This is a genomic window from Pseudomonas sp., assembly GCF_050739935.1.
Taxonomy (GTDB): domain Bacteria; phylum Pseudomonadota; class Gammaproteobacteria; order Pseudomonadales; family Pseudomonadaceae; genus Aquipseudomonas.
Genome location: NZ_JBOICF010000102.1, coordinates 1 through 57304 on the forward strand (window position 1 = coordinate 1; position 57304 = coordinate 57304).

57 protein-coding genes, 2 tRNA genes and 2 pseudogenes are annotated in these 57304 nt (G+C 57.2%); 16 read left to right on the forward strand and 45 right to left on the reverse strand.

Annotated elements, in window-relative coordinates; all coding sequences use genetic code 11:
- Positions 1–112: 112 nt before the first annotated feature.
- Positions 113–601 carry an RNA methyltransferase gene (locus tag ACRER8_RS20125; RefSeq protein ID WP_431747960.1) on the forward strand — a complete coding sequence of 163 codons (489 nt, stop codon included), beginning with the start codon at positions 113–115 and terminating at the stop codon, positions 599–601.
- 83 nt (positions 602–684) lie between these two features.
- On the forward strand, positions 685–1056 hold the full coding sequence (locus ACRER8_RS20130) for a YgaP family membrane protein (RefSeq protein WP_431747961.1): 372 nt from the start codon (positions 685–687) through the stop codon (positions 1054–1056).
- Positions 1057–1149: 93 nt separating this feature from the next.
- On the opposite strand, the gene ACRER8_RS20135 is transcribed toward ACRER8_RS20130, so the two are convergent.
- Positions 1150–1599, reverse strand: coding sequence for a YcgN family cysteine cluster protein (locus ACRER8_RS20135; RefSeq protein ID WP_431747962.1), 450 nt, complete (start codon positions 1597–1599; stop codon positions 1150–1152).
- A 275-nt stretch (positions 1600–1874) separates the two neighbouring features.
- Here ACRER8_RS20135 and ACRER8_RS20140 point away from each other — a divergent pair, with 275 nt between their 5' ends.
- A complete protein-coding gene (locus ACRER8_RS20140) occupies positions 1875–2468 on the forward strand; it encodes a nitroreductase family protein (RefSeq protein ID WP_431747963.1) in 594 nt (197 codons plus the stop codon).
- A gap of 616 nt (positions 2469–3084) precedes the next feature.
- Here ACRER8_RS20140 and ACRER8_RS20145 read toward each other — a convergent pair.
- From ACRER8_RS20145 to ACRER8_RS20175, 7 genes are all read right to left on the reverse strand, one after another.
- On the reverse strand, positions 3085–4017 hold the full coding sequence (locus tag ACRER8_RS20145) for a D-2-hydroxyacid dehydrogenase (RefSeq protein WP_431747964.1): 933 nt from the start codon (positions 4015–4017) through the stop codon (positions 3085–3087).
- A 134-nt stretch (positions 4018–4151) separates the two neighbouring features.
- A complete protein-coding gene (locus ACRER8_RS20150) occupies positions 4152–4445 on the reverse strand; it encodes a YcgL domain-containing protein (protein WP_431747965.1) in 294 nt (97 codons plus the stop codon).
- Positions 4442–5575 (reverse strand): ribonuclease D, encoded by a 1134-nt coding sequence (gene rnd / locus ACRER8_RS20155; protein WP_431747966.1) that lies wholly within the window; start codon positions 5573–5575, stop codon positions 4442–4444. Before rnd ends, ACRER8_RS20150 begins: the two co-directional genes overlap by 4 nt.
- 132 nt (positions 5576–5707) lie before the next feature.
- Positions 5708–6373: a class I SAM-dependent methyltransferase gene (locus ACRER8_RS20160; protein ID WP_431747967.1), complete on the reverse strand. Its 666-nt coding sequence runs from the start codon at positions 6371–6373 to the stop codon at positions 5708–5710.
- Entirely contained in the window at positions 6366–8015 is a 1650-nt protein-coding gene (locus tag ACRER8_RS20165; protein WP_431747968.1) for a phosphoethanolamine transferase, read from the reverse strand. The genes ACRER8_RS20160 and ACRER8_RS20165 overlap by 8 nt, the downstream gene beginning before the upstream one ends.
- A 266-nt stretch (positions 8016–8281) precedes the next feature.
- Complete coding sequence (locus ACRER8_RS20170) at positions 8282–9949, reverse strand: GMC family oxidoreductase (RefSeq protein WP_431747969.1); 1668 nt, start codon at positions 9947–9949, stop codon at positions 8282–8284.
- 262 nt (positions 9950–10211) lie between these two features.
- The gene (locus ACRER8_RS20175; RefSeq protein ID WP_431747970.1) at positions 10212–11900 is read right to left on the reverse strand and encodes an NAD-dependent malic enzyme; all 1689 of its coding nucleotides are present in this window, start codon (positions 11898–11900) and stop codon (positions 10212–10214) included.
- Positions 11901–12299: 399 nt separating this feature from the next.
- Here ACRER8_RS20175 and nspC point away from each other — a divergent pair, with 399 nt between their 5' ends.
- A complete protein-coding gene (gene nspC / locus ACRER8_RS20180; RefSeq protein WP_431747971.1) occupies positions 12300–13397 on the forward strand; it encodes a carboxynorspermidine decarboxylase in 1098 nt (365 codons plus the stop codon).
- Positions 13398–13423: 26 nt separating this feature from the next.
- Complete coding sequence (locus ACRER8_RS20185; protein ID WP_431747972.1) at positions 13424–14662, forward strand: saccharopine dehydrogenase family protein; 1239 nt, start codon at positions 13424–13426, stop codon at positions 14660–14662.
- A 60-nt stretch (positions 14663–14722) separates the two neighbouring features.
- Here the strand turns inward: ACRER8_RS20185 and ACRER8_RS20190 are convergent.
- The 7 genes and pseudogenes from ACRER8_RS20190 to dapA all read right to left on the reverse strand — a co-directional run.
- Positions 14723–14893, reverse strand: a pseudogene (locus tag ACRER8_RS20190) (DUF86 domain-containing protein); the annotation flags it as partial.
- 104 nt (positions 14894–14997) lie between these two features.
- Positions 14998–17034 carry an acyltransferase family protein gene (locus ACRER8_RS20195; RefSeq protein WP_431747973.1) on the reverse strand — a complete coding sequence of 679 codons (2037 nt, stop codon included), beginning with the start codon at positions 17032–17034 and terminating at the stop codon, positions 14998–15000.
- A gap of 823 nt (positions 17035–17857) precedes the next feature.
- Positions 17858–17947 (reverse strand) — tRNA-Ser (locus ACRER8_RS20200).
- A 105-nt stretch (positions 17948–18052) separates the two neighbouring features.
- Positions 18053–18766, reverse strand: coding sequence for a phosphoribosylaminoimidazolesuccinocarboxamide synthase (gene purC / locus ACRER8_RS20205; protein WP_074752651.1), 714 nt, complete (start codon positions 18764–18766; stop codon positions 18053–18055).
- Positions 18767–18826: 60 nt separating this feature from the next.
- Entirely contained in the window at positions 18827–19585 is a 759-nt protein-coding gene (locus ACRER8_RS20210; RefSeq protein WP_431747974.1) for an MBL fold metallo-hydrolase, read from the reverse strand.
- The gene (gene bamC / locus ACRER8_RS20215) at positions 19586–20701 is read right to left on the reverse strand and encodes an outer membrane protein assembly factor BamC (RefSeq protein WP_431747975.1); all 1116 of its coding nucleotides are present in this window, start codon (positions 20699–20701) and stop codon (positions 19586–19588) included.
- Positions 20702–20718: 17 nt separating this feature from the next.
- Positions 20719–21597 (reverse strand): 4-hydroxy-tetrahydrodipicolinate synthase, encoded by an 879-nt coding sequence (gene dapA / locus ACRER8_RS20220; RefSeq protein WP_431747976.1) that lies wholly within the window; start codon positions 21595–21597, stop codon positions 20719–20721.
- Between the two features lie 313 nt (positions 21598–21910).
- Between dapA and ACRER8_RS20225 the strand changes: the two genes are divergently transcribed.
- Both ACRER8_RS20225 and ACRER8_RS20230 read left to right on the forward strand, forming a co-directional pair.
- Entirely contained in the window at positions 21911–22474 is a 564-nt protein-coding gene (locus ACRER8_RS20225; RefSeq protein WP_296254196.1) for a glycine cleavage system protein R, read from the forward strand.
- 9 nt (positions 22475–22483) lie between these two features.
- Positions 22484–22957 (forward strand): peroxiredoxin, encoded by a 474-nt coding sequence (locus ACRER8_RS20230; protein WP_431747977.1) that lies wholly within the window; start codon positions 22484–22486, stop codon positions 22955–22957.
- Positions 22958–23100: 143 nt separating this feature from the next.
- On the opposite strand, the gene ACRER8_RS20235 is transcribed toward ACRER8_RS20230, so the two are convergent.
- Together ACRER8_RS20235 and ACRER8_RS20240 are read right to left on the reverse strand one after the other, a co-directional pair.
- A complete protein-coding gene (locus ACRER8_RS20235; RefSeq protein WP_431747978.1) occupies positions 23101–24171 on the reverse strand; it encodes an AI-2E family transporter in 1071 nt (356 codons plus the stop codon).
- 48 nt (positions 24172–24219) lie between these two features.
- Positions 24220–24471 carry a sulfurtransferase TusA family protein gene (locus ACRER8_RS20240; protein ID WP_431747979.1) on the reverse strand — a complete coding sequence of 84 codons (252 nt, stop codon included), beginning with the start codon at positions 24469–24471 and terminating at the stop codon, positions 24220–24222.
- A 146-nt stretch (positions 24472–24617) separates the two neighbouring features.
- Here ACRER8_RS20240 and ACRER8_RS20245 point away from each other — a divergent pair, with 146 nt between their 5' ends.
- On the forward strand, positions 24618–26051 hold the full coding sequence (locus ACRER8_RS20245) for a M48 family metalloprotease (protein ID WP_431747980.1): 1434 nt from the start codon (positions 24618–24620) through the stop codon (positions 26049–26051).
- 135 nt (positions 26052–26186) lie between these two features.
- Here ACRER8_RS20245 and nadA read toward each other — a convergent pair whose 3' ends face one another.
- Entirely contained in the window at positions 26187–27245 is a 1059-nt protein-coding gene (gene nadA, locus ACRER8_RS20250) for a quinolinate synthase NadA (protein ID WP_431747981.1), read from the reverse strand.
- A gap of 263 nt (positions 27246–27508) precedes the next feature.
- Complete coding sequence (locus tag ACRER8_RS20255) at positions 27509–28174, reverse strand: O-methyltransferase (protein WP_431747982.1); 666 nt, start codon at positions 28172–28174, stop codon at positions 27509–27511.
- Between the two features lie 93 nt (positions 28175–28267).
- On the opposite strand from ACRER8_RS20255, the gene ACRER8_RS20260 reads away from it, so the two are divergent.
- Positions 28268–28900, forward strand: a complete 633-nt coding sequence (locus tag ACRER8_RS20260; RefSeq protein WP_431747983.1) for a TetR family transcriptional regulator — start codon at positions 28268–28270, stop codon at positions 28898–28900.
- A 142-nt stretch (positions 28901–29042) separates the two neighbouring features.
- On the opposite strand, the gene ACRER8_RS20265 is transcribed toward ACRER8_RS20260, so the two are convergent.
- Positions 29043–29717, reverse strand: a complete 675-nt coding sequence (locus tag ACRER8_RS20265; RefSeq protein ID WP_431747984.1) for an HAD family hydrolase — start codon at positions 29715–29717, stop codon at positions 29043–29045.
- Between the two features lie 242 nt (positions 29718–29959).
- Here ACRER8_RS20265 and ACRER8_RS20270 point away from each other — a divergent pair, with 242 nt between their 5' ends.
- The 3 genes from ACRER8_RS20270 to ACRER8_RS20280 all read left to right on the forward strand — a co-directional run bounded on the left by ACRER8_RS20270 (position 29960) and on the right by ACRER8_RS20280 (position 32184).
- Entirely contained in the window at positions 29960–31183 is a 1224-nt protein-coding gene (locus ACRER8_RS20270) for a zinc-dependent alcohol dehydrogenase (protein ID WP_431747985.1), read from the forward strand.
- 148 nt (positions 31184–31331) lie between these two features.
- Positions 31332–31724, forward strand: a complete 393-nt coding sequence (locus ACRER8_RS20275; protein ID WP_431748029.1) for a thiol-disulfide oxidoreductase DCC family protein — start codon at positions 31332–31334, stop codon at positions 31722–31724.
- A 238-nt stretch (positions 31725–31962) separates the two neighbouring features.
- Entirely contained in the window at positions 31963–32184 is a 222-nt protein-coding gene (locus ACRER8_RS20280; RefSeq protein ID WP_431747986.1) for a PLD nuclease N-terminal domain-containing protein, read from the forward strand.
- Positions 32185–32243: 59 nt separating this feature from the next.
- Here the strand turns inward: ACRER8_RS20280 and ACRER8_RS20285 are convergent, their stop codons facing one another.
- The 6 genes from ACRER8_RS20285 to ACRER8_RS20310 all read right to left on the reverse strand — a co-directional run bounded on the left by ACRER8_RS20285 (position 32244) and on the right by ACRER8_RS20310 (position 38461).
- Positions 32244–33053: an alpha/beta hydrolase gene (locus ACRER8_RS20285; protein WP_431747987.1), complete on the reverse strand. Its 810-nt coding sequence runs from the start codon at positions 33051–33053 to the stop codon at positions 32244–32246.
- Positions 33054–33058: 5 nt separating this feature from the next.
- On the reverse strand, positions 33059–34462 hold the full coding sequence (locus tag ACRER8_RS20290) for a hypothetical protein (protein ID WP_431747988.1): 1404 nt from the start codon (positions 34460–34462) through the stop codon (positions 33059–33061).
- Positions 34459–35370, reverse strand: a complete 912-nt coding sequence (locus ACRER8_RS20295; RefSeq protein WP_431747989.1) for an alpha/beta fold hydrolase — start codon at positions 35368–35370, stop codon at positions 34459–34461. The genes ACRER8_RS20290 and ACRER8_RS20295 overlap by 4 nt, the downstream gene beginning before the upstream one ends.
- A gap of 88 nt (positions 35371–35458) precedes the next feature.
- Positions 35459–35890, reverse strand: a complete 432-nt coding sequence (locus tag ACRER8_RS20300; RefSeq protein ID WP_431747990.1) for a DNA methylase — start codon at positions 35888–35890, stop codon at positions 35459–35461.
- Between the two features lie 119 nt (positions 35891–36009).
- Positions 36010–37800 (reverse strand): thiamine pyrophosphate-requiring protein, encoded by a 1791-nt coding sequence (locus ACRER8_RS20305; RefSeq protein ID WP_431747991.1) that lies wholly within the window; start codon positions 37798–37800, stop codon positions 36010–36012.
- Positions 37801–38083: 283 nt separating this feature from the next.
- A complete protein-coding gene (locus ACRER8_RS20310; RefSeq protein ID WP_431747992.1) occupies positions 38084–38461 on the reverse strand; it encodes a termination factor Rho in 378 nt (125 codons plus the stop codon).
- Positions 38462–39103: 642 nt separating this feature from the next.
- On the opposite strand from ACRER8_RS20310, the gene ACRER8_RS20315 reads away from it, so the two are divergent.
- Together ACRER8_RS20315 and ACRER8_RS20320 are read left to right on the forward strand one after the other, a co-directional pair.
- Positions 39104–40456 (forward strand): APC family permease, encoded by a 1353-nt coding sequence (locus ACRER8_RS20315; RefSeq protein WP_431747993.1) that lies wholly within the window; start codon positions 39104–39106, stop codon positions 40454–40456.
- Positions 40457–40583: 127 nt separating this feature from the next.
- Positions 40584–40835, forward strand: a complete 252-nt coding sequence (locus tag ACRER8_RS20320) for a hypothetical protein (RefSeq protein ID WP_431747994.1) — start codon at positions 40584–40586, stop codon at positions 40833–40835.
- Between the two features lie 330 nt (positions 40836–41165).
- On the opposite strand, the gene ACRER8_RS20325 is transcribed toward ACRER8_RS20320, so the two are convergent.
- The 17 genes from ACRER8_RS20325 to ACRER8_RS20405 form a co-directional block, all read right to left on the reverse strand.
- Positions 41166–41241 (reverse strand) — tRNA-Lys (locus tag ACRER8_RS20325).
- Between the two features lie 63 nt (positions 41242–41304).
- Positions 41305–41979, reverse strand: coding sequence for a 7-cyano-7-deazaguanine synthase QueC (gene queC, locus ACRER8_RS20330; protein ID WP_431748030.1), 675 nt, complete (start codon positions 41977–41979; stop codon positions 41305–41307).
- A 16-nt stretch (positions 41980–41995) separates the two neighbouring features.
- A complete protein-coding gene (gene queE, locus ACRER8_RS20335) occupies positions 41996–42643 on the reverse strand; it encodes a 7-carboxy-7-deazaguanine synthase QueE (RefSeq protein ID WP_431747995.1) in 648 nt (215 codons plus the stop codon).
- Between the two features lie 179 nt (positions 42644–42822).
- On the reverse strand, positions 42823–43650 hold the full coding sequence (ybgF, locus tag ACRER8_RS20340) for a tol-pal system protein YbgF (RefSeq protein ID WP_431747996.1): 828 nt from the start codon (positions 43648–43650) through the stop codon (positions 42823–42825).
- Positions 43651–43656: 6 nt separating this feature from the next.
- Positions 43657–44157, reverse strand: coding sequence for a peptidoglycan-associated lipoprotein Pal (gene pal, locus ACRER8_RS20345; protein ID WP_108235675.1), 501 nt, complete (start codon positions 44155–44157; stop codon positions 43657–43659).
- A 52-nt stretch (positions 44158–44209) separates the two neighbouring features.
- A complete protein-coding gene (gene tolB, locus ACRER8_RS20350) occupies positions 44210–45511 on the reverse strand; it encodes a Tol-Pal system beta propeller repeat protein TolB (RefSeq protein WP_431747997.1) in 1302 nt (433 codons plus the stop codon).
- Positions 45508–46599: a cell envelope integrity protein TolA gene (gene tolA / locus ACRER8_RS20355; RefSeq protein WP_431747998.1), complete on the reverse strand. Its 1092-nt coding sequence runs from the start codon at positions 46597–46599 to the stop codon at positions 45508–45510. Before tolA ends, tolB begins: the two co-directional genes overlap by 4 nt.
- On the reverse strand, positions 46599–47063 hold the full coding sequence (gene tolR, locus ACRER8_RS20360) for a protein TolR (RefSeq protein ID WP_037014073.1): 465 nt from the start codon (positions 47061–47063) through the stop codon (positions 46599–46601). The genes tolA and tolR overlap by 1 nt, the downstream gene beginning before the upstream one ends.
- Before the next feature lie 14 nt (positions 47064–47077).
- The gene (gene tolQ / locus ACRER8_RS20365; protein ID WP_110947339.1) at positions 47078–47773 is read right to left on the reverse strand and encodes a protein TolQ; all 696 of its coding nucleotides are present in this window, start codon (positions 47771–47773) and stop codon (positions 47078–47080) included.
- Positions 47763–48233: a tol-pal system-associated acyl-CoA thioesterase gene (gene ybgC, locus ACRER8_RS20370; protein WP_431747999.1), complete on the reverse strand. Its 471-nt coding sequence runs from the start codon at positions 48231–48233 to the stop codon at positions 47763–47765. The genes tolQ and ybgC overlap by 11 nt, the downstream gene beginning before the upstream one ends.
- A 138-nt stretch (positions 48234–48371) precedes the next feature.
- A complete protein-coding gene (gene ruvB, locus ACRER8_RS20375) occupies positions 48372–49427 on the reverse strand; it encodes a Holliday junction branch migration DNA helicase RuvB (RefSeq protein ID WP_431748000.1) in 1056 nt (351 codons plus the stop codon).
- Positions 49428–50036: a Holliday junction branch migration protein RuvA gene (ruvA, locus tag ACRER8_RS20380; protein ID WP_431748001.1), complete on the reverse strand. Its 609-nt coding sequence runs from the start codon at positions 50034–50036 to the stop codon at positions 49428–49430.
- Between the two features lie 115 nt (positions 50037–50151).
- A complete protein-coding gene (gene ruvC, locus ACRER8_RS20385; protein ID WP_431748002.1) occupies positions 50152–50676 on the reverse strand; it encodes a crossover junction endodeoxyribonuclease RuvC in 525 nt (174 codons plus the stop codon).
- 126 nt (positions 50677–50802) lie between these two features.
- On the reverse strand, positions 50803–51549 hold the full coding sequence (locus ACRER8_RS20390) for a YebC/PmpR family DNA-binding transcriptional regulator (protein WP_431748003.1): 747 nt from the start codon (positions 51547–51549) through the stop codon (positions 50803–50805).
- 143 nt (positions 51550–51692) lie between these two features.
- Positions 51693–53468, reverse strand: coding sequence for an aspartate--tRNA ligase (gene aspS / locus ACRER8_RS20395; protein ID WP_431748004.1), 1776 nt, complete (start codon positions 53466–53468; stop codon positions 51693–51695).
- A gap of 279 nt (positions 53469–53747) precedes the next feature.
- Positions 53748–54089 carry a ribbon-helix-helix domain-containing protein gene (locus tag ACRER8_RS20400; protein WP_431748005.1) on the reverse strand — a complete coding sequence of 114 codons (342 nt, stop codon included), beginning with the start codon at positions 54087–54089 and terminating at the stop codon, positions 53748–53750.
- A gap of 419 nt (positions 54090–54508) precedes the next feature.
- Entirely contained in the window at positions 54509–54982 is a 474-nt protein-coding gene (locus tag ACRER8_RS20405) for a Dps family protein (RefSeq protein WP_431748006.1), read from the reverse strand.
- Positions 54983–55468: 486 nt separating this feature from the next.
- Between ACRER8_RS20405 and ACRER8_RS20410 the strand changes: the two are divergent.
- A pseudogene (locus ACRER8_RS20410) lies at positions 55469–55720 on the forward strand (cold shock domain-containing protein membrane protein); the annotation flags it as partial.
- Between the two features lie 108 nt (positions 55721–55828).
- The gene (locus ACRER8_RS20415; protein WP_218568412.1) at positions 55829–56050 is read left to right on the forward strand and encodes a cold shock domain-containing protein; all 222 of its coding nucleotides are present in this window, start codon (positions 55829–55831) and stop codon (positions 56048–56050) included.
- Between the two features lie 49 nt (positions 56051–56099).
- On the opposite strand, the gene ACRER8_RS20420 is transcribed toward ACRER8_RS20415, so the two are convergent.
- Positions 56100–56306 (reverse strand): SlyX family protein, encoded by a 207-nt coding sequence (locus ACRER8_RS20420; RefSeq protein ID WP_431748007.1) that lies wholly within the window; start codon positions 56304–56306, stop codon positions 56100–56102.
- On the reverse strand, positions 56303–56734 hold the full coding sequence (locus ACRER8_RS20425) for an HIT family protein (protein ID WP_431748008.1): 432 nt from the start codon (positions 56732–56734) through the stop codon (positions 56303–56305). Before ACRER8_RS20425 ends, ACRER8_RS20420 begins: the two co-directional genes overlap by 4 nt.
- Positions 56735–57304 lie beyond the last annotated feature (570 nt).

Below are 57304 nucleotides of genomic sequence, written 5' to 3' on the forward strand. Positions count from 1 at the left end.
GAATGACACTGCGCGTTCGCCAGCAATCCGGCTCCTACAATGAAATCGAACATCTGCTACGCCGCGCGCCGTCCCGTATAATGCTGGCCTTTTCCAGCGAGCACCCTCCCCCGTGGCCAACAAACGCTATGCCTGCATCGGCTTATACAACCCCAAATCCCCGGAAAACGTCGGTTCGGTGATGCGCGCGGCGGGCTGTTACGGCGTGGCATCGGTGTTCTATACCGGCAAGCGCTACGAGCGGGCCCGGGACTTCGTGACCGACACCAAGAAGATTCATCAGGACATTCCGCTGATCGGCATCGATGACCTGAAAAAGATCATTCCCCTGGGCTGCATCCCCGTCGCCGTCGAGCTGGTGGAAGGCGCACGCTCACTGCCCGAATACACTCATCCGGATCGCGCGATCTACATCTTCGGGCCGGAAGACGGCTCGCTCGACAAAGAGATTCGTGACTGGTGCGAAGACGTGGTGTACATCCCCACCACCGGCTGCATGAATCTGGCCGCGACCGTCAACGTCGTGCTTTACGACCGCATGGCCAAGGGCAACAGCACCCGTTCCGGGCCACAGTTCGGCCGCGATACCGATCGCACCTGATCGCTCCCCGCGACAAACGCATTGAACAGTTTGCGCTTGTGACAGTCAGCTTTAGGGACCTTACTTTTCATGGAGCACGCATCATGAGCGATACCCCGATCCTTAAACGCGTCGACCGCCCACTGCACGATTACCCAGAGCAGAACGTACAGGGTTGGGAGCGCATTGGCTCGCTGGCCGGTGGCGTGCTGATGATGGGCAAGGGCCTGCGCCGCGGCGGCATCTTCGGTCTGGTGCAACTGGCCATCGGCGGCGCCGTACTGGCCCGTGGCATCACCGGCCACTGCTCGGCCAAGTCGCTACTGGAGAAAAGCCGCAGCGACATGGATCAGGCGCGCACGCGCATCGAACAAGCCGGCGCCGAGCTGAGCAAGCTCAAGACCAAGGCGGAGGTGGCGGCGGAAGAAGCCGTCGTGAAGGGCGTCGATGCAGTGACAGGGCCGAAGGGCGTTTGATTCAGCCCCGATAGAAGGATGTAACGGCACGGCTTGCCGGCGGTAGCGATCTCAGGACGCCACCGCCGGCAAGCCGTGCTGCTATGCGATGAATCAGCCAGCGCGAAAGATCAGGTAATCCTCCCAGTCATCCTCTGCGACGCTCTTTTCGCTGAGCATGCGGCCGGATTGGGAAATACGTTGTTTATGGACCTGATCCCGGTCGCCGCACACCAGATGATGCCAGAGCGGCAGATCCTTGCCCTCGCTGACCAAGCGGTAGCCGCAGGTGGGCGGCAGCCACTTGAACTCATCGGCCTGACCCGGCGTGAGCTGAATGCAATCGGGCACCAAGGCCCGGCGATTCGGGTAATCGGTGCACTGGCAGGTGTTCAGATCCAGCAATTTACAGGCGATGCGCGTGTAATAGACGCTGCCATCGTCCTCATCCTCGAGCTTCTGCAGGCAACACAGGCCGCATCCGTCGCACAGGGATTCCCACTCGACCTGATCGAGTTGAGTGAGGGTTTTGCGCATCCAGAACGGTTCGACTTTGGCGGCCATGATTTCGCAGAGATCGGTATCGGGTGATGAAAAGGCCGCCAGTCTAGTGGTACATCGCATCAGGGCCAAGCGCTGGCGACTGTCGGTAAGCGCAGACTTGTCAGCAGACAGTCGGCGCAGTAGTTTTACGCCTTCGCGAACGCAACCCACAGCGGCCTCGCGACACATCACACAGCATGTTTCGACGATGCCTGCCGTCCACGGCCCATCTGACTGATTCCGTTCGTCGCCCTCGCTGGCGGGCGGCCATCTCAATTTTTCAGGATCAGAATTCCATGAGCGACAACTCTCGCGTTGCCGGATACGCCATTCATCCACAGTTCACCGATCGCTGGTCGCCGCGCGCCTTCAACCGAGAAAGCATTCCGCAGGAAACCCTGCTGAGCTTCTTCGAGGCCGCCCGCTGGGCGCCATCTGCCTACAACTCGCAGCCTTGGCGCTTTCTCTATGCTCGCCGCGACACACCGAACTGGGAGCGCTTTCTCGGTCTGCTGAACGAGTTCAATCGCGGTTGGGCGCAGCATGCGTCGGCACTGGTCATCATCATTTCCAAAACCACTTTCATCGCGCCGGGCGCCACCGAAGAAACGCCTGCGCTCTGGCACACCTTCGACACCGGTTCAGCCTGGGGACACCTGGCGCTGCAAGCGAGCCTCAGCGGCTGGCACACCCACGGTATGGCCGGTTTCGATCAGGAACTGACCCGCAAGGAACTGAAGATCCCGGAAGGTTATGCACTGCATGCGGCGGTGGCGATTGGCAAACTAGGTGACAAGGCGACCCTGGCCGACTACCTGCAAGCCCGCGAAACCCCAAGCCCACGCCGGCCGCTGGCGGAATTGGCGGCTGAGGGGGATTTCACTCTGTAAACCGGGGCAACGATCCGCAGGCATGTATCGGTTTGCCTGTGCATGCTGAACCTGGGGGAGCGAATTCATTCGCGATTGGCCTGCGCACGCTGAACCTGTGGGAGCGAACTCATTCGCGATTGGCCTGTGCACGCTGAACCTGTGGGAGCGAATTCATTCGCGATTGGGTGGTACATCCGATGCATCTCTGTCGTCTGTACCTACGTCTCGCGAATGAATTCGCTCCCACAGGGGGAGGTTTGCTCACCGAGAAAAAGATTTCCGACACTGAATCCGGGCATCAATACCCCCTTTCGCGAAATCCACTTCCCCGCGAAACCCCAAGCCCCATGTGGCCGCTAGTGGAACTGGCGGTTGAGGGGGATTTCACTCTGTAAGCCGGGCAACGATCCGCAAACATACGCCGGTTTGCCTGTGCATGCGGAACCTGTGGGAGCGAATTTATTCGCGATTGGCCTGCGCACGCTGAACCTGTGGGAGCGAATTCATTCGCGATTGGGTGGTGCATCCGATGCATCTTTGTCGTCTGTACCTACGTCTCGCGAATGAATTCCCTCCCACAGAGAGATTTGAGTTTGCTCGCCAGGAAAAAGGTTTCAAACACTGAATCCGCGCATCAATACCCTTTCGCGAAATCCACTTCCCCGCGCAACGCCTCACCTGCCGTAAACGCGTTCAGGTTCTCGACAAACAATTGCGTCATGGCCAACGGCGAAGTGGGTGCCGAGCTGTGGCCGGTCAACAGCAGGCCCCAGGCGGTCCAGAACGGATGACGTTGTGGTAATGGTTCCTGACGACAAACGTCTATCACCGCGCCCGCCAGATGACCTTCCTTCAGCGCATTGACCAGATCGGCGTCGACCACCGCCACGCCGCGTCCGACGTTGATGAACAACGCCGATGGCTTGAATTGGGCGAACAGCTTCGCATCATAGATATCGTGGGTCTGCTCCGTGTTGGGCAGCAGGTTGATGACGAAATCGACCTCGCTCGCCAATCGTGGCAGATCCTCCAGCGCGCCCACTTCAACGAACGGCGCCAGCGTGCGGGCTGTCGTAGCGACGCCGTACAGCTCGACGCCGAACGGGACGAGGAACTGCGCAACGCTGACACCGATATCGCCGGTGCCGACGATCAAGGCCTTGCGCCCGGCCAGACTCTGGCCCATCCGGGCATCCCATTTGCGCTCGACCTGACTCACCAGCCGGGCCAGCACTTCGCGCTCGTGAACCAGCATGTAGGTCAGCACGAACTCGGCCATGACCTGACCAAAGATGCCCACCGCACGGGTCAACCGGTAGTCACGGTTGAGACCGTCGGCAAGCAGCGGCGTGATCCCGGCCCAGGTCGATTGCAGCCATTGGGGTTTGTGCCCCTGACGAAGCAGATTCGCCAGCAGGTCAGGCTGCCCCAGCCAGACCGGTGCATCGGCAGCCATTTTCGACAATTCGGCGGAATCGCCGCTGCTCAGCACTTCGACACCGGGGGCAGCCTTGCGAAGTAGTTCGGTATAAACAACGTAATCGTGTTCGGCGATCAGAACGCGCATGGATTCAAAACTCAAAAAAACAGGACATGCGACCGCGGGACATCCGGCGCCCGCGGTTTATGAAAACCCAGGCAGGCCAGAAACCACAGCGGTCCGGTGAACCCCTGCGCTGAATTGCAGGGTCAAAAAATCGGTCAGACCGGGTCGTTGCGGCGCAACAACTCTTCGGGCAAATGCTCGATGTACTCGTCCTCGGCCGGTGGCATCTGCAGGTGATAGCCCTGCTTTTCCAGATTGGCCAGAACCGCATGAATGTCCTCGCGGGCCAGGGTACGCTCAGGCGTCAGGACTAAATCGAAGGCGTGCTGCGGCTTGCCGAACGCGACGAGCAATTCGTCTGGCACGCGCTCGAGTACATCGCTTTTGAGCACATACAGGTACATCCCGTTCTTGCGCGGGCTGCGATAAATGGAGCAGATACGTTTCAAGGCTGTTCTCCGGCGCTGGCCAGGCTGTCGAGCAGCATCTGGCCCATCAATTCGCGGCGCCAGCCACGCAGCGAATCGGGCAGTTTATAGGGACCGTCAGGGAAACCGGTCTTGAGCAGGGCTTCGAGAGTCTTCTTGCGCAGCATCAGCTCCGGCGCCATGTCCAGGCGTTCGGCTTGCTGCTGGCCAATTGCACGCAGGCTCTTCAATACATTCGACGCTTCGATCGGCAATGGCTCGGGCAACGCCGGGGGCCATAGATCAGGTGACACGCTGCCGGCCTTTTTGATCAGATCCAGCAGAAACTCGCCGTCCTGGCGTACGGTCTTGGGGTGCATATCTTCGATTTTCGCCAGCGCCCCGAGATTGTCCGGCTGATTCTTGGCCAGCGGCCATAACGAATGCTCGCGCAGGACGCGGTTGCGCGGCTGATTGCGCAGACGAGCCTGCTGTTCGCGCCAAGCGCACAGCTCACGCAGCACGTTCAATTGAGCGCGAGACAGCTTCCAGGCCAGCTTAGCTTCGCGGTAGACCTCGTATGGGTCGGTTTCGCGACGCAGGTTGGCAACCAGTTCGGCGCCGTCTTCCAGCACCCAGGCGTATTTGTCGTCGGACAGACGCGGGCGCAGCAGGCTGTAGACTTCGGCCAGGTGCACGGCATCTTCGGCGGCGTAACTGATCTGGGTGTCCGACAGCGGCCGCTGCAGCCAGTCCGAGCGGGTTTCGCCCTTGGGTAACTCGATGTTCAGCACTTCCTGCACCAGACGTGAATAGCCCATCGAGAACCCGAGATTCAGATAAGCGGCGGCCAGCTGAGTATCGAACAAAGGCGCAGGCAGGCTGCCGGTCAGACGCAGCAAGACTTCAAGGTCCTCGCTGCAGGCGTGAACCACCTTGATGACGTCGGAATTTTCCAGCAGCTCGGCCAGAGGTTTCCACTCGTTAATCAGCAACGGATCAATCAGGTAGGCGCGCGAGCCGTCACCGATCTGCAACAGCGCGGCGATGGGATAGAAGGTGTCGACACGCATGAATTCGGTGTCGAGCGCGACAAACGGCAGTGTCTGCCACTGCGCGCAGTGTTGGGCGAGGCTGTCGTCGTCGCGAATCCAGTGAATATCGATGGCCACACGGCTCTCCCTTGAAGAATGGCGCGCAGTATATATCGCTACAGGCGTCTACCGCGCATCCTCCTGCAAGTCTCGAACAACTTCATCTTCGCTGTTTATCGATAAGACATCGAAGTACTACCGTCCATCGGATCAATCAACCGTCTTGCGCAGCACGTAGACACGCCACATGGCGTAGCCCGGCAAAAAATCCCGATGGCCGACCATCCGAAACCCGGCTTCGATGAACTCGGACTCAATCTCCGTCCGACACACGACAAAGCGATTTCGTACCGCTGGCGCGCCGCCGACAGACCGCCGATACGCTTCTTGACGCTTGCGTCGCCAGGCCTTGATGTTGCCATCGACCCACAATGCAACGATGGCGGTGTCGCGGGTCACACGATAAAACTCCTGCAGAATTGCCTTGCGTTCTTCGCTGTCAGCAACGTGATGGAAAAGTCGCATGCAGAAAATGCAATCGACCGAATTGGCGGAGAGGTTGATGGACAGTGCCGAACTCTGAAATGTACGAATACGCTTGCGCACCTTGGCCGGAGATTGCGCCTCGGCGATGTCCAGCATGTCGGAGCACCGGTCTGCAGCCAGAATCACCCGGTTAGCGCGTTCTGCCAGCACCGGCCAGAAACGGCCGGAGCCCGAAGGCAGATCCAGCACCAGACCAGGGTCGCCAGCATCGCGCAGAGCCTGACGCGCCAGTTGTGCATCGCGCCACAGGCTCAAGCGCCGGGCCAGGCCCTGTTCGTGATGCCGCGCGTATTGCTGTTGCTGGTTGTCGTCGCTCGCATGTTCACTCATTGGCCAGTACCCCGTCCGTATATATCCCCCGGCAGCCGGCGAACATATCCAGCTCCGGGTTATAGACACTGGTGCGAACCTCCAACAACCCCAACATCGAGTGGAAGAGGTTGTCCTGGCTCAAGGGCGCATCGCGCTCTTTTTGCAGGCAATGCGTATCCACCGCGAACGCCTGCTGATAGTTATCGGAGAACCAGGCAATCATCGGTACATGTTTCTGTTGATCCGGCGCCAACATATAAGGCGTGCCGTGCAGGAACAGGTTGTACTCGCCCAGGGATTCGCCATGATCGGACAGGTACAACATCGCAGTGTCGACCTTGTTCTGATTGCTGCGCAGGATATCGATCAACGAAGCCAATACATGATCGGTATATAGCAAGGTATTGTCGTAACCGTTGACGATACTTTCCCGCGTACAGTTATTCAGTGCATTGCTTTCACATACCGGCGTGAACTTCTCGAATTCTTTCGGATAACGCTTGAAGTATTCAGGACCATGACTGCCCATCTGGTGAAGTACCAGCACGGTATCTTTATCCAGGTGATCGATGAAGTTCTGCAGGCCTTGCAGCAGGATCTCATCGCGACATTCGTTATTGGCGCACAGTACGGGATCCTTGAGGTTGCTGACGTCCTGCAGGCTCACGCGATCGCACGTCCCCTTGCAGCCGGACTGGTTGTCCCGCCAGATGACGTCCAGGCCGGCACGCTTGAGCACGTCGAGCATGCCTTCCTTGTTTCTGGCGGCGCTGGCGTCATAGTCCTTGCGGCCCATGTTGGAGAACATGCATGGCACCGATACCGCGGTCTCGGTGCCGCAGGAATGCACGTCAGTAAAAGTCAGCACGCCACGCTCTTGCTTCAGTTGCGGCGTGGTGTCGCGGTTGTAGCCGAGGATGCCGAAGTTCTCGGCACGCGCGCTTTCGCCGACTACCAATACCGTCAGCGACTTACGCTTGTGCTGCTGCCAGTCGCTGGCGAGTTTCGCGTCCTGACCGATACTCACGAACGGTTGCTGCGCCGATTTCACCTGCTCGCTCAAATACCCCACCGATGCACCGATGTAATTGCTCGGCACCACCATCAGCCGCAACTCATGATGATTGCGGAACAGCGATGACAATCCCTGATAATTCACCAGTGCCACGCTACCTATCACACCGGCACACACGGCGCTGACCACGACTTTGCTCAGTATTTCCCGCGGCCAACGGCGGTAACTGATCGGAACTCTCCAGCAGATCAACGAAGGCAATACACCTAGCAGCAGCAAATAAACGATCAGTTTCAACGACAACAAACCTTGAACTTCACTAGGGTTGGTTTCAGCAAAGTTGCGGAACATCCCCGAGTCGATCATGACGCCATATTGATTCATGAAATAAGCCACGCCCGCACTGATCATGAACAAAACAGTCAATACGGGTTTCAATACTTTGCTGAAGGCAAATAGCGTCAGAAAAATATTGAAGACACAGAAAATCATCACCACAAAAGCGCCGCGCAACAAAAGCCCTTTACCGCTGAAGTCGGTAATGGCGAATAAATGCTGCCAGAGCGTCAGGTTGAATCCGGCCAATAAGAAAATACTGGCGAACACGGTCGCAAGCTCAGGACGAACTGCTTTTACGTTCAGCATGGTGGGGTCTGTATGCCTGAAAAGAGAATGCCAATCAGGAGAATGAAAACTCCTTCGACGTCGCAAACTTTAGGCAGTTGGCTATCAATTTTTTGTGAAAAGGATGAGAACAAATGGTGGGGGTCGGATTCTTTTGTTGTAGGACGAACTCCTGCTTGAGAAACCTGTGACGCGCCGCGAATTTGTAGGGCCGGCTTGCTGGCGAAAGCACAGTGTCCGTTGAGGCAAGTGCGACTGGAAGTTCGCAATCGTCAGCAAGCCGGCTCTTACAGCGTATCGGTGGCAAGTTCGACAGCAGCGACGCCAGCCCCCACATTTTTTTCAGCAGCGAGCGCATCCTCAATGATCATCTGCGCCGCCTTCTCGGCAATCATCACCGTGGGCGAGCAGGTGTTGCCGGAGGTGATGGTCGGCATGATCGAGGCATCGACCACGCGCAACCCTGCCACACCGTGAACCCGCAGGCGTTCGTCGACCACGGCATCAGGCCCCTGCCCCATCTTGCAGGTGCCCACCGCATGAAAAATGGTGGTGCCTATGAGACTTGCGGCATGGCGCAGTTCTTCGTCAGTTTGCAGTTGAGCGCCAGGCAGGTACTCGACGGGTTCGTAACTGGCCAGCGCTGGCGCGGCGGCGATGCGGCGGGTCAAGCGGATTGCATCGGCGGCGACTTTCAGGTCGGTTTCGTGACTCAGGTAGTTGGGGCGAATGATCGGTACGGCATCGGCCAGCGGCGAGCGGATCTCCACGGTGCCACGGCTTTGCGGGCGCAGGTCGCAAACAGACGCCGTGAAAGCGGGAAAGCCGTGCAAGGGCTCGCCGAAGCGCTCCAGCGAAAGCGGCTGCACGTGATATTCCAGATTCGCCGAGGTCTGTTCCGGGCCGGAGCGGGCGAACGCCCCCAATTGACTCGGCGCCATCGCCAGCGGCCCGCTGCGATTGAGGGCATAACGCAATCCCATGTTCATCTTGCCCCACAGGCTGCCAGCCATCTGGTTCAATGTATGGCCGTTGCTGACCTTGTAGATCAGCCTCAGCTGCAAGTGGTCCTGCAAGTTGCCGCCAACGCCCGGTAACTCGTGGCGCACGCCGATGCCAAACTTTTCCAGCAGTGGACGCGGGCCGATCCCCGAGCGCTGCAAGACCATCGGGGAACCGATCGAGCCGCAGCACAGAATGATCTCCCGCTTGGCGCGCAGCCTCTGTTGCTGATTACCAACTTTGGCCAGCACCGCGCTCGCCCGAGCGTTTTCGAACTCGATTCGCGACACTTCGGCATTGGTCATTACCGTGAGGTTCGGCCGCTGGGCGATCGGACGCAAAAACGCTTTCGACGCGTTCCAGCGCACGCCCCGCCGCTGATTGACTTGAAAGTAGCTGCAGCCTTCGTTGTCGCCGCCGTTAAAGTCGGGAATCGAGGCGATGCCGGTTTGCGCAGCAGCCTTGCGAAAAGCATCTAGCAAGGCCCATGACAGCCGCTGCTGCTCCACGCGCCACTCACCTTGCGCACCGTGAAGGTCGGAATCGCCAGCGAAATGGCTTTCGGAGCGTTTGAAGATCGGCAACACGTCCTGCCAACCCCAACCCTTGTTGCCCTCGGCCGCCCAGCCGTCGTAATCGCGAGACTGGCCACGCATGTAGATCATGCCGTTGATCGACGAACAGCCGCCCAGCACTTTGCCGCGCGGGTAACTGAGGGCGCGCCCGTTCAAGCCAGGTTCGGCTTCGGTCTTGAAACACCAATCGGTGCGCGGATTGCCGATGCAATAGAGGTAACCCACCGGCACATGAATCCAGGCGTAGTTGTCCTGCCCGCCTGCTTCGAGCAGCAGTACACGATGAGAAGAGTTGTGTGACAGTCGATTGGCCAGCAGACACCCGGCGGGGCCCGCGCCAACGATCACATAGTCATAGAGCACACTGTCCGGTTGCATGTGTCCCTCGTCGATCTTTTTGTTTTTATCGAGGGCCCATCCTGATGTTTTTTGCGAAAAAACAAAAGACCGCCCTGTAGGGCGGTCTTTTGTCGAACATCGTTGAATCGGATGCGCTAGGAACCTTGGGGGAGCGAATTCATTCGCGAGACGTCAGCACAGACGATAGTAATACGTTGACTGTACTGGCCACTCGTCGGAGTGCCGCCAGAATGAACTCGCTCCCACAGGGGTATCGCATTTACTCCGCATCACGTGTCAGTTACACCGCGCTACGACGATAGCTGCGATAGTTCGGCATCCAGAAGTTACGCTCGATGGCTTCCAGCAGCATCTCTTCAGTGGTTTCCAGCGCGACGTTTTCTGCCTGCGCCTGTTTGGCCACTGCCAACGCGATCTTCTTGCTCACGGTCTGGATTTCTTTCAGCGGCGGCAGTACTGCATCGCCCTTGCCGGTCACCATCGGCGAGCATTCGGCCAGCGCGTTGGAGGCGGCCATCAGCATCTTGTCGGTGATACGGGTGGCTTTCGCCGCGACCACACCCAGACCAATGCCCGGGAAGATGTAGGAGTTATTGCACTGAGCGATGTGGAACGTGCGGTCGCCTACAGTCACGGGTGCAAACGGACTACCCGTCGCGACCAGCGCCTCGCCGTTGGTCCAGGTCAGGACTTCCTGTGGCGTGACTTCGACCTTCGAGGTCGGGTTGGACAGCGGCATCACCAGCGGCTTGGCGCAGTGCTTGTGCATTTCGCGAATGATCTGCTCGGTGAACAGCCCACGCTGGCCCGATACACCGATCAGCACGGTCGGTTTGCCGTGGGTAACCACGTCCAGCAGTTCAGGATAGCCGTCGCCGCTTGACCAGCCCGCCACGTCACCCGCTTTCTGCGCCAGGTTTTTCTGGAAGTCGAGCAGGTTGTCCATGCTGTCGGTCAGCAGGCCGAAACGATCGACCATCATCACGCGCTTGCGGGCTTCGGCTTCACTCAGACCCTCGATCACCATCGCGGCGATGATGTGCTCGGCGATGCCGCAACCGGCGGAACCGGCGCCCAGGAACACCACGCGCTGCTGGCCCAGGGTTTCATTCTTGGCCTTGCACGCGGCGAGCAAAGTACCCACCGCCACCGACGCAGTGCCCTGGATGTCGTCGTTGAAGCAGCATAGCTCGTCGCGGTACTTCTCCAGCAGCGGCATGGCGTTGGTCTGGGCGAAGTCTTCGAACTGCAGCAGCACGTCCGGCCAGCGCCGCTGAACGGCTTCGATGAACAGCGCGATGAAGTCGTCATATTCCTTGCCGGTGACACGCTCATGGCGCCAGCCCATGTACATCGGGTCGTCCAGCAGTTCTTTGTTGTTGGTGCCCACGTCCAGCACGATCGGCAAAGTGTACGCCGGGCTGATACCGCCGCACGCGGTGTACAACGACAGCTTGCCGATCGGGATGCCCATGCCGCCGATGCCCTGGTCACCCAGGCCGAGGATGCGTTCGCTGTCAGTCACCACGATGATCTTGATGCGATCTTTCGTCGCGCTGCGCAGAATGTCGTCGATGCGATCGCGCTCCGGGTAGGAAATGAACAGCCCGCGATGGGTGCGGTAGATCTTGGAGAATTCCTGACACGCCTGACCCACGGTCGGGGTGTAGATGATGGGCAGCATCTCTTCCAGATGCGAGTCCAGCAGGCGGAAGAACAACGTTTCGTTGTTGTCCTGGATCGATCGCAGATAAATGTGCTTGTCGAGATCACTCGCGCACTGCTTGTACTGGCTGTAAACGCGGGTCAGTTGCTCCTCGATGGTCTCGACGTTCTGCGGCAGCAGGCCGACCAGGTTGAAATCCACCCGCTCCTGCGGCGTAAAGGCGCTGCCTTTGTTGAGCAGCGGCATCTCCAGCAACGAAGGGCCGGCGTAGGAAATATATAAAGGTCGCGAGGTCTTGGTCATTTTCTGTAATCGCCTTTTCTCTATTTGCTCTATCAATGCGTAATCGAAACGATGCCCCGGAGGTCGGTCTTTCACGACGCTCGACGCAGGATCCATCCGAAGAAAATTGGGGAGATAAAAATCAGGGTGCCTATCTTACTCGTCTCGAAGCGATTGCGACATTTTGTCACTGTTTTGATTGCCAAATGATGGCTGAGCGCGAGAGGAATGACAGTGAAACAGTTGTCAGGAAGGCGCGTCGGATCCTTGGCCGGACTGGCTACAAATGTTTCATGGGCGGCCAGATCAGACCACGAACGTCGCATTTAATAGCAAAAAGTCCTTTTCGCCCTTTCGATCCACTTCGAGTGAAGGCACAATCGCCGTCCTTTTTCGGCTGGCATTGCTGGAGGCCACGAAATGATCAAAACGCCGTACTACCTCATCGACAAAGAAAAACTGCTGCGCAACATGGAAAAGATCGCGTACATGCGCGAGCAATCCGGTGCGAAAGCCCTGCTGGCACTCAAGTGTTTCGCGACCTGGTCGGTCTTCGACCTGATGCAGCAGTACATGGACGGGACCACCTCTTCTTCTCTTTATGAGTTGAAGCTCGGTCGCCAGAAGTTCGAGGGCGAGACGCATGCTTACAGCGTGGCCTGGGCAGATGACGAGATCGAAGAGATGCTCGAAAACTGCGACAAGATCATCTTCAACTCCATCAGCCAGCTGGAACGCCATGCCCCCGCCTGCACAGGCAAAGTGCGCGGCCTGCGTGTCAACCCGCAGGTGAGCAGCTCCGATTACTTGCTGGCCGACCCGGCACGACCGTTCAGTCGCCTGGGCGAATGGGATCCTGAGAAAATCGAGAAAGTGATCGAGCAGATCACCGGTTTCATGTTCCACAACAACTGCGAAAACGGCGATTTCAGCCTGTTCGACCAGATGCTGTCGACCATCGAAGAGCGCTTTGGCCATCTGCTGCACAAGGTCGAGTGGGTCAGCCTGGGCGGCGGCATTCACTTCACTGGCGAAGGCTATCCACTGGACGCGTTTTGCGCGCGCCTGAAGGCTTTTTCGCAGAAATACGGCGTGCAGGTTTATCTGGAGCCGGGCGAAGCCGCCATCACTCAAAGCGCATCGCTGGAAGTGACCGTGCTCGACACCCTGTACAACGGCAAGCACTTGGCCGTGGTCGACAGCTCCATCGAAGCGCACATGCTCGACCTGCTGATCTACCGCCTGGACGCCAAACTGGCCCCGAGCGAAGGCGAGCACACGTACATGGTGTGCGGCAAATCCTGCCTGGCGGGGGACATCTTCGGGGAATACCAATTCGATCGTCCGCTGACTATCGGCGATCGGCTGTCGTTCGTGGACGCAGCGGGCTACACCATGGTCAAGAAAAACTGGTTCAACGGTCTGAAAATGCCGTCCATCGCAGTGAAACAACTCGACGGTACAGTCGAAGTGGTTCGCGAATTTGGTTTCGACGATTATCTGTCCAGCCTCTCGTAAGCTGGCAGAAAGGAGAGAGAAAGAAATTGAAGAAGAACGTTCTTATCATTGGTGCAGGAGGTGTCGCCAAGGTGGTGGCCCACAAGTGCGCGCAGCATAACGATGAACTCGGTCGTATTGCCATCGCGTCGCGCAACATCTCCAAGTGCCAGGCCATCATCGACAGCGTCAACGCCAAGGGCAGCCTAAAGCAGCCTGCGGAAATCAAGGCTTACGCCTTGAACGCGCTGGATATCGAAGCGACCAAATCGCTGATTCTCGAAACCGAATCGCAGATCGTCATCAACGTCGGTTCATCGTTTCTCAACATGTCGGTGCTGCGTGCCTGCATCGATACCGGCGTGGCTTATCTGGATACCGCTATCCACGAAGAGCCGGGCAAAGTCTGCGAAACACCGCCCTGGTACGGCAACTACGAGTGGAAGCACCTCGAGGAGTGCCAGCAGAAGAACATCACCGCAATTCTCGGCATCGGCTTCGACCCGGGCGTGGTCAACGCCTACGCAGCCCTGGCGCAGCAAGAATATTTCGACCGCATTGATTCAATCGACATTCTCGACGTCAATGCCGGCTCCCATGGCAAATATTTCGCCACCAACTTCGACCCGGAAATCAACTTCCGCGAATTCACCGGACAGGTGTGGAGCTGGCAGAACAGCCAGTGGGCCAGCAACACCATGTTTGAAGTCAAGCGCACTGATGACCTGCCGGTCGTAGGCGCGCAGGACCTTTACCTCACCGGCCACGATGAAGTGCACTCGCTGTCGAAAAACCTCGACGTGCCCAACGTGCGATTCTGGATGAGCTTCGGCGCGCATTACATCAATGTGTTCACCGTACTGAAGAACCTCGGCCTGCTGTCCGAACAGCCGGTGAAAACCGCTGAAGGTGTCGAGATCGTGCCGCTCAAAGTGGTCAAGGCCGTGCTGCCCGACCCTGCCTCGCTGGCGCCGGGCTACACCGGCAAGACCTGCATCGGCGACCTGGTCAAAGGCACAAAAGACGGCAAAGCGCGCGAAGTGTTCATCTACAACGTTGCCGACCACGAAGAAGCCTTCGCGGAAACCGACAGCCAGGGCATCTCCTACACCGCCGGCGTACCGCCGGTTGCTGCCGCCCTGCTGGTTGCCCGTGGCGAGTGGGACGTGAAGCGCATGGTCAACGTCGAGGAGCTGCCTGCCCAGGCGTTCCTGAAAGCGCTTGACGTGATGGGCCTGCCGACTCGTATCAAGGACGAGAACGGCGATCGTCCCTGGGACGAGTAAGCCTTGAAAGCAGGTGCGCTCGGGCGGGCGTACCTGTTTTTGATCTAACCCTTGAAGTCTTCAGACTGCATCCCGCGTTAGCACAAACGAACTGAAACGGATGAAGTCGTCCAGATGTTGCGGGATGATCGCTACCGTGATTGGCAACTGGAGTGTCTGGTATTCGTGAACGGCAATATTTCGGAAACCGACCATATTCTTCATGGTTGCCAGTAGTGAAACCTTATGCCAAGTATGGCTCTCGGTAGGCACCGGAAGCATCCCGATAAATTTATAACGACTCCTGTTCTATAAAAGCCCGAGTGATGCGGGCTTTCAACTATTGCCAATACTTATTACTCGCCGTTGATATCTTTCAAAATAAGCGGGACCAGCGCCGTCTGAGCAGTATATACAGATGCCGCAGGCGACAAATGACTATTGTCGAACGAAGTCAGTCCAATTTTCCTATCGTCCCCCACGTAAGTTCGGCACCCTTGGTCACCGCATAGCAAATCAATCATAGAAAGATATTGAAAACCACCTTGACCCGCGCCGTATTTTGATTTGAGAGATAACTCCGAGTCAAACACATCCTTAACAAGATCGTCTTTCAGGTATTTAGGTGTATGGGACCAATACTTCCTCAAAACGATCTCATACAGGCGCGTCTCCCAACGAGGGACCGGCCCCATTACTACAACGTGCTTTACGCCAAACGAACTTAACGCTGAAGCAATGTTGGGCAAACTATTAGATACGTCATGACCGATAATTTGCCCAATGATTACTACATCAGGCTTCTGATCCTTAATCGTTTCAACTGCAAACTCGTTAGATTTACGGCAGTACTGCGCTGGCGAGGCGTCGACTTCGGGTAAATTTGGTAGACATGCCGAGCTCGCGACGCTCAACACCGCGATATCTTTGGGCAACTCCTGAGTGACGCCATATATGTATTGTTGAGCGTGGGAGTCCCCCCAAAACAAAACTTTTTTTGCCTTATCAGACCTATAACATTTCTCGGCAATAGCTGGGACCGGTAAATTCGTAGCATTACCGCTAAAAAAAGCGTCCAAATTATACCAATCACAATCTCTACGGAACCGTTCAGGAATATGATTCTCAGTAAAATAGTGCCAATTAGGTCCCCCATTCGCAAAGTAAGCCGCAAATTCTTGCATCTCGTTTTTACGATCAGGGAAGCCGTTTTTATAGACAGTGAAAGCGCTTATCATGACGAAAATAACCGCGACTACAACTAATCCAATGTAGGCGTTTTTGCCGGAGACACGCCGACGCAGCGGAATCTCAACGAAGCGATAAGTCAACCAAGCCAGAACCACCGCCAACACTACAAGTGCAATCCGCATTTTGGGTATGGGCAGGCCCGAAGACCAGATGTATGCAAAAGAGAATATGGGCCAATGCCAGAGATATAGAGGATAGCTGATGAGGCCTATAAAAATTGCAATTCGAGACGACAATATTCTTTTATTAATCCAAGCGTCCGGACCTGCTGATATCAATAGCGCGGAACCGATAACCGGCAGCAAAGCCCAGTAACCAGGAAACTGCTTGTTCTTATCAATTAAATACAGCGCGCAAGCGACCAGCATCACACCGATAAAGGAAGTAGTATTCCGGACCGAAGGTGACGAAAAGACCCGAACTGCACTAGGCTTAAACACTGCCAAGTATGCCAAAACTGCACCGAACAACAGTTCCCACACTCGGTATTGGGGCAGAAAAAACACACCCGCTGGTGTATCAGCGATGAAAAGCAACCCCGCCACAAATGATAGAGCGCCGCAAAAAATCAAAGCTGGCATTATTGCCGACCTAACCCTCGAAAGAAGGATTATCGCTATCGGAAAAAACAGGTAAAACTGCTCTTCAACACCTAACGACCACAGGTGCATCAACGGCTTAGTTTCGGTACTTGCATCAAAGTAGCCGGCTTCACTGTACATCATTACATTCTGAACAAAACCTATACCAGCCATAATATGTCTAGAAAGAGCTTTATATTCCTCCCCCATCATAATTATCCAGCCAGCCAGATAGGTGACGAAGATAACCAACAGTAGCGCAGGAAATATCCTTCGAACTCGCCGCATATAGAAATCTGTAAAGCTAAAGCTACCGGTGCTTACTCCTTTCAGGATAATGCTGGAGATCAGATAACCAGAAATCACAAAAAAAACGTCAACCCCAATAAACCCTCCCGTTAAAGAAGTAGGGAAAGCATGGTAGACGACAACTGCCAAAATCGCTAAGGCGCGCAGACCATCGATGTCGGGACGATAAGTTAGAGGTGACGTTTCACCTACCGCAGAGACCTTTATGGACTCGCGTTTTTTTATCAGGGCGGGGGAAACAGATGAACTCATTGACTCATTCCCTTGTGGACGTGCAGAGCGACCAGCGGTCTAACCGACTAGGTAGCTGCGAAAAGTTTCGCATTCTACTTTCCGCCCAGTGCTCATTACAATCACGCTACCGCTGAGCGTCTGTGACCTAGCCGACCAGGTAGCCATGAACGAACGCACGCTTCTCAGACGTTCTGTCGACACCATCGGTTTATCGCTCAAGGTCTGGTTGCAGCGAAACGCCTGAGCCGCGCCCGGGATTTGCTGGAAAGTACCGATCAGAGTGCAGCAGTATTGCCGAGGCCTGTGGCTATCGTTCGGTGGAAAGTTTTCGCGCGGCGTTCGCAATGCCGTAGGACTACCACCCTCCGTTGACCATAAGCGGTTCGGTCTTGTCGTGACCCGCAACATGCTGATGAGGACCGAGTTGACCAGGTTCAGCGGAACTTGCCGCACCGGCGCTGAACGCGCGGACTGAAGTACCTTCGACGGATCGGCAACGCCCGAAGCAGCCGACGCCAAAGCAGAGCGACTGAAAGAAAAGATAGAGACGCTGAAAAAAGCGGATGCCCGATGATTCCACTGGCAACCCTCGCAACGCTCAGTTTTTGGAATGCTAGCTGCGTTTTCACACGGTCTGGTTCGATAGCTGACGCTTTGTCGTCGGCGGATCAAGAGCCTATTAACGTTTGGACTTCCCGTCCAGCGGCGGCACGCGTGACTCCAAACGTCCTGAACCGGCATAAGAGCGTCGGGTTATGCAATTTTGCCCTAATCCGAACTTCGAAAACGAAAAAACCCCTGAAATCTTAAACAATTTCAGGGGCTTAGTCGTACTCTATAATGGCGGAGAGATAGGGATTTGAACCCTAGGTACTGTCGCCAGTACAACGGATTTCGAATCCGTCCCGTTCGGCCACTCCGGCATCTCTCCAACGGCGCGCATCATAACAGCTTGGATAAAAAACGCGAACCCTTTTCTCAAAATTTTCGCGTTTTTTCAGTTGCTTGCGGCGGTTTGCCTATTCCAGGATGCGGATTAAAGAGGCACGCCCAAGCGCTGGGCAACTTCTTCGTAGGCTTCGATGACATCACCGAGGCCCTGACGGAAGCGGTCCTTGTCCATTTTCTTCTTGGTGTCCTTGTCCCACAGGCGGCAACCGTCCGGGCTGAATTCGTCGCCCAGGACAATGGAGCCATCGCTAAACACGCCGAATTCGAGTTTGAAGTCGACCAGCAGCAGGCCTGCGTCGTCGAATAGCTTGGTGAGGACGTCATTGACCTTGAGGGACAGTTCTTTCATGCGCGCGAGTTGTTCGGCGGTGCCCCAGCCAAACGCCACGACGTGGGATTCGTTGATGAAAGGGTCGCCCTTGGCGTCGTCCTTCAGGAACAGTTCGAAGGTGTACGGATTGAGCTTCATGCCCTCTTCGACGCCCAAACGCTTGACCAGGCTACCAGCGGCGTAGTTACGCACGACGCACTCGACCGGGATCATGTCGAGCTTTTTGACCAGGACTTCGTTGTCGGCAAGCAGTTTGTCGAACTGGGTCGGGATGCCGGCCGCTTCGAGTTTCTGCATGATGAAGGCGTTGAACTTGTTGTTCACCATGCCTTTGCGATCGAGCTGTTCGATGCGCTTTCCGTCGAACGCCGAGGTGTCGTTGCGAAACAGCAGGATCAAGCGGTCAGCGTCATCGGTCTTGTAAACCGACTTGGCTTTGCCGCGGTAGAGTTCTTCACGTTTTTCCATGATGGGCTCCGCTTGCGAAATACTTGGGCCAGACGCCCATTGATAGTTGGGTTCGGGACGTCAGGCGATTTCGCGCCAGTCGAGCCCTGAATCTTGATCGGCCAATTGTAGCCAGTCCGGGTCGCACCCGAGGGTGTCGACGAAACATTGCCGGGCCAGATGCGGCAGGTTGTTCTTGCTGCTCAGGTGAGCCAGCACCAAATGTTGCAGGCCCTGCCATCCAAGCTCGTTCACCAGACCGGCGGCCTGATGATTGTTCAGATGCCCGTAATCCCCGCCCACCCGTTGTTTCAGGAAGTAGGGATATTGGCCACGCGCGAGTAGATCGCGGCAGTGGTTGGACTCGAGCATAAGAGCATCCAGGCCACGATAGCTGTCGAGCACCGACGGACAGTACGACCCCAGGTCGGTCAGCAGGCCGAAGCGTCGGCGTCCATCATTGAAGACGAACTGCGTCGGCTCCAACGCATCGTGTGCCACGGAGACCACGTCGATGCTCAGACCGCCAATTCGCACGCCCTGTCCTGCCGCCAGCCTGACGCCCGCTTCGACCGGCTTGCGCATGCCGCGCAGGGTGCCGTCGCTGAGGTAGACCGGCACATCGTAGCGCCGAGACAGCAAACCCACGCCATGCACGTGATCGGCATGTTCGTGGGTTACCAGGATGGCGCTCAACTGTTGACCGCTGACGCCCAGCCGGTCCAGTCGACGCTCGGTTTCCCGCAGGGAGAAACCGCAGTCGACCAGCACGTACGTGTCGTTGCTCGCAACCAGCGTACCGTTGCCCCGGCTGCCGCTGCCCAGAACCGCGAAGCGCACTTAACCGAGGTTGTCTTGAATGACGCTCAACACACGACGGGCGACTTCGGTCGGCGCGACGGTGTTGATGTTTTTCTCGACCGTGACCTGAACGTTGTCACCTACCTTGCTCAGGCGAACCTGATAGCGCTCGGCGCGGGCTTCTTTCTGTTCCTTGGTCTCTTCACTGCCAAACATGCGGGAGAAGAAGCCAGGCTTGTTCTCGGGCTTGTCGGCTTTTTCCGCAAGGTTGATGTAGTACAGACCCAGGCTGCGGTTGATGTCCTCAACGCGCCAGTCGCCCTGGTTGAGCGCGCGCCCTACGCTGGACCATGCGCGATCGAGGTCGGCACCGAGGTTCAGGACCGGGTTGCCGCTGCCGTCTTCACTCAGGGAAACGCGGCTTGGTGTATCGAAATCACGCGCTGCCAGCAAAGACACCGAACCGCCCTTCTCGGCAGTACGGGTAAGGCTTGCCAGCATGTCGTCGGTCAGGACCGAGTCCAGGCCGACGTTGGTGCTGCGCGACGGGAAAGCAGGCTCATCGCTGCTGCCGGCCGGGCGTTGGACGCTGACGATGTAGACTTCGCTGGTGTTGCGCTGCACACCCGGTTCGATACGAACGCGAACGCGGGTCTCGGTGCTTGCGCTGTCGCCTGTGCCATCCATGCGCTTGGCGACGGAAGCGGACAATTCGTCCATGCGCTGCCAGGTGGTGTTGAATTCACCGGTCTGCGGGCGATCTTCGGCGATGCGGAAGCCGTTGTCTTCGAAATACTGGTGAGCCACGGGCCAGACTTCGGCCGGCGCGCGCTGAGCCAGGATCCAGCGGTTGTCACCACTCTTCTGCAGGGTGTAGTCGCCGGAGTCCTGAACGGTGGACAGCGGCTGCGGACGCGGCACGTTGAACTCGCCCTTCTGGGTGTCGTCGGCGACGTTACGCGGGATCGGCAGCAGCGGGTCCAGGCGCTTGGCTTCCTGGACGCCCTCGGGCAGTTGCATCGGGGGTTTCTGGGTCGCTTCCAGGTAATCGCTGCTGCGATCACGGAAGTAACCGTCCTGACCAAACAGCCAGCTGCAGCCGCTGGTGCTGGAAATAATCAAGGCTAGTGCGGAAAGTCCGGCCAGTCGCTTCATTGCGTAGTGCTTCCTCATTAAACCAATACACCGGACTGGCGCAGGGCCTGACGCAGCGGCTCGTGGCAGGACTCACTGAGCCAGGTGAGCGGCAGACGGATACCGTCCGGCATCAAACCCATCTCATGCAGGGCCCATTTCACGGGAATAGGATTCGATTCGATGAACAGGGTCTTGTTCAGCGGCATCAGTTTTTCGTGGATTGCGCGGGCTGTGACGGCGTCACCGGCAATGGCAGCCTCGCACAGGTCGGCCATGTCACGCGGAGCGACGTTGGCGGTGACCGAGATGTTGCCCTTGCCGCCGAGCAGGATCAGCTCGACTGCAGTGGCGTCGTCGCCGGAGAAGACCAGGAAATCGCTGCTCACGCCTGCCAGGATGTCCTTGGCGCGCTGCATGTCACCGGTGGCTTCCTTGATGGCGATGATGTTCTTGATTTTGGACAGGCGGATCACGGTCTCGGCTTTCATGTCGCAGGAGGTACGACCTGGCACGTTGTAGAGGATCTGCGGGATGTCCACGGCTTCGGCGATGTGCTTGAAGTGCTGGTACAGGCCTTCCTGGGTCGGCTTGTTGTAATACGGGGTGACCAGCAGGCAGGCATCGGCACCGGCTTGCTTGGCGTTTTGCGTCAGCTCGACCGCTTCGCGGGTGGAATTGGCGCCCGTCCCGGCGATCACCGGAATGCGCCCGGCGACCTGCTTGACGACATGACGAATGACTTCGATGTGCTCATTGACGTCGAGCGTTGCAGACTCACCCGTAGTACCGACGGCAACAATGGCGTTGGTGCCCTCTTTCAGGTGAAAGTCCACCAGTTTGCTCAGGCTGTCCCAGTCAAGACGACCTTGTGCATCCATAGGTGTGACCAGTGCCACCATACTGCCCGCAATCATGCAAACCGCTCCTGCCGGAAAAAGAGAGCGGTAATGGTACTGGCGCCATGATCCTTGCACAAGGCGAGCATTCCCCTGAGCGACGGTTTTCGCTACCCTTCGGTCTTTGATCGGTACTGGTCATCTGCGCAGCTCGTTCGACTGATCGTTTTCGTCGTCGCAAACCCCGCTCCAGCCTCGCTCTCACTGGATGTGACCGCCTCACATCAACAGCGAACGGCAATGGTCCGGGTCGAAGTTGCGAGTCTTTCGATCGCCGAACCCGCCGCACAAGCCAACAATGTACCGACCGCTCATCGCTTAGGAATGCTGCATGTCGTCCATCCCCACAGTTCGCGAACAATTCCTTGTCATCAGTGCCCTTGGCGCCAACCCAATGGAGCTGACCAACGTCCTGTGCCGCGCCAGTCATGAAAACCGTTGCTCGGTGGTCAGCTCGCGCCTCACTCGCCACGGCGAATGCAGTGCCCTGATTCTGCAGGTATCCGGTAGCTGGGACGCCTTGGCGCGCCTCGAGACCGGCCTGCCGAATCTTTCCAAGAAACACGCCTTCACGGTCAACGTGGTACGCAGCGCCTCGCTGGAAAGCCGTCCGGAAGCCCTGCCCTACGTGGCGTACGTCAGCTCGGCGTATCGCCCGGACATCATCAATGAGCTGTGCCAGTTCTTCATCGATCACAACGTCGAGCTGGAAAACCTGATCTGCGACACCTATCAGGCACCACAGACCGGCGGCACGATGCTCAACGCCACCTTCACCGTGACCCTGCCGGCCGGCACCCAGATCAGCTGGTTGCGCGACCAGTTTCTGGATTTCGCCGACGCCCTCAACCTCGATGCGCTGATCGAACCATGGCGCCCGCAAGCTCCAATGTAAGGAAACCCAATGGCTGTAGAACTGGACAAACCCGTCGCCGACTTTCAGGTGCAGGCCACCAGCGAACAGGCGGTCAGTCTGTCTGCGCTGAAAGGTCAGCAAGTGGTCATTTATTTCTACCCCAAGGACAGCACGCCTGGCTGCACCACTCAAGGCCAGGGCTTCCGCGATCATCACGCCGACTTCAAGGCCGCCAACACCGTGGTCTTCGGCGTGTCCCGCGACAGCCTGAAATCCCACGAGAACTTCAAGGCCAAGCAGCAATTCCCGTTCGAGCTGATCTCGGACAAGGATGAATCGATGTGCCAGCTGTTCGACGTGATCAAGCTGAAGAAGCTGTACGGCAAGGAATACCTGGGCGTGGATCGCAGCACTTTCCTGATCGACCAGAACGGTGTGTTGCGCAAGGAATGGCGTGGCGTGAAGGTGCCGGGGCATGTGGCCGCAGTGCTGGAAGCGGCTCAGGCGCTGAACAAGGCCTGAGTCTTTCAGATCCGATGCAGTAAACACGGTCCCCTGTGGGAGCGAATTCATTCGCGAGACGGCGTTTCAGGCCATACATTTTTGTCGTCTGAAACACCTTTCGCGAATGAATTCGCTCCCACAGGCAAAGATTTCCGCGTCCGTTACAACAACGGCGCAACCGTCGGCTCATTACGTGGCCAGGCGTCGAGCACTGCCTTGCACAGCGTCGCCAGCGGGATCGCGAAGAAAATCCCCCAGAATCCCCACAGGCCACCGAACAGCAGCACCGCGCAGATGATCGCGACCGGGTGCAGGCTCACGGTCTGCGAGAACAGCAGCGGCACCAACACGTTGCCGTCCAGGGTCTGGATGATCCCGTAGACCGCCATCAGATAGATGAATTGGTCGCTCCAGCCCCATTGAAACAGCGCAATGAACGCCACCGGCACCGTTACCACGACAGCGCCGACATAGGGTACGACGACCGAAATACCCACCAGCATCGCCAGCAGCGCCGAGTAATTGAGGCCCATGGTCACGAAGGCGATGTAGGTCACCGCGCCGCAAATGAAGATCTCGATGACTTTTCCGCGAATGTAATTGGCGATCTGCCGGTTCATTTCCTCGGCAACGCGGGTAATCAGCGTACGTTCTTTCGGCAGATAGCCTCTGACCCATCGTCCAATCATCCGACGGTCCTTGAGGAAGAAGAACACCAGGATCGGCACCAGCACCAGGTAAATCATCATGTTGACCAGCAGCGGCAGACTCGACAGAGAGAAAGTCAGCGCCCACTGACCGAACTTGCCGATTTCGCCTCGCGCCGCGTCGATGGCCTGCAACACTTGCTCGTCGGACACCAAATGCGGATAGCGCTCAGGCAACAGCAGCAAAAGCGACTGCCATTTGGCGAGCATGCCCGGTAGCTCGTTAAACAAGGTGATCAGTTGATGCCAGAGCAACGGCACGAGCACCAGCAGAAACACCGCCAACGCGCCCATGAACAGCGCAAAGACCAACCCGACCGCCACCCCTTCCGGCATGCGCAAGCGTTCGAGTTGCACCACCATCCCTTGCATCAGAAACGCCAGCACCAGCCCCGCCAGCACGGGTGCAAGCATCCCGCCCAATGTCAGGACGATCGTGAACGCCAGAACCAACAGCACCGCCAGCACCACTGCCTCTTCATCCGAGAAGTAGCGTTGCATCCAGTTGCGAAGCACTTTGAACATCAGTGAACCTTTGGGGCGAAGGGGTAAAAGGCGAAAGGTAATAAACGATCAGGCCTTGCGTAACCAATACCTATAAATGCCATCGGCGGCTTCTTCATGTAACAGCGCATGGCCGGCCAGTCTGGCGAAGGTGCGGAAATCACGTTGGGAGCCGGCATCGGTAGCGGTGACTTTAAGCACCGCGCCGCTGGCCAGACGATTAAGCTCCATCTTGGCCTTGAGCAAGGGCAATGGACAATTCAGACCACTGGCGTCCAGTTCGGCGTCGCACGTCGCGGGGCGCCCTACAGCGTCAGACATCGTTTCTCTCCGGGTAGGCACATCCAATCGCACATAACTGCTCGTTGGATGAAGAAGCTTCTTACAAGTTTGCAAGAATACCCCACTCTGGTCAGCAAGCCATTGAGCCAGCTACAGTAACGACTTTCTGCCTCAGAGTTTCGTGCATGAACTTTCTGCGCCCCACACTGCTGACGCTTGCGTGCCTGCTGGCCGCTCCGGCGTTCGCAGACGATCTGCCCTCGCTTGGCGATGCCAGTTCGTCCATCGTTTCGCCGCAACAGGAGCACGATCTGGGGCGCGCATGGCTGGGGCTGTTGCGCGCGCAAGTGGCTCAGCTCTCCGATCCGCAACTCAAGGACTTCGTCGAGACCTCGGTCTATCGCCTGGCCGAAACCAGTCAAGTGCAGGACCGCCGTCTTGAGTTCATCCTGATCAACACCCCGGAAATCAATGCCTTCGCTGCCCCCGGCGGGATTATCGGGGTCAACGGCGGCCTGTTCCTACATGCCGAAACCGAAGGCGAATACGCCGCGGTACTTGCCCACGAACTCGCTCACTTGTCGCAACGCCACTTCGCCCGCGGCGTGCAGGCGCAGCAGCGCATGCAGATGCCGGTGATGGCCGCAATGCTTGCCGGTATCGTCATGGCTGCAGCGGGTGCAGGTGATGCCGGTATCGCTGCCATCGCCGGAACACAGGCGGCAGCGATTCAGGAGCAGGCCCGCTTCTCCAGGCAAAACGAAGCGGAAGCCGACCGCATCGGCATCCTCAATCTGGAAAAGGCCGGCTACGATCCGCGCAACATGCCGACCATGTTCGAGCGCCTGGCCCGCCAGTATCGCTATGACGCCAAGCCACCTGAATTCCTGATGAGTCACCCGGTGACTGAATCCCGTATTGCCGACACCCGCAACCGCGCCGAGCAGGCCAGACCGGGCGGCAAGGAAGACAGCCTGGCGTATCAGCTGATGCGTTCGAGGGTGGTGCTGATCTACGAAGAAACGCCGGGCATGGCCGCCAAACGCTTCCGCGCTCAGTTGGCCGAGAATCCGAAAAACGACGCGGCCCGTTACGGCCTGGTACTGGCGCAGACCAAGGCTGGTCAGTTGAACGAGTCCCGTGAAACGTTGAAACCGCTGCTGGACAAGGCACCGGACAACGTCACCTACAACCTGGCGGCGATCAATCTGGACATCACCAATAACCGGTTGGCCGACGCGCAGCAGCGGGTCGACCGATTGTTGAACCTTTACCCGGACGATTACCCGCTTAACCAGGCCAAGGTCGATGTGCTGCTCAAGCAGTCCAAGGCCCCTGAAGCGTTGAAGTCACTGGAAACCCTGCTCAAAAGCCGCCCTGACGACCCGGATATCTGGAACCAGGTGGCCGACACCCGCGGTCTCTCGGGCAATACCATCGGCCTGCATCAAGCGCGCGCCGAATACTTCGCCCTGATGGGCGATTTCAAGCAGGCCATTCAACAGCTGGAATTCGCCAAACGCCGGGCGAACAACAACTTCCAGCTGGCCTCAAGGATCGATGCGCGTCAGCAGGAAATCATCGCTCAAGAGCGGGCGGTTAAAGAGATGATGAATTAATCCATTTTCGACGCAGGACACCCTGTAGGAGCGAATTCATTCGCGAGACGGCGTTTCAGGCCTTACATTTCTGTCGCCTGAAACACGTTTTCGCGAATTAGTTCGCTCCCACAGGTCCCGCATCGAATCGCCGGATCAGGCGTTTCCTGAAAGCTTCAAACGCGCGGCCTGGGTGAAATCCAGCATCCGCTGCAGAGGTCGCACGGCATGGGGGATGATCGCCGGATCGACGAAGATCTCATTGGTACCTTCACGCAGGCACTGCAGGGTGCGCGCCAGCGTGTTCATCGCCATCCATGGGCAGTGCGCGCAACTGCGGCAGGCTGCGCCGTTACCGGCCGTTGGGGCTTCGATGAAGATCTTGTCCGGGCACAGCTGCTGCATCTTGTAGAAAATGCCGCGGTCGGTCGCCACGATGAAGGTCTTGTTCGGCAACGTCTGTGCGGCATTGATCAATTGGCTGGTGGAGCCCACAGCGTCGGCCAGATCGATCACCGACTCGGGCGATTCAGGGTGCACGAGAATTGCCGCATCCGGGTACAGGGCCTTCATGTCTTCCAGCTGCCGCGACTTGAATTCCTCATGAACGATGCATGCGCCATCCCACAACAGCATGTCAGCGCCCGTTTCACGCTGGATGTAGCGCCCCAGGTGTTTGTCCGGCCCCCAGATGATCTTCTCGCCGTTGTCCATCAGGCTTTCGACGATTTCCAGCGCGCAGCTGGAGGTTACGACCCAATCGGCGCGCGCCTTCACCGCAGCCGAAGTATTGGCGTAGACCACGACGGTTCGCTCCGGGTGCTTGTCACAGAACGCCGTGAACTCGTCGACCCCGCAGCCCAGATCCAGCGAGCAAGTCGCTTCCAGCGTCGGCATCAGGATGCGTTTTTCAGGGGTCAGAATCTTCGCGGTTTCACCCATGAAACGTACACCGGCGACCAGCACGGTCTTAGCCGGATGATTCTTGCCGAAACGGGCCATTTCAAGAGAGTCGGACACACAGCCGCCGGTTTCCTCCGCCAACGCCTGAATCACCGGGTCGCAATAATAATGAGCGACCAGCACCGCGTCCTGAGCCTTGAGCTCGGCAGCGATCAGGCGGCGGTATTCGGCTTCTTCTGCCGGGGTCAGTGGCTTGGGCTGCTTGGCGTCTAGGTGCGCCTGCACCAGAAGGCGTTCGGAAATCTGTGTCATGTTCGCAGGACCTGAATGCGCGTTAGCGCGAACGTCGAGTTTACACCTGAACAACAGGCAACGAATGAAGCGGGAAACCCTCACGGTCATGAAGTTTCCAGCCTTGTACACGCATCTTTGTGCATGTATCGATAAGGGTTTTGCCGCGCGCTTTCACCTCGTCCGGATCAGCCTCTGGAGACCCGGAGCGCCAGGGAGAGCAAAAGCGGCGGCGAATGTATCACGTAACCCGTTGAGCGATCACTTACCGACGGCCGCGCCTTTTAGCCAAGACGCATGGACAGCTCGACATCCTCGGCGAACGGGATGGACATGTAGCCCTGTGCAGGCGAGCGAACCCGGGCCAGATAGTCAGGCGCGTAGTCGGCGTTGTCGGCGACGATCAACGCGCCGGGCCGCAAACGGCGTTCCAGCAGGCTCAGAATCTCTGGGTACAGGGCCTTGGCGCCATCAAGCAGCACCAGATCGATGGATTCTGGCAGGTCCTGGCCCAAGGTTTTCAGGGCGTCGCCTTCGCGGATTTCCACGAGGTCGAGCAGCCCGCCGGCCTGCAGATTGTCCCGGGCCAGCGCGACTTTCGAGGATTCGAACTCGCTGGTGATCAGCAATCCGCCGCCGTTGTCACGCAAGGCCGCGGCCAAGTGCAGGGTCGAGATGCCGAAGGAGGTGCCGAACTCGACCACCGTTCGCGCCTTGCAACTGCGGGCCAGCATGTACAGCAGCGCGCCGGTGTCCCGCGATACCGCCAGCGGGAAGTCTTTCAGGCGGCCATAAAAATCCAAGTACTCGGTCTTGCTGCGCATCTGGCGTTCGAGGTCTTCGTGCGAAAGGTCGGTGAACTCGGCGCTGTTCATTGGCGACTGTTCGGCAGCGGCGGTGAACAGGCGTTCCAGCAGCGGCGCAACAGGCGGTGTGGTGAGGGTGTTCATAGGTTGTCTCCGGATTGAACGATGCGTAAATCTCAACGCCGGAATAGAATGCGATCAATCCCTCACATTTGATAATCGCATTGCCGAGGCACCATGACCGATTCCCGCAACCCCGCGATTTCCTTGCGTAAAAATCCCAAACAGGCGCGTTCCGAAGAATCGGTTTCGATCATTCTTCAGGCCGCTGTTCAGGTTTTGGCCAAGGAAGGCGCCAGCCGTTTCACCACCGCTCGGGTCGCTGAAAAAGCCGGGGTCAGCATCGGCTCGTTGTATCAGTACTTTCCCAACAAGGCGGCAATTCTGTTTCGCCTGCAAAGCGATGAATGGATCGAGACCACCGAACTGCTGACGCGCATCCTTGGCGACACGACCACGCCGCCTTTGGACCGCTTGCGTAATCTGGTGCAGACGTTCGTGCGTTCGGAGTGCGATGAAGCCGACGTGCGCATCGCCCTCGACGACGCGGCGCCGCTGTATCGCTACGCCCCCGAAGCCAGACAGGCCAAAGAGACGGGCGAAAAAGCGATCATGCTGTTCATGCAGGAAGTGTTGCCTGATGCGGACGACAGCGTGCGACAGAGGGCAGGTGACCTGATCAAGAGCACGCTGAGCGCGTTGGGCAAAGAGTTTTCGCAGACGCCACGCGGCGAAGCGGAGGTCGTTGAATACGCGCATGCCATGGCCGACATGTTCTGTGCTTATCTGGAAAAGGTCAGCCGGCTTTAAGCGCTTATCTCGGTGGCAAATTGGCCGTGTGGGAGCGAATTCATTCGCGAAAAATCGTGCTGGCGATAGCGATGGATCGGCTGTACGGACCAATCGCGAATGAATTCGCTCCCAGATGATGGCTACGTATAACGTTGAGCACTCACGGCCGAGAGGCGATCTCGTCCAGATGATCCAGCAGGTCCGCGGCATCTTCATACACCCTCAACGCACCCGCGCGTTCCAGCTCTGCGATGTCATAACCCCCGGAGAGCAGACCGATGCCGGTCGCCTTGCAACGGCGGGCCGCGAGCATGTCCCAGATCGCGTCACCGATCACCAGACAGTCTTCGATGGGCACGTCCATGCGCTCGGCGGACGCAAGGAAAAGATCAGGATCGGGTTTGCCGTATTTGACGTCGTCGCGGGTGATGAGCTTGACCTCATCGGCCTTCAACCCTAGCGCTTTCAGGTTGATCTCGGCCGTGTCACTGCCCCCGCTCGTCGCGATACACCATTGCAGGCCGCTGCTGCTCAGTTCATTGAGCAACTCGATCGCGCCCGGCAGTGCGGTGATCTGATGTTGCAGGCGCTCATAGGCTTCGGCGTGTTTGTCGCTGAGCCGCTCGGCCTGCTCTTCGCTGATATCCAGCCCGGTTTCACGAGACAGCGACTTGAGCATCAGCCCTCCGCTCATGCCGATTTTTCGGTGGATCCGCCACATCGCCAGAGCAATCCGCTCTGAATCGAGAGCTTCTTTCCAGGCGGCGACATTTTGGTAAACGCTGTCGGTCAGCGTACCGTCCAAGTCAAAGATGAACGAAGTTTTCTGGCGCATATTGTCTCTCCGCAGGTGAAGCATTCGCCGTTCTTGAAACCGACTCGGTTCAGTACGAAAACCACTAATGCTTAAAGGTACTGCTAACGGACGGATTACGAGTGGCCGCCGTTCGCGGTGCATAGAAATAACCCGATGAAAGGTTTATTTCTCCTCTTAACGTTACGGCGGTCAGACGTCCTGAACTAAAAACCTATCCGGAAACTCCGCTTATTAACCCCCCATAAACCGGAGACACCAACATGAGAGCACTTACCTACCACGGCGCCCATGATGTCAAGGTCGACACCGTTCCCGATCCCGTCATCGAAGCGGCGGATGACATCATTTTGCGGGTGACTGCGACGGCCATCTGCGGATCGGATCTGCACCTTTACAGAGGCAAGATCCCCACCGTTGAACATGGGGACATCTTCGGCCACGAATTCATGGGCATCGTCGAAGAAACCGGCTCGGCGGTCACGGCTGTTCAGCACGGCGATCGCGTCGTCATTCCGTTTGTGATTGCCTGCGGCGACTGCTTCTTCTGTCAGATGCATCTTTATGCAGCTTGCGAAACGACCAATACCGGACGCGGCGCAATCCTCAACAAAAAGGCCATCCCGCCAGGCGCTGCCTTGTTTGGCTTCAGCCACTTGTACGGCGGAATACCCGGCGGCCAGGCCGAATACGTGCGCGTCCCGAAAGCCAATACCGGCCCGTTCAAGGTGCCGGGCACGCTCTCTGACGAAAAAGTCTTGTTCCTGTCGGACATTTTGCCAACTGCGTATCAGGCGGTGACCAACACCGGCATCGGGCAAGGTTCGAGCATCGCGATTTATGGCGCCGGCCCCGTCGGTCTGCTCTGCGCAGCCGTGGCCAAAATGCTCGGTGCCGAACGTATCTTCATGGTCGATCATCACCCCTATCGTCTCGCCTATGCCCAACAAACCTATAGCGTCATTCCCATCAACTTCGATGAGGATGATGATCCCGCTGACACGATCATTCGGCAGACCCCAGGCATGCGCGGCGTTGATGGTGTTGTCGATGCCGTGGGCTTCGAAGCCAAGGGCAGCACCACCGAGACTATCCTGGCGACGCTCAAGCTCGAAGGCAGCAGCGGCAAAGCCCTGCGTCAGTGCATCGCCGCGGTACGTCGCGGCGGCACGGTGAGTGTCCCTGGCGTCTACGCAGGTTTCATCCATGGTTTCCTGTTCGGCGATGCCTTCGATAAGGGGCTGACCTTCAAGATGGGGCAAACCCACGTTCAGCGCTTCCTACCTGAACTGCTCGAACACATCGAGGCTGGCCGCTTGTTACCCGAAGCCATCATCACCCACCGCATGTCACTGGAACAGGCGGCTGAGGGCTACAAGATTTTCGACAAAAAACAAGAGGACTGCCGCAAGGTCATCCTGACGCCGGGCAGCAGTGATATCCCTGTCGTGGAGACGGAAGCCGTCGAGGGCGTACCTGCCGTCTAAGGGGCATCACTATTCAATTACGACATACCCGCTTGTGCGTCGCTGCTGACGTACAAGTGGGTAGCCGCTTAATGAAACGCTGAGAGACGTCACCGTGGCTGCACATACCGATCTACCGGCACCGCTCCTTGAGCATGGCGCGGCCGCAATGCTTTTCGACGGCACCTGCAAACTGTGTAACGGTTGGGCAGAATTCGTTATCCGTCATGACCGCGACCATCGTATTCAACTGGTGACGGTGCAGTCGCCAGAAGGTCAGCAACTTCTGAAGTGGGCCGGATTACCCACTGATCGATTCAACACAATTGTCTTGATTGCGGATAACCATTTCAGCATTCGCTCCGAGGCCATGTTCAAGATCCTTGAAATCATGCCTGTACCCTGGCGTTGGCTAACTCTGGCGCGGGTCATTCCGGGGGCGTTCCGAGACTGGCTTTATGATCGGATAGCACTGAACCGCTATCGGTTGTTTGGCAGATACGATGCGTGTCGCGTACCGCCGCCGGATCATGACAACCGTTATTTGGAAGCTGATCAATGACATGACCAGCTTGGTGCCCACTGCTGCCGAAGACGCGGCAAACCCTCACTATCAAAATGCGGCGCAACTGACGTGGCGCCAAGGGCTGAGTCAGGCCTCTCCATGCCGTCAATCCGAAATGCCTGAACTAAATACCCCCTAGCCTGCTCCGCTACTTAACGGCGAATAAAACCATGAGAGTTCTCGCTTGCAATTGAGCCCATGGCCTAAAAGTCCGCTTTGCAATTGGAGGTGTGAAATGGAAACGACATTCTTTTGGGTGGCGTTAGCGGTAATAGTACTTTTGGTTGACCTGTGGGCCATTGCCAACGTCTGGCATACGACCAAATCCTCAGGCACCAAAGCCGGCTGGACGGTTTTGATATTGGTGCTGCCGGTGATTGGCCTGATAGTTTGGGGTATCGCCGGGCCACGCGGCGTTGCAATTCCACCGACCTCCAAAGAGCACAGCAAGGGTTGACTTCAGCAGAGCGTTTGTCCATGAATCGAAGACAGACGCTTTCCCTTGCGCAACCAGCACTAGACCTTTCTGGCAAGCTGACGCAGAAACTCAAGTACGTGGCGTTCACCGCCGCACTCCCAGACGTCCACATGCCCTGCTCCTGGGATAACGACGAGCTGGCGAGGGCTATTCGCGGCGGCATGAAGTTGTTCGAAATGAGAGGGAGGAATGACTCGGTCTTCATCCCCGCCGTAAATCAATAGCGGAACATGAACATGACCTATCTTTGACAGGCTGTCGTAGCGATCCATAGTCAAGCGCTCCACCGGAAGCCAGGGAAGCCGCGTTTTTGCAACTGCCACGATGGAAGTGAATGGCGCTTCCAGAATCAGGCCCGCGCAGCGCCGCTCAGCAGCCAAATGCACCGCTACGCCGCTGCCCAGAGAATAGCCATGAATCACAACAGGAACGCCTGCACTTTCCATCAAATCCAGCGCCGCTCGACCGTCGGCATACAGACCCTGTTCGCTGGGTCGACCGGGATTACCAGCGAATCCCCGGTATTCGACTTGAAGAACGCCATAACCTTCGTCGACAAGCCGTTCGGCGATGACCGAACGATTTCGCAAGTCCTCGCCATTGCCGTGCAGCAGTAGAACGCACAGCGACGTATTGACCTGCGGTGGGCAATACCGGCACGCAAGTCCGAGTCCATCGGCAGTCACCACTGAGACCCAGACAAAGCGCTGATCAAAATCCAGAGGTTGCGCCACAGTACTGCGTTCACCCGGGTACACAAGGCGTCCCTGCAGCCAATAAAGCGCTATCAGGCCCGCCAGGTAAAGCACCAGAATAGCGCCACCGATCGCTGCAACCAGATACGTCACGCGTCTCAAACGCCGTGACTGTTGAGCACACGCATCTTGATACCCCAAGGCTCGCCATGACGCTGTAATGCTGGCTCGAAAAAATCCAGGCTCATCGGCAAGGGTGACTGAAAACGGGGTTTCAACTGCTGCAAATCCCTGGCGAAGCGAGTGAAGGTGGCAAAGTCGCGAGGGTAGCGATTGGCGTCCACGCCTATCAGACGAGTAACGCCTGCTGCCTTGCTCAACGCCTGCTGCCAACGTTGCATCGTGGCCAGACCCACACCTTCGGTGCCATGGGAAAACAGCATCAAATCGACTTCATCGAATCCCTCCGTCTGCGTGAGGTAGCGCTCGAGCAGCGCGGCAGAGGGTTCCACACCGAAAAGCAGCCATAACGGGACAGCTCGCAGCGCCAAGGTTGTATGAGGGTCGCTGAGCAAGAAACTGTCGACCAGCAGACGTTTTGTTTCTACTCCCTGTTCGGCGTACCACTGCTTGTATATCTCGGCCGTCGGCACACTCAGCGCCTCTGGTTCCACATAGCTTATTTCCACAAGACGCCATTGACGCTGTTCAGCCAACTCCCGCAGATCTTCCAATAATGCAGGATCAAATCCCCATTCGGCCTCAGGTGCCATTTCGGTTGCTCGCGGAGGCTCCCAGCGTGTCCGGGGAATGCCATAGCGTCCCAGATATTCAGCGACCCGCGCGGAGCCATCAAAGTACTCCGCTTCAGTCGCCCCGCCCGTAGCACCGAACTGGAAGACCGAGCGTGTGCCTGTACGCGTGACCGGCCATTGACGATCGCAGCGGTTCACATACAACGTGGCGCCGCGGGGCAGATTGCGCAGCAGAAACTCTCGGTAAGCGAGGGGCAGACGCTGAAACTTCAATCTGAAATAGGTCATCTGCTGGAGCATCAGGCGGTCCTGATTCGGATCGTGCATGTGATGCACCGCAATACGAGGATCGGCGTCCAGCAGGTTCGTTACGGTGCCCAATCCCTCTTCGAAGGCTCGCTGCGCGTAATCGGGATCGTTGCCCAGCGCACGTACCGGGCATAGAAAGGTTTGCGGCAGCCAAGGGATTTTCATCGCCGCCGCCAGATGGATCATCGCGCCGTTCGAGGAGCCGATGAAGGCAGCCGGATAATGTCGGTCGGCGTATTGGCCGGTCACCCACTCGCTGATCGCTTCAAAATCCAGCTGGCTGGCACGCCGCCGACCAATGCCTTCAGCCATGCCACCGAATGCGTAAATCCGTTCCCGTGATTTGCGCGGCATCCCGTTGAGTAAAAGCATGAGTTTATCGACGACGGGCGATTGGCTCGGGCTGGTGAATGGCTCGTCATTCAAAGCGCTTGCCAGAGCCTGCACCATCGCGGCGGCTGAATCGAAACGGGCGATGCCCCGTGGTGGGCGGCTCATTTTTCAAGTCCACGTTGGCGTTCATGGCCTTGCAGAAAGCTGTCGACGGCCTGGGCGAAACTCAGTGGGTACACATAATTCATGGTATGGGTTGCGCCTTCAATCAAGAGAATCCGGCCGTCAGGCAGCAAATCGCACGCCCGGTTTGCCCAGTGATGTGGCACTACGGGATCGCGACTGCCTTGCAAGATCAAACAAGGTGACTGAACAAGAGGCAGGCGTGTTTCGATCCGGTCGCGAATCAGTCTGAACATGCTGCTCAGGGCGCGACAGGGACCTGCCTTGGCATAATCGACACGACCGATGCTGGCACTGGATCTCTGCTGCTCGCGGCGGCCATTGAGAATGTCGCGGCCTATCTGGCGCAGAAGAGTTCGTGCTTGCGGATCGACCGTCAGCCCCTGAAGTACCAGACGCTCAACGCTCGAAGGATGTCGCACCGCGAGCATCGTCAGCACCTGGCAACCAAACGAATTACCGATGAAAGAGGCTTTGTCCAGGCCCATCGCGCCAAGCCACAGGAAAAGTGCATCGCTCAGGTTTTCGATACTTAATGCCCTACGGGGTGAGCCTTTTACGCTCTCACCATAGCCCGGCAAGTCTGGCGCAAGAACACGATACCCATTTGCAGCCAAGGCGAGTGCCAGTGGTTCCATATAACGACTGGAAATGACCAGACCATGCACCAGTACCACCACCGGGGCGCTCTCATCGCCAACGCTGCGGGTAAAAATTCGCCAGAGGCCGGCCTGTATGTATTCACCCTTGATTCCCAGTTCGAGGCTTTTTTCACTCACTGCGGGCGTGCGAGCCAAATGGCGATAACCGCGAACGCCCGCAACCGCAAGAACCCCTGCAGCGGCACCGGCTAAAATCCAGGGCAGGCGCCAATGTCGTGATTGCTTCATGGCTTTTCACCGTTTTGAATTGCCGTTGCGATGAACTGCCCAGCGCGACATCGTGGCAGCGTGATAGAAGAGGTTTTCTTCTGGCAGGTCAAAACAACGCGCCCTTGGCATCACGCATGAAGATCTCCACTGTTTTCGGGCCGATGCCTTCGAAGGCTCCAAGGCGCGCTTCGAAGTCCGCTCTGTCTTCACTGTCTTTGCGAATGTTGGCTATCTTCCCGCCATATTCCTCGTTCAGCTTCTTGCTCAACTTCAGCAGACGCTCAGCAGTGGATTCGTCATAGCGCGCATAGCCGCCCTCGCCCAACATTTTCACCAGTTCGGCGTGCGTGCAAGCGCCCAGTTTTCGAGGCGTATCACGCTGATGCTTTTCGACGATCACCTTGTAGGTCTCGGCGGCAATCTCCGAGCGGATTCGCTTTCCCATCAGAAAACTGGCGATTAACCATTTGAACAGTGCATGTTCATCATCTTTCTCCACACGAATGTTCAGGTCCGCGGCGCTGATACTCTTGTTCATGGCTCACCTCCTCGGCGGCAATGCAAATGCCTCAACGTAATCGCTCATAGGTCTCATCGGGTGAGGCAATGTCGAGCGCTTTGGCTGTCAACTCTGTCTGTCGACAGCCATCGAGACGCTTATTTTTTCGATCCGCCAGGCAGAACTGCGCCTAGCACCTGCTTGGCGGTTTGCACGATCACTCCCGCCTCATCGGGATCGCCCTGGAACAGCGTCGAAGCGAATTTTTTCGCCTGCTCCAGTTTGATGTGCGGTGGGAGCGGCGGCACGTTGGGATCGGTCTTGAATTCGATCAGCACCGGAACATCAGAGGCCAATGCTCTTTCCCAGGCATCTGCCACCGCGTCCTCGCTATCCACGAAAATGCCCTTGAGGCCTATGGAAATGGCGAAAAGGTGGTATGGGACATCCGGGATATTCTGCGACGCCTCAAATTTAGGATCACCTTCCATCACCCGCTGCTCCCAGGTCACCTGGTTGAGATCTTCATTGTTGAATACCGCACAGATCCACTTAGGACTTTTCCACTGCCTCCAGTACTTCGCGACCGTGATCAGCTCAGCCATGTTGTTCATTTGCATGGCGCCATCACCCACCAACGCAATGACGGGACGGTCTGGAAAGGCGAATTTGGCAGCGATCGCGTACGGCACCGCTGCGCCCATGGACGCCAACCCACCGGAGAGCGAGCACTTCATGCCTGGACGAATCTTCAGGTCCCGCGCATACCAGTTGGCGCACGAGCCTGAATCGCTGGTAATGATTGAGGCGTCGGGCAGACGGGGCGAAAGTTCGAATACCACGCGTTGCGGATTGATCGGGTCGGCCTTGGTCAGAGCGCGTTTCTCCAGCGTCTTGTCCCAACTGGCTCGCCACCCCTCCACTTTCTTGCGCCATTTGCGTTGTGTCTTTTGATGCACCAACGAGGTGAGTGCCTTGAGGGTCTCGCCCGCATCCCCGACCAGATTGACTTCCATGGGGTAGCGCAGGCTGAGCATGTCCGGCTGCAGATCAATCTGTACGCCTCGCGCCTGACCTTCTTTCGGCAGAAATTCAGAGTAAGGAAAGCCGGAACCAATCATCAGCAAGGTGTCGCACTCGGTCATCAGCTTGTAGCTCGGCTCCGTACCAAGCAGCCCTATGCTTCCGGTCACCCATGGCAATTCATCCGGCAATACGGCTTTGCCCAGTAGCGCCTTAGCCACGCCAGCGCCGAGCTTCTCCGCAAGCTCGACCACAACCTCAGTCGCCCCCAACGCGCCCGCACCCACGAGGATTGCGACCTTTTCACCCGCATTGAGCACATCTGCCGCGCGTTGCAGGTCAGCTTCGTAGGGCATGATTTTCGGCTTGCTGTAGCCGACACCAGAATGGACAGTCCCATGTGCCCTGGCGGGCTCCTTGTATTCTGCTTCTTGCAAGTCGTTTGGCAGGATGATCGCCGTCACTCGGCGCTCGCCGACAGCGGTTCGAACCGCCCGGTCGATGAGATGACGAACCTGGGCAGGGGATGACGCCTGTTGTACGAATGCACCTGCAACGTCCTTGAACATCGAGACCAGATCCAGCTCTTGCTGATAATGGCCGCCAAGCGCGTTTCTGGCCTGTTGCCCCACGATAGCCAACACCGGCATGTGATCCATGCGCGCATCGTAGAGGCCGGTAATCAGATGTGAGGCGCCTGGGCCGGATGTTGCAATGCAGACGCCAAGCTCACCGGTGAATTTGGCATGCGCGGATGCCATGAACGCCGCCATCTCTTCATGCCTGGCCTGGACGAATTCGATTTTGCCGTCCGCACGACTCAGCGCACCGAACACGCCGTTGATACCGTCACCGGGGTAGCCAAAAATCCGCGTCACACCCCATTCACTCAGTCTCTCGACCAGAAAATCTCCCACCGTCCTCATCGCCGTCGTCCTCGCGTGTCGTTTGGGTTGGTGCGTCGTCAAGGCACGTCTGATTGACGGTCCTTGAGATGTAAGTGTCTGGACAATAGGGCTGACTTCGAAGTTTCGAACAAGTCAGCAGAAGCTGCGGATTAACCAAGTCTCTTTGGCGCTGAATAAGGGAACAGTTGCTGGCCCAAAACCCCGAATAAAAAGGCGCATTCAAAATTCGAAAACTGCGCCCTTTCAATCCGTTCGCGGACCAGACGGTATTTGGAATCCGGCAGCATTCAATGCCCGAAACTCAGTTCGTCCTGAGTGCCTCAATCAACTGCGCCTTGGTCATTTTCGAACGCCCGGCAATATTGCGACTGCGAGCCTCGGTCATCAGGCTCTCCTTACTTTGCGTCTCGAGCGAGGCTTTGGATTCGCGTCCGTGCCCACCGCGTGTTTGCGCGGCTCTCTTGCCTGAATCTGACTTGGCCTTTTCTTTGGACGCTTTGGGCGTTTTGGCTCCTGAGCCACCGGCCTTTTCGCCGCCGCCAGACTGCTTATTCACGGTCGCCCAAGCACGAGCTTCCGCTTCACCCTTTGGCGTGCCCTTATGCTCGTAACTTTCTTCGATGTGCTCGGCTTTACGCTTTTGCTCATCGGTGTACTTATCCTTGCTTCCCTGTGGCATGGCAGATTCCTCGGGACAGATATTGGGTCAGTCGATCTTTGCCTCTGTTCAGATAGGGAAGCCGATTCTCGCTGGAAAGTTCACACCGATTTTCCGGAGGCCATAACAGGACAGCCTGCGATAAATCTCGAGCGGAGCGCACCACGGCAGAAATACCCGACCTCCCGCATGTCCCAGCGCGTCACTCTGCCGTTCACTCAGGCACGTCTGTTTACTCAAACATCTGCTTGATCGTGCTGGTCGTAGGGTCACAAGCGCGTATTTATGCTCGAAAGGACGACGCTTGCGCCTTCTGTCGGCAGGCATGTGGATAGTTCGAACACTTGGCATTGCTGCCGAGTCGACTAATTAGCTGTGCGCATTTACGGCCAGTGGCCGCATTCTCCGACGTCTTGCGACGAGGATTTAACAATGCCTAGAACGACCAGGCCGCCACGCTCACTAAGTGAAAACGCCTGATCCGGCTCGCCTGATGTGAACGGCTTATGACGGCAGCGACGTGGAAACAGCGGTCGCCAGATTATTTCGTTAGCCGAATATTGCCCGTAGACATGGGTAATCAAGAATCCCTCATTGGCCCGCGCATTGCGCGGGCTCTTTTTGCGCAAGACCGCGCCCATAGCGGTCACCAGGAAGCAACACATGAAAACATCGGAAAGTGCGCCGAGCACGGCATTAAAGCGTGCAGTAACCGGCCCCATGCTATTGCTGTTCATCCTCGGCGACGTGCTGGGCGCAGGCGTTTATGCGCTCGCCGGTACCATCGCAGGTCAAGTGGGCGGCGCAATCTGGGTTCCACTGCTGGTGGCACTGTGTTTTGCACTGCTTACAGCAGGATCTTATGCCGAGCTGGTAACCAAATATCCGCATGCCGGCGCATCCGCCGTATTCGCCGGTAAAGCGTTCAACTCTCCGCTGATTTCCTTTTTAGTTGGTTTTTGCATGCTGGCCGCCGGAGTAACCAGCGCGGCAGGACTATCGTTGGCTTTCGCAGGCGACTACCTTGCACCCTTCATCGATGTCTCGCCCCATGTAGCCGCATTGGTATTCCTCGTCATCATTGCCCTGCTCAATGCGCGCGGGATCAAAGAATCGCTGACGGCGAACCTTGTGATGACAGTGATAGAGGTCTCGGGCCTGATCATTGTGGTGCTTGCCGCCGCATGGTTTTTTCGAAGCGGACAAGCCGATATCGGCCGAGCGATAGAGTTCAAGGCCGGCATAAACCCCGCTTTCGCGGTTCTCAGCGCTGCATTGCTGGCGTTTTACTCTTTCGTGGGCTTCGAGACCTCGGCCAATCTGGCTGAAGAAATCCGGGATGTTCGCAAGACCTATCCCCGTGCGTTGTTCGCCGCGTTGCTCATCGCCGGGGCCATCTACATGGCGGTAGGAATCGCGGCCGCGTCGGTAATGCCAGTGGAGCAACTGGTCACCTCTTCGGCCCCATTGCTGGAAGTCGTGAAGGCCTCCGGCCTGGGCATTCCACCTTTGCTGTTCGCATTCATTGCGCTGGTCGCCGTCGCAAATGGCGCGCTGTTGACAATGATCATGTCCAGCCGGCTTACCTATGGCATGGCGCGTCAGGGTCTACTTCCGAAAGCCTTATCGAGCGTTCTGCCGCAACGCCGCACGCCCTGGTTGGCCATTCTCGCTACGACAGCCGTGGCAGTGGTGCTGACGCTGACCGGCTCGCTGGCGACGCTTGCACAAACCGTAGTGCTGCTCCTCTTGTTCGTGTTCATCAGTACCAATCTGGCTGTTTTGATGTTGCGGCGTGATGTCGTCCAGGCCAAACACTTCCGGGTGCCAACCTGGGTTCCCATCCTCGCCATTGCCTCATGCGTTCTGTTACTGACCCAGCAAAGTCTGGACACATGGCTACGTGCAGGAGCACTGGTACTGGTTGGTGTCATCTTGTACGCGGTAACCCGGGCCAGCGGCCTTCGTCCGATCGTCACCAGCGACTTCAAGGCAACCGGTGAGCAGGAGAGATAGCGGAAATCCTGCTGTGCGAAGCTCAGTGATGGCGGTGAGATCAAATCGGATCGTCCGTTGAATCACCTGACAGTGCGGTCATTGCTGGATGCGATACCACCAATCATTGATTGAGCAAGGATCCTACGTGCCTGCAAAATCATATCGGCAGCGCAATCGTCTACGACGTCTGGCAGCACTTTCAAAGGACCAGCGACACCGACTGGCTTGTCCGCGCGGGGCCGAGTTGATGATCGAGGTCGCGCTATTCTGGGCAAGTGTGGTTGACCATGATCCAGTCAACGGCCGCTACATGATTCGCGGTGTCATCGGGCCGGATGAATATCACAATGGCTATCCGGGCAGCCCGCAGCCTGGCCTGAACAATAACGCCGTTTAGCGTACTGCTGATATGGAGAGCGCCTTTGAAACCTACGGTTATGGCTTTAAATTCAGGTGTTTTGTTCTACTAAACTCCAACAGTTGTGCTCAGACTTATATCGACTCCAATAATTGAATGTCTCACACAATCTGAATCGACTACCGTATCAAGAAAGGAGTAACTCACCGGATAAACCCCCTTCCTCAAGGAGCCCGAGCCACCGAAGGGCCAGAAGGGAGCTTGGTCGAAGCTGCCGATCATAGCGACGCCAAACCCGCGCCCCACTTTGCTTCAGACGAAAAAAAACCCGAAAATTCACACTTTCGTGGACCTCTCGGGTTTTGAAGATGGTGGGTCGTGTGGGATTCGAACCTACGACCAATTGGTTAAAAGCCAACTGCTCTACCAACTGAGCTAACGACCCGCTTCGTGGTGGCGCGTATATTACTGATTTTTCTCAGTAATTCAACACCTGATTGAAAATAATTTAAAAATAACGCGTCGGGTCGGCTACACCAGCGGCTGCGAAGCCTTCCGCACGCAGGCGGCAGCTATCGCATTTACCGCATGCGCGGCCCTGATCGTCGGCCTGATAGCAAGAGACGGTCAGTCCGTAATCAACGCCCAGACGCGTCCCAGTCTTGACGATATCGGCCTTGCTAAGCATTTGCAGCGGCGCCTGAATCGTGAAGCCCTGCCCTTCTACACCGGCTTTGGTGGCCAGGTTGGCCATGCGTTCGAACGACTCAACGAACTCAGGGCGGCAATCCGGGTAACCCGAATAGTCGACCGCGTTCACACCGATAAAGATGTCACGGGCGCCCAGTACTTCAGCCCAGCCCAACGCCAGCGACAGGAACACGGCGTTGCGTGCTGGCACGTAGGTCACCGGGATGCCTTCGCCGGGAGTTTCCGGCACGGCAATACTGCTATCGGTGAGCGCCGATCCGCCGATGCCGTTCAGATTGAGCCCGATCACCTTGTGCTCGACCACGCCCAGATCCTTGGCAACGCGCTCGGCCGCCTGCAGTTCCGCACGATGGCGCTGACCGTAATCGAAGCTCATGGTGTAGCAGCTGAAACCGTCGGCCTTGGCCATGGCAACCACGGTGGCAGAATCCAGTCCGCCAGACAAAAGGATTACCGCTCTCTTCTCAGTCATCGTTTGTTCACTCATGTCAGCGTCCCGGCTCGTCATTCCAGAGAATTTTATGCAGTTGCAATTGCAGGCGCACCGGCAGGTTGTCGGCAACGATCCAGTCCGCCAGGTCGCGGGCATTCAGGTCGCGGTGCACTGGGGAAAACAGCACCTCGCCGGCGCGACGTTCAAGGCCATACTGGATGATCTTCGACACGGCCCAGTCATAATCTTCCCGCGAACAGATCACAAACTTGACCTGATCGTTAGGCGTCAGCAGCTCGATATTTTCATAACGATTGCGCGCGACCTCTTTCGAGCCGGGGGTCTTTAAGTCCACGACACGGCTGACGCGAGGGTCGACCCTGGAAATATCCAAGGCGCCGCTGGTCTCCAAAGAAACCTCGTAGCCCGCGTCACACAGACGCTGAAGCAACGGGATTGCGTTTGGCTGGGCCAGAGGCTCGCCGCCGGTGACACAGACATACCGCGGACGATAGCTGGCAACCTGCTCCATGAGCGAGTCAAGGGTCTGGATGGTGCCGCCGCTGAAGGCGTATTCGCTGTCGCAATAGCCGCAGCGCAACGGGCAGCCGGTGAGGCGCACGAATACGGTAGGCAAACCCGCCGTGCGCGTTTCACCCTGCAACGAGTAAAAAACTTCGGTGATTCGTAATGTGTCTTGCATAGGGGCCACGGGCGTAACGGCTAAACAGGCCATCCGCCTCCGTCAGGCACTTTCGCACACTCTGCACTCGCAGAATCCACGGAAGCGTAATCAATACCGGAATTTCGGGGGCGAGATTCTAACGAAAAAAGCCGCGCAACGCGCGGCTTTCTTGAATCGACGGTCAAACTGCCTGGCAATCAGAGGCGTTGAAGGTCACGCTGAGCGAGTTGTGCTGCTGAGGTCCCAGGGTATTGGGCAACCACTTGCTGAAGAATGCCCTTGACCTTGTCGGTATGACCCAGACGTCGTTCGACATCTGCCAGTTTGTACAGGGAATCAGGCACCTTGGCGTGCTTTGGATAGAGCTGACTCACCTTTGCGAAAGCCTGACCGGCACCCTGAAGGTCGCCTTTGGCCAGATTCACTTCGCCCAACCAGTATTGGGCATTACCCGCATACTGGCTGTTCGGGTATTTACGCAGGAAAGCAGAAAACGCCTGGCTCGCCTTGTCGAAATCCTTGGCCTTGATCAGGTCGAAAGCAGCGTCGTAATAGAGCTTCTCTTTCGCCGGATCACCCGGTTCCGTGCTGCTCTGCGGCGCCTGAGCGGCGCCACCAGCAGGTGCTACGGGTGCCCCGCCGGCATTTACGCCGCCGTCGGAAGCTGAATTGTTGGCAGCTGGTGCAGCAGGTGCGCCGCCAGCTCCGATGCGAGAGTCGAGATCCTTGTAACGATCCAGCGCTTCTTGTTTCATTTGCTGGATATCGTTCTGCTGGACTTCGACAATTCCGCGCAAGCGCGAAATCTCATCCTGCATTTGTTGCAGCTGCATGAACAGCTGACCTTGCGCCGAAGGTTGGGCAGTCGCCCCCCCTCCGGCGTAGGCGCCCGCCGTACCATAACCCGATGGCGGATAACTGCTGCCAGCAGAGCCAGAGTTGTCATCGACCACAGGAACCGCACCCATCGCTGCAAGAGGAAGAGTGAGAGCCAAAACGGTTAAAGCACGGCGGTACGTTCGCATGTCAAATTACTTACGCAGTTCGACGCGACGGTTTTGAGCCCAGGACTGCTCGTCGTTGCCGGTAGCAACTGGACGCTCTTCACCGTAGGACACAACTTCCAGCTGAGCTGGCGATACGCCTTGCAGAACCAGGTAGCGTTGAACGGCTTTCGCACGACGCTCGCCCAGTGCCAAGTTGTATTCGCGAGTACCGCGTTCGTCAGTGTTACCTTCCAGAACAACGCGAGCGCCGTTAGCTTTCAGGTCCTTGGCATGAACGTCCAGAGCGCGCATGGCTTCTGGTTTCAGGTCAGAACTGTCGTATTCGAAGTAGAAAGTGGTGATTGCGCGCAGAGCAGCTTCTTCGCTCAGGCTGCCATCAACAGCACCAGTGTTAGCGCCGTAACCAGCGTTTGGATCTACAGCAGCGCCCTGACCGGCATTGTCGCCGCCTTTGGACGAGCAACCTACAGCTACAGCCATGGCCAGAGCCAGAGCAGCAAACTTACCAAACTTCAGCATTTCCATCGTGAAACTCCTAATGAACCCCAGTGTGTTAAGTAAAACGTAAAGCGCCGCGTCAGTTCAGGTAAGGGGACCAGGAAGGTTCTCTGACTTCGCCTTGAGCGGTAGGAAGCGGGAGCCTTACGCGTCCGTTAATGGACACGAGCATCAAGACTCCCCGGCCCTGCTGGCGGGTGGCGTAGATTACCATGGTGCCGTTGGGCGCAACAGTAGGCGACTCATCAAGGTTGCTGTCTGTGAGGATTTTTACGCTACCGCGTTGCAAATCCTGAGCCGCTACCTTGAAGTTGGTAAAACCATCTTGACGATGGATCATGACAAGAGTCTTTTCATCAGCCGACAGTTTAGGGTTGGCATTGTAGTTACCGATGAAAGTGACTCGCTCAGCGCCGCCGCCATTAATGCTCGTTTTATAGATCTGTGGTTTGCCACCACGATCGGATGTGAAGTAGAGAGTCGAACCGTCTTTACCGAAGAAAGGTTCGGTATCGATGGACGAATCATTAGTGACTCGCGAAAGCTGACGCGAAGCCAGGTTCATCACATATATTTCAGGGTTACCATCTTTCGACAGAACCATCGCCAGTTTGCTGCCGTCCGGAGACCACGCAGGCGCGCCGTTCAGGCCCTCGAAGTTGGTGATCTGCTCGCGGCGGCCGGTGTCGATGTGCTGAACGAAGATGCGCGGACGCTTTTGTTCGAAGGACACGTAGGCGATGCGCTTGCCATCCGGGGCAAAGCGTGGCGAAAGGATCGGCTCCCGGGATTGCAGCAGCGTCACGGCACGAGCACCGTCGTAGTCCGAGCGTTGCAGCGTGTAACGGGTGTTGTTGGTACCAAAACGTTCAGCCGTGACATACAGCATGCGTGTAGAGAACGCACCTTTGATGCCGGTAAGTTTTTCGAATGACTGGTCGGCGATGTAATGCGCCATGTCACGCAGCTGGTCGGTGGTGCCCGATACGTTGCCGGTCAGCACTTGCTGCTCGGTAGCGACATTGAACAATGCGTACTGCACCTGCAGGCGACCGCCCGATGGGCTGATGCTGCCGACCATGACGTACTGGGCACCCAGCGCTTTCCAGTCGCGGAAAATCACTTCGCTCGCCTGGCTCGGCTGGCTGATCATGTTTTCCTTGGGAATCGGCGAGTAATAGCCCGAGTTCAGCAAGTCACTGCTGATGATCTGAGCCATGTCTTCCGGCAATACACTGCCGCCTTGCAAACCGAATGGCACCACTGCGATAGGCGTGGCGCGGTCACTGCCGCTTGTAACCAAAATGTTCTTTTCGTCAGCAGCGGCAAAACCCGCTGCGCAACAAAGAACGACAAGCAATCCTCGAAGAAGGTTAATCACAAGGCTAGATCCTCAGGTGTGAATGTCATCTTGAATGAACGGTAAGGCGCGAAATCCGAAGGTTTCAGCCCCTGCATCTCTGTCAAACGACCAATGTTCTTGACCGCCGCTACTGCCGAACTGTCGAACGGACCATCGCCGCTGGACTTGTTCACAGTCACCGAAGTGATTGTCCCGTCCGGCAACATGGCGATCTGCAACACGACGGTCATGCCTTTGCGCGCCGAAGGTGGGCGTGCCCAGCCTTCCGCCGCTCGCGAACGAATCAAGTCATCGAAGCTGCCAGCGACCTCATCGCCCCTCTCATCGGCCAGCGCCTGTTGGCGTTCCGGCTTGTCGGAAAGCAAATCGGCCAGTGCTTGCGCCTTCTTCTCTTCCGCCGATTTACGGGCAGCGTCCTGGGCTTTCTTCTTGGCGTCGTCTGCAGCTTTTTTCTTGGCATCGTCAGCCGCTTTTTTCTTCGCGTCTTCGGCAGCCTTTTTCTTGGCGTCGTCAGCAGCCTGCTTCTTCGCGTCCTCGGCAGCCTGTTTCTTGGCTTCTTCGGCAGCCGCGCGCTTGGCATCTTCCTCGGCTTTTTTCTTCGCGTCGTCTTCAGCTTTCTTCTTGGCTATATCAGCCAATTGTTTCTCTTCAGCGGCTTTCTTGGCGTCGTCCGCTTTTTTGGCCTCGGCCTTCTTTGCATCATCGGCAGCTTTCTTCGCGTCATCGGCCTTTTTGGCGTCTTCGGCTTTCTTTGCCTCTTCAGCCTTTTGCTCTTCGGCCTTTTGAGCGGCATCGGCTTTCTTTTGTTCCGCCGCCTTTATCGCCTCTTGCTCAACTTTTTTCTGCTCCATCTGCTCGACTTCTGTCTGTCGCGCAGCGGATTTCTTTGCCTCGCCAGCAAGCTTCTGGTTGGTCTGGGTCGTCGCCTGGCTTTTGGACTTCAACTGATAAAGCGTGGCCTGAACGATCGGCTTGGATTCAGGCAGCTCCGGCGTCATTGCGAAGCTGACGAACAGCAGACCGAAAATCAGGACATGCAGCGCCACAGCCCAGACTGAGGGCCAGAAGTAGCTTTCCGAGGCTGACGGCTCTCGAATCGGCTGCATCAGGGCGCCTCGGTAATCAGACCAACGTTCCCGACTCCGGCCTTTTGCAACCCGCCCATCGTGCCCATTACGGCTCCGTAGTCCACGGTCTTGTCGCCACGGATGAACACCTGAGTCTGCTTGCCGGCATCGCGACCGGCCGCGATGATCTTGGTCACGGCGCTGGTCAGTTGCGGCAAGGTCATGGCCTTGTCCATCTGCTTGTCGGTATCGACTTCGCTGCCAAGGTTCCAGTAGTAGGTCTTGTCAGCCTTGATCGAAATGGTCAGGACCTGATTGTTGTTGTCCTGCGGCAAAGCCTCGCTGGAGACCTTGGGCAGATCGACTTTCACGCCCTGGTTAATCATTGGAGCCGTGACCATGAAGATGACCAGTAGCACCAACATCACGTCGATGTAGGGCACCACGTTCATTTCGGCGACCGGCTTGCGTTTGTTGCGTCGACCGCGAGCGATTAAAGCCATTGAAAAATACCTGCTTAGTCTTCGCTGGTGTGCACTTTACGGTGCAGGATGGCCTGGAACTCGTCGGCGAATGTGTAGTAACGGCCGATCAGGTTTTCGCCACGAGCGGCGAAACGGTTGTAGGCGATTACTGCAGGGATTGCCGCGAACAGGCCGATGGCGGTAGCGATCAATGCCTCGGCGATACCCGGCGCAACGGTAGCCAGAGTGGCTTGTTGCGCGGTGGCCAGGCCACGGAAAGAGTTCATGATCCCCCATACGGTACCGAACAGACCGACATAAGGGCTGGTGGAACCCACGGTTGCCAGGAACGGCAGGCTCTGCTCGAGTTTTTCTTCCTCACGGGAGATTGCAACACGCATGGCTCGTGCGACACCTTCCATCACGGCATCAGGATCGACACCCGGCTGCTGACGCAGGCGCGAGAATTCCTTGAAGCCGGCCCGGAAAATCTGTTCCACGCCCGAATCCGGATCAGGGTTGCTGCCAGCCTGACGATACAGCTTGGACAGGTCTATACCCGACCAAAAGCGCTCCTCGAAGCTGTCCAGCGCACGACGCCCGGCACGCAGCATGGAGCTGCGCTGAAAAATCATGATCCACGAAGTGACCGATGCGGCCACCAGGATCAGCATCACCAACTGAACGACCACGCTGGCATTGCTGACCAAACTCCACATGGAGGTATGGTCGACGACGTTAGCTTCCACGCTGTATCTCCTGCTCTGAATGTGTACCCGCGCCGCTCTGGCCGGCAAAGGCCGTGCGCAGAGCTTCGGGAATGGCCCGGGGTTTCAAACTATCGGCGCGCACACACGCCACCAAAAACTGCCCTTCGCAGAGCAGTACATTATCCGCGGCCCGCCTGACCTGTTGCTGAAAGCGCAGGCTGGCACGGTTCAATTCGATCACTTCGGCGCTAACCAGGAGTTCATCGTCCAGTCGCGCAGGCTTGTGATAACGCGCCTCGCTGGAATGAACGACAAACAACAGGTTCTCGTCACCGGCCATTGCGGATTGGGCGAAGCCCAACTCCCGCAGTCGCTCGGTCCGAGCCCGCTCCATGAATTTAAGGTAATTGACGTAGTAGACGATGCCGCCAGCATCGGTGTCTTCGTAATAAACGCGACAGCGATGTGCGAACGACTGACCCCCGTTTTGCGCGCGCATACTCTAGTGCTTACTCCTCAGGTTGCCAATCCGGCCAGGCAACTGTTTTTCATCGTTTTTCACCGCCAGGCACAAGGTTGATTGCCATGACTGCCCGTCAGACCACCAAACGCCGGAATAAATCGGTCGATCTCGTCTTTATTCGTCAGTATCGTCGGGCAGCTCATCCGGGATCGACCGCTCGCTCATCCGTGACGGGATATTCAAGCCAAAGTGCAGATAGGCATGCCGCGTGACCATGCGACCGCGAGGTGTGCGCATCATATAGCCTTGCTGAATCAAATAGGGTTCCAGTACATCCTCGATGGTGTGACGCTCTTCGCTGATCGCCGCCGCCAGGTTATCCACGCCCACGGGGCCTCCATCGAACTTCTCGATCATGGTCAGCAGCAATCGCCGGTCCTGGTGATCGAACCCGCGCTCATCCACATCCAGCAGGTTCAAAGCCAGGTCGGCGATAGGTTTGGTGATCTGGCCCTTGGCGCGAACCTCGGCGAAATCACGTACACGGCGCAACAGACGGTTGGCAATACGCGGCGTCCCCCGGGCACGTCGGGCAATCTCGAAAGCCCCTTCATCTTCGATATGCAATCCAAGAATGCCGGCCGAGCGCGAGACGATCGTCGCAAGATCCGCGGTGCTGTAGAACTCAAGACGCTGCACGATACCGAAGCGGTCACGCAGGGGGTTTGTCAGCATTCCCGCCCGGGTCGTGGCGCCGACCAGCGTAAACGGAGGCAGATCGAGCTTGATCGAGCGCGCGGCAGGGCCTTCGCCGATCATGATGTCCAGCTGGAAGTCTTCCATTGCCGGGTACAGGACCTCCTCGACAATGGGCGACAGACGGTGGATTTCGTCGATGAACAGCACGTCATGGGGTTCGAGGTTGGTCAGGATCGCCGCCAGATCACCGGGCCGTTCAAGGACCGGGCCCGAGGTGCTCTTGATCGAGACCGACATTTCTTGTGCGATGATGTTGGCCAGCGTGGTTTTACCCAACCCCGGCGGGCCGAAGATAAGCGTGTGGTCCAGCGCTTCACTGCGCCCCCGGGCGGCCTGGATGAACAGCTCCATCTGCTCGCGCACGGTGGGCTGACCGATGTAATCGGCCAGACTCAATGGCCGGATGACACGATCCAGTTGCTCGTCACGATCGCGGCCAGTGGCGGCGATCAGGCGGTCGGCTTCGATCACTTACATCATCCCCTTGAGTGCGCGGCGAATCAGGTCTTCACTGCTCAGATTCTTGTCTTTGATGGCGGTCACCGCCTTGCTGGCTTCCTGAGGCTTGTAACCCAGAGAGATCAGCGCGCTGACCGCGTCGGATTCGGCTGTCGCCACGGGTAATGCCGCACCCGGGCCTTCCACCACAAGCGCGAATGTCCCGGGCAATGCATCCCAGGCCTTGAAGCGGTCCTTGAGCTCGACCAGCAGACGTTCGGCGGTCTTCTTGCCGACGCCTGGTACGCGCGTCAGTGCCGAAGTGTCCTGTGCCTGAACGCAGCGCACCAGCTCATCGACTTCCAGCGTCGACATCAGGGCCAGCGCCAGCTTGGGTCCCACGCCATTGAGGCGGATCAACTCGCGAAACATCTCGCGGTCACGCTTCTCGTAAAAGCCAAACAACAGATGCGCATCTTCCCGTACCACCAGATGAGTGTGCAGCGTCACCGTATCGCCCAGATGTGGCAGACGATAAAGGGTGGTCATGGGAACTTCGATCTCGTAGCCCACACCATTGACATCGAGCACCAGGTGCGGGGGCTGCTTCTCGACCAGCGCACCGCGCAAACGTCCAATCACGTATCAGATCCTTTCCAGTAGCTTGTGACTGCGAGGAACAGGGCCGTAACCCTGGTCGCCATGTTTGCAGGACTCACGTGAGCTGCAAGTGAAAATTTATGAGCGAATGATGCTATCAGAGACGCAAACGGCCGCCACGGCTGCGCGCGGTATTCAGACCGTGGGGGATCAGGCTGGAACGGGTATGAGCATGGCACAAGGCAATTGCCAGTGCGTCAGAGGCGTCGACCTGTGGCTTTTTGGTCAGTTTGAGCAAGTGCATGACCATCATCATCACCTGGTCCTTGTTCGCCCCACCCGTTCCGGCGACGGCCTGTTTGACTTGGGTCGCCGTGTATTCGGCGATTTCCAGGCTTTCCTCTGCACCCGCGACGATGGCCGCGCCTCGCGCCTGGCCTAACTTGAGCGCCGAATCAGGGTTGCGCGCCATGAAGACCTTCTCAATCCCCATGGTCACCGGCCCGTAGGTCTGGATCACCTCGCGCACGCCGCGATACACGATCTGCAGCCGCTCGTGCAATAAACCAGTGCCGGTACGAATACAGCCCGAGGCCACGTACTCGCATCCGCGCCCGGTGTCACGCACCACGCCGAAGCCGGTGATTCGCGAACCGGGGTCGATACCTAAAATAAGAGTCATAACGCCTGCAGCTTGGGAAGTGACGCGCACAATTGAACGCAGCATAAAGGCAGAAGCCGGAGGCCGATAGCGCTGATCGAAATCAGCGCTTCGTGCCTCCGGCCTCATGTCCTGACGGGATGACGATCAGCCAAGCTGCTCCATCACCTCATCCGGGATTTCCGCGTTGGAATAAACGTTCTGTACGTCATCCAGATCCTCGAGCATGTCGATCAGCTTGAGCACCTTTTCCGCCGTTTCGAGATCCAGCACTGCGCTGGTGGTCGGCTGCATGACGATTTCCGCGTCCGCAGCGGTAAAACCCGCGGCTTCCAGCGCGTTACGCACGGTATAGAAGCCAGCGAAAGACGTGAATACGTCAATGGAGCCATCTTCATGGGTCACGACATCATCGGCGTCTGCCTCCATCGCCGCTTCCATCAGCGCATCTTCATCGATGCCAGGCGCGAAAGAGATCTGGCCTTTACGCTCGAACAGATACGACACAGAGCCGTCGGTACCCAGGTTTCCACCACACTTGCTGAACGCGTGACGAACGGCGGCGGCGGTGCGGTTACGGTTATCGGTCATGGTTTCGACCATCACCGCCACGCCCCCAGGGCCGTAACCTTCATAACCCAGCTCGACCATATCGTCGGCATCGGCGGCGCCTGCACCGCGCGCGATCGCGCGATCGATGATGTCGCGACTCATGTTAGCGCCAAGCGCCTTGTCCTGAGCCAGACGCAAGCGCGGATTGGACGCCGGATCACCGCCGCCCTGACGAGCAGCGACCGTCAGCTCACGAATCCACTTGGTGAATATCTTGCCTTTCTTGGCATCTTGACGCTCTTTGCGGTGCTTGATGTTCGCCCACTTGGAATGACCAGCCATAAAACGCTCCAAACTTGAAACACACACACCCCGCTCGATCACTCGAACGGAATGCTTCACTCGAATCTGTGGCCTATCAGGGCCCGGGAATCAGGGCAAACCAAACAAATGATACGCCCTGCCCTTTATCTTTATCGCCGGTATTACTCGGCCTTAGGCGTCTCGCGCAGGCGGATGTGCAGCTCGCGCAGCTGCTTGGCATCGACCACACCAGGTGCTTGGGTCATGACGTCTGCAGCACTCTGAGTCTTCGGAAAGGCAATGACTTCACGAATCGATTGAGCGCCAGTCATCAGCATGACCAGACGATCCAGACCGAACGCCAGGCCACCGTGCGGCGGCGCGCCGTATTTCAGGGCATCGAGCAGGAAGCCGAACTTCTCTTGCTGCTCGTCTTCGGAAATACCCAACAGACGGAATACCGCCTGTTGCATTTCCTTGCGGTGGATACGGATCGAACCGCCACCCAGCTCGGTACCGTTCAGAACCATGTCGTAAGCGCGCGAAAGAGCGGTAGCCGGGTTGGCTTCCAGCTCTTCAGGCGTGCACTTCGGCGCGGTGAACGGGTGGTGCAGCGCGCTAAAGCTGCCGTCTTCGTTTTCCTCGAACATCGGGAAGTCGACGACCCACATCGGTGCCCACTCGCAGGTGAGCAGGTTCAGGTCGTGACCCAGCTTGATACGCAACGCACCCAGCGCTTCGCTGACGATCTTGAACTTGTCGGCACCGAAAAACACGATGTCGCCGTCAACCGCACCAACGCGATCCAGGATCACATTCAGGTTGGCTTCCGGAATGTTCTTGACGATAGGCGACTGCAGGCCCTCAACGCCCTTGGCGCGCTCATTGACCTTGATATAGGCAAGACCTCTGGCGCCGTAGATGCTGACGAACTTGGTGTAGTCGTCGATCTTGCTGCGCGGCATGCTTGCCCCGCCTGGAACGCGCAATGCGGTCACACGGCATTTCGGATCGTTGGCCGGGCCGCTGAAGACCTTGAATTCGACCTCCTTGAGCTGATCGGCAACGTCTACCAATTCCAGCGGGTTACGCAGGTCAGGCTTGTCGGAACCATAACGGCGCATGGCTTCTTCGAAGGTCATGTGCGGGAAGTCACCGAACTCCAGGTCCAGGACTTCCTTGAACAGCTTGCGGATCATGCTCTCGGTGAGACCCATGATGTCGGCTTCGTTGAGGAAACTGGTCTCGATGTCGATCTGAGTGAACTCAGGCTGACGGTCGGCACGCAGGTCTTCGTCGCGGAAGCATTTTGCGATCTGGTAGTAGCGGTCGAAACCGGCAACCATAAGCAATTGCTTGAACAGCTGAGGCGACTGCGGCAGGGCGAAGAAGCTGCCTGCGTGGGTGCGACTCGGCACCAGATAGTCGCGGGCACCTTCGGGGGTCGCACGGGTCAGGATCGGGGTTTCGACATCAAGGAAACCGTTGCCATCCAGAAAGCCCCGGATGCTCGACGTGATACGCGAGCGCAGACGCAGCTTCTCGGCCATTTCAGGACGGCGCAGGTCGATGAAGCGATAGCGCAGTCGGGTTTCTTCACCGACGTCGGAGTATTCGTTCAGCGGGAACGGCGGCGTTTCTGACTCGTTCAGGACTTCCAGTTCGTAACCCAGAACTTCGATGGCACCGGAAGCCATGTTCGGGTTGACCGCGCCGGCTGGACGGGCGCGCACTTTGCCGGTCAGCTTGACCACGTATTCGCTGCGCACGCGGTCGGCAATGGCAAAGGTGTCAGCGCGATCCGGATCGAAGACCACTTGAGCCAGACCTTCACGATCGCGTATGTCGAGGAAAATTACACCCCCGTGGTCGCGACGGCGGTGGACCCATCCGCAAAGGGTAATTTCCTGACCTTCCAGGCTTTCGTTCAGTTGGCCGCAATAATGGCTGCGCATCATGATCGTGTATTCACTTCTCGTAATTCGGAATTCGGTGGAGCTCTCGCCCGTCGCCAATGCGCAATGGTGCAGGAGCCTTGGCATGCAGTTCAACCCGGCGGTCAATCCCTGCCTTCCATAGTAAGGCGGGGGATTATATAGGGTTAATCAAGGCTGTGCAGCCGCGCTGGCCGATACAGATAAAGAAGTCGCCCGGCGCAGCGTTTCCGGTTTCCGGGCGACTCTAGCTGGAGGCGAGCCCGCCATTCACGCGCCCCCAAGGAATGAGTGCCTTCGAAGTCAGGCAGACGACAGCCGGAAGCCCTCGGCCTTCAACAGATGCGTCACACACACCACGCGAATCAAACCGCTGAAATTCTTCACGCCGCCGTAACGCAGATGAACTTGCCGATCGACGTAGGACAAAACCGCATTGATCGAACAGCTATTGCAACTTGCGATCTCCGACAGGATATTCCAGTACACCCCTTCCAGCCGCAGACACGTTGCCAGACCGTTGAGCCTCACCGAGCGCGACTGCGGCTGGGCCAGATCCATGTTGAAGTTCTCGACGAACGGATCATTGAGAACCTTCATACATCGGTGCACATCCTTGACCTCCCGTGCGGCATTTTGACTCATAAAATCCCCCTTGATGCAATTTCGAGCACAGCGATAGAAACATTTGAAATCAAATAAACGACATGCCTATCAAGCCCTATTCATAGAGGGTTAGCCAGTGGAAGCAGCACTTAGGAAATGTAGGACATCACCACAGTAAGAAGGCGAAACTTGAGCAACTGAAATCTGGAATAAGAATAAAAAACAGCGGGTGTTACATATATATACTCATTAAAAAATAACGAACGCGCAGGTATGACAGATCAATACCAATTAACCTGACAATATTAATAGCTAAATCGATTCAGCCTCAAGTTTCAGTTAGTCAAACCCCAAAAAAGTCTGTGCATAGGACTTGAGAAGCATTTATTGAAGGAGGTCGAAGGCGAAAAGAAGGAGAGCGGGATGTGAGCGGCCAAGTCGGCCGCTCACCAAGACGATTACTTGCCTTCCAGCATTGCACGCAGCATCCATGCGGTTTTTTCGTGGACCTGCATGCGCTGAGTCAGCAGATCCGCCGTCGGCTCGTCACTTACCTTGTCCAGCAACGGGAAGATCCCGCGAGCGGTGCGGGTGACGGCCTCTTGCCCATCCACCAGAGAACGGATCATGTCCTCGGCACCAGGCACTCCTTCTTCTTCCTTGATCGAGGATAGGCGCGCGTAGGTCGAATAGGTGCCCGGAGCCGGGAATCCCAGCGCGCGGATGCGCTCCGCGATGAGGTCGACCGCCAGTGCCAGCTCGTTATATTGCTCTTCGAACATCAGGTGCAAGGTGCGAAACATCGGACCCGTGACGTTCCAGTGGAAATTATGAGTTTTCAGATACAGCACATAGGTATCTGCCAGCAAGCGTGACAGACCTTCCACGATTGACTTGCGATCTTCTTCGCTGATCCCGATATCGATTGCCATGCCAAGCCCTCTTCATATGATGACGTTTCCAAAAAGCTGCATGCACTCTAGCAAGACGCGAGCAATGGCGCAGCCATCTCTGAGTCTGTAAGGCTTCGCCGATGGCTCACAACGCTGCCCGCCAAACAGCGGGCAGGCAGCAAAAAGACCTGGAGTTGGCGGAATACTTTCGCTTCGGGAAACTTCTCAGTGACCGCCTGCGTGGCTCTGGCACACGCCTTCAGCGAAACGCCGGGAATGCAAGCCAAATAGCCATCATCTTCCGCGATCAGTAACGCTAAGCGCTTGATTTGAGTAGCACTGCGCTTTGCTGTTAAATACGGATGTGTCGCTACTGACAAGCCAATAGGTTGTAGCGCACAGGCTGAGTCGGCGCTCGTGCATCACGCCTTCCCTTTTTTCAGAAGCGTACCGGGAATCGCCAGCTTCTTCTTGTGATCCATCTTAATGTGAGTCATCGAAATGTTGAAAATAGTCCACCTGCTAATGGGCGCAGCTGCCCTGCTGCTGTCTTTCATACCTAGCCTGCGTAGTGAAGCGCTGTCTTCTTACCTGTCCCAACCGGATGCGTTGTATCTGGCCCTCTTCGGCCTGATCAATCTGGTCATCGCACCTGTGATTCCTTATTGGAACAGAGGCCCGCGTCATCAACTGCAAAATCTGGTCAGCGCGCTTCTGGTGCTGGCCGTCGTTCTTCAAATCCTTACCCTGCTCGTCCCGCTTGAAACCATCGCAGGCCAACCTGCCGTTCTGGTCAGCCTGTTGGCCCTGGTGGTTGCCGTCGCGATCCATCTGGGTGTCAGCTTTTACAGGTCATCACCCTCCCCGGCGCCACAATCACATGAGCTGGGCCAGCGCGATACCGGCACAGTAAAGTGGTTCAACACCTCCAAGGGCTTCGGCTTCATTTCCCGCGACTCTGGCGACGATATCTTCGTGCATTTCCGGGCCATCCGCGGAGAAGGCCACCGCGTGCTGGTCGAAGGTCAACGTGTCGAGTTTTCCGTAATGAACCGTGACAAGGGCCTACAGGCCGAAGACGTTATCGCGGCGCTCCCGCGCCGCTAAGCGTCAATTCAAAAAAAACCGCGCTCCAGGGCGCGGTTTTTTTGTGCTCTTAATAATGAGGCGGCGGCGTGTCCTCTTCGAACGCCTCGAACTGCCCACCCATTTCTTCCTGGCGCTTGATCAAGGCCGCCATCTGCAACTGCATTCGCTCAAGGCTTCGCTGCTGCGCGACCAAGACATCGTTGAGCGCCTGAATCGTGTCGTCCTGAAATGCCAGGCGACTCTCAAGATCCATCACCCGATCCTCAAGGTTCATGGCTGCACCTCTACAAAACAAAGATCGTCAGCAAGCGCCGCCTTCAATCGCCCGATCACGTCGACTGCCTGGTCGACGGAGTAAGGCACTGCGGGATGCTTGCCCCAAACCGGAGCCGGCCACGCGATATCGCTCTTATGACGAACGATGACGTGCATATGTAGCTGACTCACCACATTCCCCAGCGCCGCGACGTTCATCTTGTCGGCCTTGAACAGTTGCTGGAGTGTCCTGGATAACGCCGTGGTTTCTTTCCACAACTGCAACTGTTCGGCCTCGGACAACTGGAATATTTCGCTTATATCCGCTTTGCGCGGTACCAGGATAAACCATGGGTATTGGGCGTCGTTGGACAGTAGCAGTCGGCACAATGGGAAATCTCCCACAGGCAAGGTGTCCTGCACTAAACGCTGATCCAGAACAAACACGCATCAACTCCTGATCGCGGGGTTAGGTTTGATGTTTTCGCTGAATGCCAAAACGGTCCTCGATACCGGGCAGGATACTCGGGAATACCGGGCGAATCACCTCAACGTGCTCTGTGATGCCATTTTGCGTGATGACTGTTGATTCCGAGTCAGTACGAGCTAGCCTCCCTTGCACCGACAACGATCGCTTTTTGTACTAACGCACCGACATGAGGCAGCGTAGAAAACATGAAATAGCCGGGGCAGCAGAGAGAAAAAAACGCTGTACCTTCGCGGATTCAAGCACTTGATTCGCTGAAATCACTCGCTGCGCTGACTCAAAGGTCAAGCACGGGTGGCATCTTCCTACTGACGTACCAAATGCATGCGAAATTGTGACTGCACGCACCAAAACGACTCACCTCTGAGACACTGTCCATTACCTATCCGCGATTTACTCACTTCCTGCCGGTAACAGGTAACGTCAGTGACATTTTTGGGCAAGGACCTCATCCATTCGAGGACTACAAATCATTTTTTTTGATATTTTTTATCCTTTTAAAACAGATGGTTGCAGTTAGACCTGAACGT

Coding starts and splice junctions, on each gene's coding strand:
- tolA (WP_431747998.1), bottom strand. CDS start 46,599: ATGCAGCCGATTCGAGAGCCGTCAGCCTCGGAAAGCTACTTCTGGCCC.
- ACRER8_RS20255 (WP_431747982.1), bottom strand. CDS start 28,174: ATGAACACCCTCACCACACCGCCTGTTGCGCCGCTGCTGGAACGCCTG.
- aspS (WP_431748004.1), bottom strand. CDS start 53,468: ATGATGCGCAGCCATTATTGCGGCCAACTGAACGAAAGCCTGGAAGGT.
- dapA (WP_431747976.1), bottom strand. CDS start 21,597: ATGATTGCGGGCAGTATGGTGGCACTGGTCACACCTATGGATGCACAA.
- ACRER8_RS20160 (WP_431747967.1), bottom strand. CDS start 6,373: ATGAGTGAACATGCGAGCGACGACAACCAGCAACAGCAATACGCGCGG.
- pal (WP_108235675.1), bottom strand. CDS start 44,157: ATGGAAATGCTGAAGTTTGGTAAGTTTGCTGCTCTGGCTCTGGCCATG.
- queC (WP_431748030.1), bottom strand. CDS start 41,979: ATGACTGAGAAGAGAGCGGTAATCCTTTTGTCTGGCGGACTGGATTCT.
- ACRER8_RS20165 (WP_431747968.1), bottom strand. CDS start 8,015: ATGCTGAACGTAAAAGCAGTTCGTCCTGAGCTTGCGACCGTGTTCGCC.
- ACRER8_RS20270 (WP_431747985.1), top strand. CDS start 29,960: ATGAGAGCACTTACCTACCACGGCGCCCATGATGTCAAGGTCGACACC.
- ACRER8_RS20135 (WP_431747962.1), bottom strand. CDS start 1,599: ATGGCCGCCAAAGTCGAACCGTTCTGGATGCGCAAAACCCTCACTCAA.
- ACRER8_RS20195 (WP_431747973.1), bottom strand. CDS start 17,034: ATGAGTTCATCTGTTTCCCCCGCCCTGATAAAAAAACGCGAGTCCATA.
- ybgF (WP_431747996.1), bottom strand. CDS start 43,650: ATGCGAACGTACCGCCGTGCTTTAACCGTTTTGGCTCTCACTCTTCCT.
- ACRER8_RS20230 (WP_431747977.1), top strand. CDS start 22,484: ATGGCTGTAGAACTGGACAAACCCGTCGCCGACTTTCAGGTGCAGGCC.
- ACRER8_RS20405 (WP_431748006.1), bottom strand. CDS start 54,982: ATGGCAATCGATATCGGGATCAGCGAAGAAGATCGCAAGTCAATCGTG.
- ACRER8_RS20315 (WP_431747993.1), top strand. CDS start 39,104: ATGAAAACATCGGAAAGTGCGCCGAGCACGGCATTAAAGCGTGCAGTA.
- tolR (WP_037014073.1), bottom strand. CDS start 47,063: ATGGCTTTAATCGCTCGCGGTCGACGCAACAAACGCAAGCCGGTCGCC.
- ACRER8_RS20275 (WP_431748029.1), top strand. CDS start 31,332: ATGCTTTTCGACGGCACCTGCAAACTGTGTAACGGTTGGGCAGAATTC.
- ACRER8_RS20245 (WP_431747980.1), top strand. CDS start 24,618: ATGAACTTTCTGCGCCCCACACTGCTGACGCTTGCGTGCCTGCTGGCC.
- ACRER8_RS20310 (WP_431747992.1), bottom strand. CDS start 38,461: ATGCCACAGGGAAGCAAGGATAAGTACACCGATGAGCAAAAGCGTAAA.
- ACRER8_RS20305 (WP_431747991.1), bottom strand. CDS start 37,800: ATGAGGACGGTGGGAGATTTTCTGGTCGAGAGACTGAGTGAATGGGGT.
- nspC (WP_431747971.1), top strand. CDS start 12,300: ATGATCAAAACGCCGTACTACCTCATCGACAAAGAAAAACTGCTGCGC.
- ACRER8_RS20140 (WP_431747963.1), top strand. CDS start 1,875: ATGAGCGACAACTCTCGCGTTGCCGGATACGCCATTCATCCACAGTTC.
- nadA (WP_431747981.1), bottom strand. CDS start 27,245: ATGACACAGATTTCCGAACGCCTTCTGGTGCAGGCGCACCTAGACGCC.
- ACRER8_RS20280 (WP_431747986.1), top strand. CDS start 31,963: ATGGAAACGACATTCTTTTGGGTGGCGTTAGCGGTAATAGTACTTTTG.
- ACRER8_RS20400 (WP_431748005.1), bottom strand. CDS start 54,089: ATGAGTCAAAATGCCGCACGGGAGGTCAAGGATGTGCACCGATGTATG.
- ACRER8_RS20240 (WP_431747979.1), bottom strand. CDS start 24,471: ATGTCTGACGCTGTAGGGCGCCCCGCGACGTGCGACGCCGAACTGGAC.
- ybgC (WP_431747999.1), bottom strand. CDS start 48,233: ATGCGCGCGCAAAACGGGGGTCAGTCGTTCGCACATCGCTGTCGCGTT.
- purC (WP_074752651.1), bottom strand. CDS start 18,766: ATGGAAAAACGTGAAGAACTCTACCGCGGCAAAGCCAAGTCGGTTTAC.
- ACRER8_RS20390 (WP_431748003.1), bottom strand. CDS start 51,549: ATGGCTGGTCATTCCAAGTGGGCGAACATCAAGCACCGCAAAGAGCGT.
- ACRER8_RS20145 (WP_431747964.1), bottom strand. CDS start 4,017: ATGCGCGTTCTGATCGCCGAACACGATTACGTTGTTTATACCGAACTA.
- queE (WP_431747995.1), bottom strand. CDS start 42,643: ATGCAAGACACATTACGAATCACCGAAGTTTTTTACTCGTTGCAGGGT.
- ACRER8_RS20300 (WP_431747990.1), bottom strand. CDS start 35,890: ATGAACAAGAGTATCAGCGCCGCGGACCTGAACATTCGTGTGGAGAAA.
- ACRER8_RS20175 (WP_431747970.1), bottom strand. CDS start 11,900: ATGACCAAGACCTCGCGACCTTTATATATTTCCTACGCCGGCCCTTCG.
- ACRER8_RS20260 (WP_431747983.1), top strand. CDS start 28,268: ATGACCGATTCCCGCAACCCCGCGATTTCCTTGCGTAAAAATCCCAAA.
- bamC (WP_431747975.1), bottom strand. CDS start 20,701: ATGAAGCGACTGGCCGGACTTTCCGCACTAGCCTTGATTATTTCCAGC.
- ACRER8_RS20265 (WP_431747984.1), bottom strand. CDS start 29,717: ATGCGCCAGAAAACTTCGTTCATCTTTGACTTGGACGGTACGCTGACC.
- ACRER8_RS20295 (WP_431747989.1), bottom strand. CDS start 35,370: ATGAAGCAATCACGACATTGGCGCCTGCCCTGGATTTTAGCCGGTGCC.
- ACRER8_RS20170 (WP_431747969.1), bottom strand. CDS start 9,949: ATGCAACCGGACAGTGTGCTCTATGACTATGTGATCGTTGGCGCGGGC.
- ACRER8_RS20235 (WP_431747978.1), bottom strand. CDS start 24,171: ATGTTCAAAGTGCTTCGCAACTGGATGCAACGCTACTTCTCGGATGAA.
- ACRER8_RS20420 (WP_431748007.1), bottom strand. CDS start 56,306: ATGAACCTTGAGGATCGGGTGATGGATCTTGAGAGTCGCCTGGCATTT.
- ACRER8_RS20225 (WP_296254196.1), top strand. CDS start 21,911: ATGTCGTCCATCCCCACAGTTCGCGAACAATTCCTTGTCATCAGTGCC.
- ACRER8_RS20130 (WP_431747961.1), top strand. CDS start 685: ATGAGCGATACCCCGATCCTTAAACGCGTCGACCGCCCACTGCACGAT.
- ACRER8_RS20290 (WP_431747988.1), bottom strand. CDS start 34,462: ATGAGCCGCCCACCACGGGGCATCGCCCGTTTCGATTCAGCCGCCGCG.
- ruvC (WP_431748002.1), bottom strand. CDS start 50,676: ATGACTCTTATTTTAGGTATCGACCCCGGTTCGCGAATCACCGGCTTC.